The sequence below is a fragment of the Streptomyces sp. Tu6071 genome, assembly GCF_000213055.1.
Lineage (GTDB): Bacteria > Actinomycetota > Actinomycetes > Streptomycetales > Streptomycetaceae > Streptomyces > Streptomyces evansiae.
This window is the reverse complement of sequence record NZ_CM001165.1, coordinates 516,461-572,977: the sequence shown is the minus strand read 5'-3', so window position 1 is coordinate 572,977 and position 56,517 is coordinate 516,461. Positions and strand designations below refer to the sequence as shown.

Below are 56,517 nucleotides of genomic sequence, written 5' to 3'. Positions count from 1 at the left end.
CGCCGGTCTCCGGGTCGGTGACGAGCAGGCCGAGCAGCACGCCCGCCGTCTGGCCCCCGAAGGAGTGCCCCGCCGCCGCGACGCGGCCCGTGTCGACGCGCCCCGCGAGCCCCGGCACCGCCGCCACGACCTCGCCGAGGTGGTCCAGGACGCGCTTCATGTCCTCCACGCGGTGCCGCCAGAACCGGGGCCCGCGCGGATCGTCCGCGGCGAGACCGAGCGTCCTGGCGTCCAGGTGGGTCGGCTGGACCACGACGAAGCCGCGCGCGGCCCAGTGGTCGGCGAGCGGCCCGTACCCCTCCAGCGAGGAGCCGAAGCCGTGCGCGAACAGCACGACGGGCAGCCGTTCGCCGGTCGCGGGCGCGGAGACCCGTATCCGCAGTGCGGTGCCGCGGCCGGGCGCGGGCAGTTCGAGGGGCTTGACGGAGAGGACGGGGGAGGGGAGGGACATGGGGCGTGCTTCTTTCCGGTGATCGTCCACGCTCTACTTGAGCGTTCAAGTGCTACGGTAGGGACCTGTCACTTGAATGGTCAAGTGAGGATGTCGCGTCCGGAATCGCGAAGGGAGCGCCATGGCCCACCGGCCCGTGCTCAGTGCCGAGGAGGAAGACGCGTGGACGCAGTTGCACCTCGTGGCGCAGCTCCTGCCCGCCGTCATGGACCAGCGCCTGCGGCGGGACGCCGGGCTCGGGCACTACGACTACGCGGTGCTGCTGACGCTGTACCGCGCGCCCGAGCGCACCGCCGCGATGACCGGGCTCGTCGAGATCACCTCGGGCTCCTTCTCGCGCCTTTCGCACACCGTCACGCGCCTGGAGGGGCGCGGCCTCGTCACGCGGGAGCGGCGCGGCTCGCACCGGTACGTCTCGCTCACGGGCGAGGGCCGCGACGTCTTCCTGACGGCCGCCGCCGGGCACATGGACGAGATCCGGGAGCAGGTCCTCGACCACCTCTCACCCGAGGACGTGCGCGCGCTCGGCGACCTGCTGCGCCCGATCGCGACGCGGCTGCGGGCGAACGCGCCCCGGGGCTGAGCGCCGGGCTCAGCGCGCCGAGCCCACCATCCGCGCGAACACGACGACGTTGCCGTCGTACCCCGTGCCCCTGTGGTACGCCCCGCCGCACGTGATGACCCGCAACTCGGGGCCCGCCGTCGGCCCGTACACGCGCTCGCCCGGGAAGTCGTCCTGGGCGAAGACCTCGACCCCGTACACCTCGAAGAGCGCCGTCCGGCCGTCCGCCCGCTCGACCGCGATGTGCCGCCCCTTGCGCAGCGCCCCGAGCCCGTAGAAGACCGCCGGGCCCTCCTTGTTGTCGACGTGCCCGACGAGCACGGCGGGGCCGCGTTCGCCGGGCGAGACGCTGCCCGTGAACCAGCCCACGAGATTGCGCGCGCCGGGCGGCGGTGCCTGCACCCAGCCCTGCGCGTCGAGCCCCACAGGCCGCACGGGCGCGTCCACCCGGATGTCCGCCACGCGCACCCGCCGGGGCCGCGAGAAGCCGAGCCCCCGCGTCCCGCCGGTGGCAGGAGAGGCGCTGTCGGGCGCGGCGGCGCGCGCGGGCTGCGGCGGCGCGCTCACGTGCTCGCCCGAGCCGTCCCTGAGCAGCGCGATCCCCGCCAGCAGCACGAGCGCGAGCGCGCCCCAGGGGGCCCGCCCCCGCACCTTCCCCCGCCCGGCCTGCGCCTCCATCCGCTCCTCCTCCCGCGCCCTCGTTCCACGGGCAGCACGCTAGGCGCGGGGGCCGGGAGCGGCGACGGGGGATGGGCGAACGGGTGGCGTGCGCGGCGGCTACCGCGCGCCGGGGGGCAATCCACCGCGATGCGCCCGCTCGACTGACGGAGCGAAAGGTGCACCGGGGCGGCGTATCCCCGGGTGCGGCGCGGGGCGCGCCGGGCGAAGGCTCGTGGTGCGGGGGCCGCCATCGACCGCCGGGGAAGGACCCCGGGGGCCGCCCGCTTCCCCGGAGGCTTCCATGCGCACCATCCCCGCCGCCCTGGCCGCAGGCTGTGCCGTCGTCCTCGCCCTGGGGGGCGGCCCGCCCGCCTCGGCGGGTCAGGCAGGCCCGAGCCCCCAGGAGATCGTGGTGACCCCCACGTCCGTGCCGCTCGGCGGGAAGGTCACGGTCGTCGTACGGGCCTGCGCGGGCGGCACCGTCCACTCGCCCGGCTTCCCCTCCGCGCGGCTGCGCCCCGTCGACGGCGGGGACAGCGCGACGGCCGCCTTCACGCTCGGCGCCGCCTCGGCGCCGGGTCGCTACGACGTGACCGCCCGCTGCCCCGGCGGGGAGCTGACCCGTCCCGCCGCCTTCACGGCCTTCCGCGGCGCGGTCCACGGCGGTGTGGGCGGCGCCTCGGCCCGCAGGGCGAGCCCGGCGGACATGGCGGTCGGCGGCGGACTCGTCGTCGCCGCGGTCCTCGGCGGCGGCGTCCTGTGGCTCCGCCGCCGCGCCGAGGACCGCGCGGCCCGCGCGGCGGCGACGCGCCCACGACGCGGGGTGGCGCCGCAGGCGCGGTGAGCGGGAGGGAGCGAGGGCGGGGCCCCGCGTCGGAGCGCCCGCCGCGCGGGGTCGGGCGTGCTCCCCGGCGTGCGCGGGTCCTCGTCGCGCGGCCGTCGTCGCGGAGCGCGTCGTCGCGGCACCCGTTGCCGCAGAGCCCGTCGTCGCAGCGCCCCTCGTCGCCGAGCCGCTGGAGCACTCCGGCGAAGTCGCCCGAGCCGAGCGGGGCCGAGGCACCCGCGTCATGCCGGTGACGCCGGGGTCCCGGTCGGCCAGGCCGTCGCGGTCAGCCCCACGTCGACGTCCACGGTGCGCACGGTTTCCACGTCCTCGCCCGGACCGGAACGGCACGAGGCCGGGAAGGGACCCCGTACCAGGGCGCGTCCCGCTCCCGCCCGAGGACGACGGTGTCGGCCGTCCCGCGCGTGTGCGGAAGCCACGTCATCCACTACGCCCTGCTCCTGCGGTACGCGTACGTCAGCACGCCTCCGACGAGCAGGGCCCCGAGCGCCAGGTTGCCCGTCGAGAAGGTGCCGGAGACGCCGCCGCCCTCCCCGGCGCGCACTCCCTTGTCCGGCGCGCGGGAGGGCGCGTGGTCCGGTTCCGCGCGCAGGCCGGTCCCGGGGCCGAGGTCCGCCTCCGGCCGCGTGTCCTCCGCCCGCCGCCGCGGTCGCGACGTCTCCGAGATCTCGCCGCCGCCCGCCGCCACTTCCAGGCGGGCGCGGTGCTGGCGGCCGTCCGCGCAGTCGAAGGTGAGGTCGTACGCCGTGCCGTGGCGGGCCTCGAGCGAGACCGTCACGAGGGCCGAGGCCCCGGGGGCGAGCGTGCGCGGCGCGAAGAGGGCCGAGCGGACCGTCGTACTCCCCGCGCAGCCCCGTACCGACACGCGGACCTGGGCGCCCGGGATCGCCGTCGCGGGGCGTACCTCGGCGGTGAGCGGGGACGGGGCCCCGTCGGCCGCGGCCGGCCACGGCAGGGAACCGGCGAGAGCCGTGAGACCGACGAGAACGGCGCGGCCGGTACGTTGCGGGCGCATGCGAGCCTCCCAGGCGCGGACGCGGCACGAGCCGGAACACCCGTACCCGCCCCGACGCTAGGGAGCGGCGCCGCGTACCGCGCCCGCTGCCGGGCGGACGGGTCACGCGGTGCGGCGCCCGGGTGAAACACCCGCCGGTAACGTGTGCGGAAGCGGTGCCCCGCCCGCGAGCGTCACGGGCCCGCGGGAAACCGTCCCGCCGACGCCGATAAAGTCGGACGAATTCTGTGGGCAGGCGAACGAAAGCACACGCGAACGCCCAGTTCCCCGAAATCACCCCCTGTCCGTCCTCCGGCCGGTTTTCGCCCAGCGCCCGCCCGGACGAAACGGATGAATTCCAGCTAATTCGCCGCCCCGCGTGAAAACTTCTCCACCGCCTGCGTCAAGTCGGCCTGCCCCGACCGTAGTTCGGCAGGGGTTGCGGAACCGGCCCCGTTTTCCGCGCGGGCCCCGGCGACGTAAAGTGCTGGCGGGCCGCCAGCGGGCCGGGGAGAAAGGGAACCGTGTCGTCGCCGCCCAGGTGATGACCGGGAACGGACGGTCATTTTCCGTTTTTGCTCGCTCTTCTGGCGCCTGATCAGTAGCCTCTGCGCAGGCGACCTCACCCGCGCGCGAGCGCCCCGGAGCCCGGGACACCGCGCACGAGGGGGCGCCGCACCCGGAGAAACGAGCACCGCACCCCACCACCGGCTTCGGCCACCCCGGCCCCCACCCGCAGCGACTTGGAGCACCGATGGAGCGACCCGCCTGGGCCCCGCAGGGAATCGACATAACGGTTCCGAGCGTTTCCCGGATCTACGACTACTACCTGGGCGGCTCGCACAACTTCGAGGTGGACCGGGAGGCCGCGCGGCGCGCGATGGCCCACCTGCCGGGGCTCCCCAAGATCATGCAGGCGAATCGTGCCTTCATGCGGCGCGCGGTGCGCTACGCGGTCTCCGAGGGCGTCACGCAGTTCCTCGACATCGGCTCCGGCATCCCCACCTTCGGCAGCGTCCACGAGGTCGCCCGCGCCCTCGCCCCCGAGGCGCGTGTCATCTACGTCGACCACGACCCCGTCGCCGTCGCGCACAGCGAGGCCGTGCTCGACGGCGACCCGCGCGCCAGCGTCGTCGCCGCCGACCTGCGCAAGCCCGCCGAGATCCTCGGCGCCCCGGGGTTCGCCGAACTCATCGACCTGGAGCGGCCCGTCGCGCTCCTCCTCGTCGCGGTGCTCCACTTCATCGAGGACAGCGAGAACCCGGCGGCCCCCGTCGCCGAACTCCTCGACGCGCTCGCCCCCGGCAGCATGCTGATCCTCACGCACGCCGCGTACGAGCACATCCCCACCTCGCGGCAGGAGGCGAGCGGCGCCGTCGACGTCTACCGCGACATCCGCAACCCGCTCGTCATGCGCACCGCCGAGGAGATCGCCCGCTTCTTCGCGGGCACCGAACTCGTCGACCCCGGACTCGTGCCGATGGCGGAGTGGCGGCCCGAGCAGGTGCCGGGCGAGGAAGCGGACCCGTACGCGAATTCCGGGTACGCGGGCGTGGGGCGCAAGGCGTGAGCGAGGCAAGCGGGACGAGCGGGACACGGGACGAGCCGGCCGACCGGGTCGGCAGGTTCGCGACCATCTGGAGCCGGGCACTCTTCCCGCTCACCGCGACCTCACTGACCCGCCCCGAGTTCGAGAAGCTGCTCCTGCCGCTCGCGCACCGCCTGCGCGCCGCGCTGCACGCCCGGGTCTTCGACGCCGAGGAGTCGCGCGGCATCGGCGCCGCCCTCGTCGCCGCGCACTGCACCGACCCCGAGACGCTCAGCCGCACCCTCGACGTCGTCGAGGCGTACCTCGTCCTGTACTGCGGGGACGACGGGCGGCACGAGGACCTCGCCGCGCGCGGCGCCCGCATCCAGCACGCCATGGCGGCAGGTTTCGCCGGGGCGCTGCGCGAGCGGACCCGTACCGAGCAGGAGGCCATCTCGCGGGCCGCGCTCGGCGCGCGCGCCGCCGTCGAGCGCGCCCTGCACGTGAGCGAGGCGCGCTTCCGGGCCGTCTTCGAGGGCGCCGCGCTCGGCATCAGCATCGCCGACATGGACGGTGTCATCGTCGAGGCGAACGACGCGCTCGCCGGGATGTTCGGCGGCCTCGTCGGCTCGCTGCGCGGCACCAACGTCCGCGAGTGGGCCCACCCCGACGACTCGCCGACCGTCTGGCGCCTGTACGAGGAACTGGTCAAGGGCACCCGCGAGTACTTCCAGGCCGAGAAGCCCTTCTACCGCCACGACGGCACCGTCCTGTGGACCAACCTCACCGTCTCGCTCCTGCGCGACGACCAGGGCCGCCCGCTCTACCAGCTCGCGCTCCTGGAGGACACCACCGAGCGCCGCCTGCTGAACCTCCGGCTGCGGTACGAGGCGACGCACGACGCGCTCACCGGGCTCCCCAACCGCACGCTCTTCTTCGAACGCCTCGACAAGGCGCTCCAGGCCGGCGAGAACAACCGCTTCGGGCTCTGCTACCTGGACCTCGACGGCTTCAAGACGGTCAACGACAGCCTCGGCCACGACGCGGGCGACCGGCTCCTGGTCGAGGTCGCCGACCGGCTCCAGGGCTGCGCGGGCGGCGCCGGGGAGATCGTGGCCCGCATCGGCGGCGACGAGTTCGTCGCGCTCACGACCGGGCCCCGCGCCCGCGAGGAGGTCCACGAGCTGGCCGGGCGCATGATGCAGGCCCTCGCCACGCCGGTCCGCGTGGACGGCCGGGAGCTGACCGTGCGCGGCAGCATCGGCATCGTGGAGGGGCCGGGGGGCGGCAAGCGCGGCCCCGCCGAGGTGCTGCGCAGCGCCGACATCACGATGTACCGGGCCAAGGCGGCGGGCGGCAACCGCTACGAGGTCGCCGACCCCGAGGCCGACGCCCGCGCCATCACCCGGCACGGACTGACCACCGCGCTGCCCGCCGCGCTGGAGCGCGGCGAGTTCTTCATCGAGTACCAGCCGCTCGTCGACCTCGGCGACGGCACGGTGCACGGCGCCGAGGCGCTCGTGCGGTGGTCGCACCCGCAGCACGGCACGATCGGCCCCGACCGCTTCATCCCGCTCGCCGAGCACACCGGTCTCATCGTGCCGCTCGGCCGCTGGGTGCTCGACGAGTCCGCGCGGCAGGCCCGGCTGTGGCAGGAGGAGCGCGGCGGCCCCGCGCCGCTGCGCGTCAACGTCAACCTCTCGCCGTGCCAGCTCCAGCACCCGCGTCTCGTCGCCGACACCGTCGAGATCCTGGAACGCACGGGGCTCCCGCCGGGCGCGCTGTGCCTGGAGGTCACCGAGTCCGCGCTCATCGGCGCCGACGACGACCTCCTCAAGCCGCTGCGGCGGCTCGCCGAGATGGGCGTGGACATCGCGCTCGACGACTTCGGCACCGGCTACTCGAACCTCGCCAACCTGCGCCGCCTCCCGGTGAGTGTCCTCAAGCTCGACCGCGCCTTCACCCGCGGTATGCAGCAGTTCCCCGCCGACCCGGTGGACCTCAAGATCGTCGAGGGCATCGTCGCGCTCGCCCACAGCCTCGACCTCGCGGTCACGGTCGAGGGCGTCGAGACGAGCGCCCAGGCCGATCAGCTCCGCGAACTCGGCTGCGACACGGCACAGGGCTGGTACTACGCCCGTCCGGGCCCGGCGGCGAGGGTCAGGGAGCTGGCACTCGTGGACGCGGTGACCGGCTGAGGGACGGGGGAGGTACGGGTACGGCGCGGGCCTCCCCGCCCGTACCGGCCCGGCGGCCCCGTACCCCGGCGGGCCCGCTCACTCCGCCTGCAAGCGCGCGGCCTCCCGCACCAGGATCTCCTGGAGTTCGCGCGCCGCCCGGGGCGGGGCCACGTCGCTGCGGTGGGCGAGGGCGATCGTGCGGTGCAGGCCGGGCGACGCGAGAGGGGTGACGCGGAGACCCGAGCCGGGGCGCTCCGCGACCATGCGCGGGACGACGGCCGCGCCGAGCCCGGCCCGGACGAAGCCCAGCACCGCGTCCATCTCCCCGCCCTCGACCGCGAAGGACGGCTCGAAGCCCTCGTTGCGGCACGCGGCGACGGTCAGTTCCCGCAGGTCGTAGCCGTGCCGGAACATCACGAGGCGCTCCTCGCGCAGATCCGCGATGCGGACCCTGCGCCCGCGTCCGCCGCCCGAGCCCGGCGCGGACCGCAGCAGCGAGGAGACGACCACGAGGTCCTCGTGGAGCAGCTCCACCGTCTCCAGCGCGGGCGACGCGGTCGGCAGCGGGAGGACGACGAGCGCGAGGTCGAGCGCGCCGCGCGCCAGCTCCCGTACGAGGTCGTGCGAGCCGCCCTCCTCGATGAGGAGCTGGATCCCCGGATAACGATCGTGATACGTCCGCAGGACGTCGGGGAGCAGTCCCGTGCACAGACTGGGGGTCGCGCCGAGCCGGACCCGCCCCCTGCGCAGCTGTGCGATTTCGCCCACTTCGTGGTGCGCGGTCTCGGCGTCCTCCAGGATGCGCCTGGCCAGCGGGAGCAGCGCCTCACCCGCGTCGGTGAGCGTGATGTTTCCCCTTGCGCGGCTGAAGAGTTCGGCCCCCAGCTCGCGCTCCAGCGCCTTGATCTGCTGCGAGAGCGAGGGCTGCGCGACGTGCACGATCTCGGCGGCGCGGGTGAAGTGCCGGGTCTCCGCCACGGCCACGAAATACTGGAGCTGCTGGAACTGCATAGTGCAACGATAGGCCAGGGCTATGGAAATAAGGCCAGTGATCTCTTGGACCTCTCGGGTCGTTCGGCCCTACCTTGCTTGACATGGCTCTGGCACCAGGGACGGACCGACGGCCGTCCAGGACGCGAATGATCTGGGATTCCTCCGTCGGCAAGAAGACAGTGATGGCCGTCTCCGGCCTTCTCATGCTGCTGTACTTGATCGCCCACATGTACGGCAACCTGAAGATCTTCTTCGGACCCGGCACCTTCGACGAGTACGCGCACTGGCTGCGCACCGTCGGCGAACCCTTCATGCACTACGAGTGGACGCTCTGGGTCATCCGGGTCGTCCTGGTCATCGCCGTCGTGGCGCACGCCGTCTCCGCGTACCAGCTCAGCCGACGCGACCAGAAGGCACGCCCGGTCAAGTACGCGCACCCGCGCCGCCGCGCCTCGTACGCGACCCACACCATGCGCTACGGCGGGATCGTCCTCGCCCTCTTCATCGTGTGGCACATCCTGGACCTCACCACCGGCACCGTGCACAGCGGCGGCTTCCAGAACGGTCACCCCTACGCCAACGTGGTGGACACCTTCTCCACCTGGTACGGCAACGTGATCTACATCGTCGCGATGCTCGCCCTCGGCCTCCACATCCAGCACGGCTTCTACAGCGCCGCCCAGACCCTCGGCGTCGGCAGCCGCAGCCGCGACCTGGTGCTCAAGACCCTCGCGAACGTGCTCGCCGTCGTGATCACGCTCGGCTTCATCGCCGTCCCGGTCGGCGTCATGACCGGATTGGTGGACTGACATGACTGACTTCGTCCAGTACGAGACGGCCGGGCAGCCCCTCGTCGACACCTCGGCCCCCGAAGGCCCCGTCGCCGAGCGCTGGAGCGACTACCGCTTCCACGCCAAGCTCGTGAACCCCGCCAACCGCCGCAAGCACCGCGTCATCGTCGTCGGCACGGGCCTCGCGGGCGGCTCCGCGGGCGCCACCCTCGCCGAGCAGGGCTACCACGTCATCCAGTTCTGCTTCCAGGACTCCCCGCGCCGCGCCCACTCCGTCGCCGCGCAGGGCGGCATCAACGCCGCGAAGAACTACCGCAACGACGGCGACTCCGTGCACCGCCTCTTCTACGACACGGTCAAGGGCGGCGACTTCCGCGCCCGCGAGTCGAACGTGCACCGCCTCGCCGAGATCTCCGTCGAGATCATCGACCAGTGCGTCGCGCAGGGCGTCCCCTTCGCCCGTGAGTACGGCGGCCTCCTCGACAACCGCTCCTTCGGCGGCGTCCAGGTCTCCCGCACCTTCTACGCCCGCGGCCAGACGGGCCAGCAGCTCCTGCTCGGCGCCTATCAGGCGCTCTCGCGGCAGGTCGCCGCCGGGAACATCGAGCTGCACGCGCGCACCGAGATGCTCGAACTGATCATGGTGGACGGGCGCGCCCGCGGCATCGTCGCGCGCGACCTCGTCACCGGCGAGATCGAGACGCACTTCGCGGACGCCGTCGTCCTCGCCTCGGGCGGGTACGGCAACGTCTTCTACCTCTCGACCAACGCGATGAACTCCAACGCGACCGCCATCTGGCGGGCGCACCGCAAGGGCGCGTACTTCGCCAACCCCTGCTTCACGCAGATCCACCCGACCTGCATCCCGCGCACCGGGGACCACCAGTCCAAGCTCACCCTCATGAGCGAGTCGCTGCGCAACGACGGCCGCATCTGGGTCCCGAAGGCCAAGGGCGACGAGCGTCCCCCGAACCAGATCCCCGAGGACGAGCGCGACTACTACCTGGAGCGCATCTACCCCTCCTTCGGCAACCTCGTGCCCCGCGACATCGCCTCCCGCGCCGCGAAGAACGTGTGCGACGAGGGGCGGGGCGTCGGCCCCGGCGGCCAGGGCGTCTACCTCGACTTCGCCGAGGCGATCTCGCGCATGGGCCGCAAGGCCGTCGAGGCCAAGTACGGCAACCTCTTCGACATGTACCAGCGGATCACCGACGAGGACCCCTACAAGGTCCCGATGCGGATCTACCCCGCCGTGCACTACACGATGGGCGGCCTCTGGGTCGGCTACGACCTCCAGACCACCATCCCGGGCCTCTTCGCGATCGGCGAGGCGAACTTCTCCGACCACGGCGCCAACCGCCTCGGCGCCTCGGCGCTGATGCAGGGCCTCGCGGACGGCTACTTCGTCCTCCCCGCCACCATCAACGACTACATCGCGAAGAACCCCAAGCCGGCCGAGGTCACCGCCGAGCACCCGGCGGCCGTCGAGGCCGTGAAGGAGACCACGGACCGCCTGGAGCGCCTCCTCGCCGTCGACGGCGACCGCACCCCCGACAGCTTCCACCGCGAGATCGGCGAGCTGATGTGGGAGTACTGCGGCATGGCGCGCACCGACGAGGGCCTGCGCAAGGCCCTGGCCCGCATCCCCCAGATCCGCGAGGAGTTCTGGAAGCGGATCAAGGTCCCCGGCGAGGGCGCCGAGTTCAACCAGTCCCTGGAGCGCGCCAACCGCGTCGTGGACTACCTCGAACTCGCCGAGTTGATGTGCCTCGACGCGCTGCACCGCGCCGAGTCCTGCGGCGGGCACTTCCGCGTCGAGTCGCAGACCCCGGACGGCGAGGCCGCCCGCAAGGACGAGGAGTTCTCCTACGCCGCCGCCTGGGAGTACACCGGCAGCGGCGAGGCCCCCGTCCTGCACAAGGAAGACCTGGTCTTCGAGTACGTCCACCCCACTCAGCGGAGCTACGCATGAAGCTCACCCTGCGCGTATGGCGCCAGAAGAACGCGGACGCCCCGGGCGCCATGGTCACCTACGAGGTGGACAGCATCTCCGAGGACATGTCCTTCCTCGAAATGCTCGACACCCTCAACGAGGAACTCACCCTCAAGGGCGAGGACCCGGTCGCCTTCGACCACGACTGCCGCGAGGGCATCTGCGGGGCCTGCTCGCTCGTCATCAACGGTGACGCGCACGGCCCCGAGCGCACCACGACGTGCCAGCTCCACATGCGGTCCTTCAAGGACGGCGACACGATCGACATCGAGCCGTGGCGCGCGGCGGCCTTCCCGGTCATCAAGGACCTCGCGGTGAACCGCTCGGCCTTCGACCGGATCATCCAGTCCGGCGGCTACATCTCCGCCGCGACGGGCACCGCGCCCGAGGCCCACTCCACGCCGGTCCCCAAGCCCGACGCGGACTACGCCTTCGAGAACGCCGAGTGCATCGGCTGCGGCGCCTGCGTCGCGGCCTGCCCCAACGGCTCCGCGATGCTCTTCACCTCGGCGAAGATCAACCACCTCAACGTCCTGCCCCAGGGCGCCCCCGAGCGCGAGTCCCGCGTCCTCGACATGGTCGCCCAGATGGACACCGAGGGCTTCGGCGGCTGCACGCTCACGGGCGAGTGCGCCACCGCCTGCCCCAAGGGCATCCCGCTCATGTCCATCACGAACATGAACCGCGAGTGGCTGCGCGCCCAGCGCAAGGCCGGCAAGCGCTGACCCTTCGCGGGGGCGGCCCCACCGCCCCCGCCGTACGCCCCGGGCACCCCCTCCTGACGAGGGGACGACCGGGGCGTACGCGTACCCGCGACTACCGCGCCCGCGCCACCCCCTCCCGCGCCCCCGCCACCGGCTCCAGCGCCCCCGGCACCGACCGCAGCGCGTCGAACCACACCCCGGCCATCCTGTCGTAGCCGGCCGGGGTGAGGTGGACACCGTCCGCGAGGTCGGCCGTCGTCAGCGCCTCGTACATCCGCACCAGGTGCACCCCCGCGTCCTTGCCCGCGAGCGCGCCGGGCAGCGCCTGGTTGTACGCGACGACGCGGGCCTGCTGCGTCGGATCGGTCTGCGGGGGCACCGAGGCCACGAAGATCTCCGCGGCGGGGAGCAGGGCACGTATCCGGTCCACGAGCGCCGAGAGCCGCGCGGGGGCGTTCGCGACGTCGTGGTTCTGGTTGAGGTCGTTGGTGCCGATGAGGAGCAGCACCGTGCGCGGGGACGTCGCGGCGAGCCAGCCCTCGAGCTGGGCGTCGAGCTGGTCGATGCGCCAGCCCGAGTGGCCCTCGTGGTCGTGGTCGCCCAGCTCGGCGGGGCCGTTGGCGAGCGAGCCGACGAAGTCGACGGTGTACCCGGCCTCGGCGAGCCTGCGCCACAGGCCGATCCGGTAGCCGCCGGGGCAGGGCGTGAAGCCGTCGGTGAGCGAGTCGCCGAGCGGCATGACCCGCACGCCGCCGTTCGACTCGCCGGGCACGTCGGCGGCGGCCGGGCGGGCGCCGAACGCCACCCCGGCCGCCGCACCCGCGCCGACGAGCAGGAAGCCGCGGCGCGAGAGGGGACGGACCCCCCGGGCAGTACCGTCTTGAGCTGATCTCACGGTGAACTCCTTCGCTTTCGTGGGGGAAGTGCGAGTGGTTCGGTGGAGCAGCCGGGGGGAGGGGCGGGGTCAGTCGGCGGGCCGCGCGCTCAGGACGTGCGTGCCCTCGGCCCCCGGCGCACGCGCGGTGAGGACGAGCCGGTGCACGGCTTCGCCCCACATCCGGGTGAAGGCGGGGTCCTCCAGGACGACGGTCTCGACCTCGGCGGCGAAGGCGGCGTCGTCCCACGCCAGCGCGAGCCCGCGCCCCCGCGGCGGCCGTACGAGGGCCCGCCCGGCGCCCGCCGCGGTCACCTCGCCGCCGAGCAGCAGGTGGAGAACGAGCCGTTCCGGGGCCGCGTCGAGCCGCCAGGCGTCCCGGACCTCGACGCGCGGCTCCTCGCCCCGTACCAGCGCCGCCGTGCGCTCCCAGGCCCGCAGGCCCGCCCGCTCCGGGTACGCGCCCGCGAGGTCGAGCGTCAGCGCGGCGCGCCCCGGAGCCAGCTCGGCGCGCGCCCCACGCGCGGCGAAGTCCCGGCCCGGCGGCTGCCCGTGGCCGTTCACCTCGGGCACGTTGTGGTACGCGCTCGTCATCGACCAGATCCCGTACCGCTCCCGCCCGAAGGTCTCCCTCCGGTACGTGCCGACGCCGACGTCGATGATCAGTGGCCGCGCGTCCACGGCGACGAGCAACGAGCCGACGTCGTTGTGGTTGTGGCTCTCGTCGTTGTGCCCGCCCTTCGCCGCGAGCAGCAGACCGCGCGTCGTCCCCTCCGCCTCGCGCGCCACGAGCACCTGCGTGCCGGGGAGCCAGCCCTGACCGGGCAGCGGGAGCGTCGCCTCCTCCGCCGCCCGCCACGCCGGGTCGAGCAGCGCGCCGAGGACCCGCCGCAGGTCGTACGGTGTGGCGTCCTCGGGCAGGACCGGGTCCGCCGTGCCCCGCAGGGCCCGCGCGTGCGCGGCCACGTCCGGCTGCCCCGTGCGCAGCCCGTACCGGTACAGGACCGCCGGGGTGGCCTCGCGCAGCCGGGCCGGGCCGTCCGCGAAGCTCACCGACCACCCGTCACCGACGTGCATGAGCAGCGGATACCGCGCCGTGTCCCGGATCAGCGGCTCGGTGAGGACCGCCTCGCCCGTGCCGAGCAACGAGATCAGCAGCTCCAGGCACTCGAAGAGGGAGGCGCCCGCGCGCCACCAGTAGTGCGGGCCCTCGTCGCAGCCGCCGTCCGCCGGTTGCGCCACGAGGTAGTGGTCGAGCCCGCGCACGATCTTGCCGACGAGCGCCGCGCGCGAGGCCCGGTCCTCGACCGTAAGCGCCGTCGCGAGCAGGAGGTCCGAGTGGATCCACGGGTTCCAGTTGTTGAGCTTGGCCGTCGAACCGTCGTACCAGCCCCACTCGGAGCGCTCCAGGTACGGGCCGAGCACCCGCGTCCACACCTCGCCGCGCATCCTGCGCCGGAGCAGCGGGTCGCGCGCGTCGAGCGCGTCCCCCGCGAGCGCGTCCGCGAGCGAGAGGAGCACCGCGGTCGTCGCCGCGCCCAGGTCGAGCGTCGGGACCTCGGGGTCGGGGAGCAGCCCCTGCCGCGCGTCGAGGACGCGGAAGTCATGTGCGGGCCACACCCACGAGGTCTCCTCGCACAGCGCCCACACGCCGTCCATGACCTCGTCGGCGAAGGCGGCGGAGGCCGCCGGGGCCGCCCCGTCGTCGGCGCCGTCCGCCGCCGCGAGCGCCAGCAGCGCGCGGCCCAGTCTCGCCCGCCGCGCGTCCCACGGCGCCTGGTACGCCGCGCGGTCCCCGTCCCGCGCGAACCGCGCGAAGAGCGAGGCGGGCAGCGCGGGCCACGGCTCGCCGAGCGCCGCCCGCGCCTCGCCGAGCACCCGGGCGCGCGTCGCCTCGTCGAACGGCCACTTCTCGCCGGGCGCCGGTACGGGACTCCACTCCCCGAGCGCCGGGAGCCGCGCCTCCACGAGGCCGGGCGGGAACCAGTCGGCGAGCGAGGGGGCTGAGGGCATGCCGGGGACTCCTCGGACAGGGGCGGGCGGCGCGCCGGGGGAGCGGCGCGCGTACGGAAGGCGGCGGCCCTGTCATGAAAAGCGATGGGCGGGACGAGGTCAATGGCCCGGACGGCACGGGCAGAAAACGCTTGCCATGCGGGCCGTCACGGGTCCTCGGTCACCGGTCCAGACCGGCCAGCCACTCCACGAGCAGCGCGCCGACCTCGTCGGGCCGCTCCTGCTGCACCCAGTGCCCGCAGTCGTCCAGAAGGTGGGTGCCCCTGAGCCCCGGCAGGGTGCGGGGGAAGGCGTCCACGGCCTCGGAGAGCCAGGCGAGCGAGGCGTCCTCGCGGCCCGCGAGGAAGAGCGAGGGCTGCCGCAGCGGTTCGCCCTCCCAGGCCGCGAGGTCTTCCCAGTCCCGGTCCATCACGCGGTAGCGCGCGAGCGCGCCCCCGAACCCGGTGCGCTCGAACTCCGCGGCGTACACGTCGAGTTCTTCCTCGCTCAGCCACGAGGGCAGCGGCCCGTCCACGAAGCGCTCCCGCATCGCGTGCCCGCGCGGCACGAAGAACGGGCCGGGCGGCACGACGCCGCTCCGCCCGGAGAGCGTCGTGTAGAACCCGGCGAGCCAGCCCCGTACGTCCTGCTCCATCTCGGCCTCGGCGACGCCGGGGCGCTGGAGGAACGGCACGTAGAACTCCTCCTCGCCGCCCATCGCGGCGAAGACCTCCGAAGGGCGGGGCCCGCCCGGCGGGGTGTACGGGACGCCGAGCAGCGCGATCGCCGAGAACATCTCGGGGCGCAGCAGCCCGGCCTGCCCGGCGAGCGTGGCGCCCCAGTCGTGCCCGGCGAGCACCGCCCGCTCCTCGCCCAAGGCCCGGACGAGCGACACGAGTTCACCGACCAGTGCGACGGCCCGGTAAGCCTCGGTGTCCCCGGGGCGCGAGGAGCGTCCGTACCCCCGCGCTTCCACGGCGACGGCGCGGTACCCGGCGGCGGCGAGCACCGGCAACTGGTGCCGCCACGCGTGCAACGACTCGGGGAAGCCGTGGAGCAGCAGCACGAGCGGACCCTCGCCCTGCTCGACCACGTGCACCCGCCCTCCGGGGAGTGCGAGCAGGCGGTGGCGGGCGGGCGGAACGGGAGCGGTCACGGGAACCTCCGGGAGACGCGCGGATCGGACACCTCCGAGCATTCGCCCAGGTCGCGCGGGGGCCAAGCGGACTTGCCGGGACGGCAAAACCGGCTCCCCTCCGGCGCCGCGTCCGACCGCCCCGATCGAGGATCGTCAGGGGGCGGGCCGCGCCCTCACCCCAGCGCGGCGCGCAGGTACGCGGCCGTCCTGCTCCCCTCCGCCTTCGCCACGTCCTCGGGACGGCCCTCCGCGACGAGGTGGCCGCCCCGGTCGCCGCCGCCCGGACCGAGGTCGACGACCCAGTCCGCCGAGGCGACGACCGCCATGTCGTGCTCGACGACCACGACCGTGTCGCCCGCGTCGACGAGGCGGTTGAGCTGGCGGAGCAGCACGTCGACGTCGGCGGGGTGCAGGCCCGTCGTGGGCTCGTCGAGGATGTAGGCGGTGTGGCCGCGGTGGACGCGCTGCAACTCGGTCGCGAGCTTGATGCGCTGGGCCTCGCCGCCCGACAATTCCGTGGCCGGCTGGCCGAGGCGCAGGTAGCCGAGGCCGACGTCGAGGAGCGTGCGCAGGCTGCGCGCGACGGCGGGGACGTCCGCGAAGAAGTCCGCGGCGGACTCGACCGTCAGGCCGAGGACGTCCGCGATGTTCCTGCCCCGGTAGCGCACGGCGAGCGTGTCCGGGTTGTAGCGGGCCCCGTGGCAGTCCGGGCAGGGCGCGTAGGTGCTGGGCAGGAAGAGGAGTTCGACCGAGACGAAGCCCTCGCCCTGGCACGTCTCGCAGCGCCCCCCGCTGTTGTTGAACGAGAACCGCCCCGCCCCGTACCCGCGCGCCTTCGCCTCGTCCGTCGCCGCGAAGACCTTCCGCACGGTGTCGAAGAGGCCCGTGTACGTGGCCAGGTTGGAGCGGGGCGTCCGGCCGATGGGGCGCTGGTCGACCCGTACGACGCGCTGGACGCCCTCCGCCCCTTCGAGCGCCGTGTACGGCGCCTCCGGGCCCGAGTCCGCACCGCGTGCCCGCGCGTCGAGCGCGCCCGCGAGGACGTCGGGGACGAGCGTCGACTTGCCCGAGCCCGAGACCCCGGTCACGGCGGTGAGCACGCCGAGCGGCACGCGGACGTCGACGCCCTCGATGTTGTGCTTGCGCACTCCGCGCAGGCGGACCCACCCGGTGGGCTCGCGCGGCGGCGCCAGGCGCGGGCGCGGGCCGCCGAAGAGGTAGTCCCGCGTCACCGAGGCGGTGACTTCCTGGAGCCCGCCCACGGGCCCGCTGTGCAGCACCTCGCCGCCGTGCTCCCCGGCCCCGGGGCCGACGTCCACGAGCCAGTCGGCGTGCCGCATGACCGTGAGGTGGTGCTCGACGACGAAGACCGAGTTCCCGGCCTGCTTGAGCCCGTGCAGGACGTCGAGCAGCGCCTCCGTGTCGGCGGGGTGCAGCCCCGCGGAGGGCTCGTCGAGCACGTACACGACACCGAAGAGCCCCGAGCGGAGCTGACTCGCGAGGCGCAGGCGCTGCAGTTCGCCGGCCGAGAGCGTCGGGGTGGCGCGGTCGAGCGAGAGGTAGCCGAGGCCGAGGCCGATGACCGTCTCGACGCGCGGGAGCAGGTCCTCGACGAGCACGCGTGCCGTGTTCCCGCCGCCCGCCTCGCGCAGCATCGCGGCGAGCGCGGTGAGCGGCAGCCGGACCGTCTCGGCGATCGTCCGCCCCGCGAAGGTCACGGCGAGGGCCTCCGGCTTGAGCCGCGTCCCGTGGCAGACGGGGCACGGCTCGCTCGCGAGGAAGCGCGCCGCCTTGGCACGCAGCGCGTCGCTCTTGGAGTCGGCGAAGGTCTTCAGGACGTAGCGGCGCGCGCTCTGGTACGTGCCCTGGTACGGGCGCTGCACGCGCCCCGCCTCGCGGACCGGCTCGACGGTGACGGTCGGTGTCTCCTCGGTGAAGAGGATCCACTCGCGGTCCGCCGGGTCCAGCTCCCGCCACGGCCGGTCCACGTCGTAGCCGAGCGCGTCGAGCACGTCCCGCAGGTTCTTGCCCTGCCAGGCACCCGGCCACGCGGCGATCGCGCCCTCGCGGATCGTGAGGGAGGGGTCGGGGACGAGCAGTTCCTCGGTCGTGCGGTGCACGCGGCCGAGGCCGTGGCACGCGGGGCAGGCGCCCACGGCCGTATTGGGCGAGAAGGAGTCCGAGTCGAGCCGCTCCGCGCCCTCGGGGTAGGTCCCGGCGCGCGACCAGAGCATGCGGAGCAGGTTGGAGATCGTGGTGACGGTGCCGACCGAGGAGCGCGAGGAACCGGCCGAGCGGCGCTGCTGGAGCGAGACGGCGGGCGGGAGCCCGGTGATCTCGCCGACGTGCGGGGCGCCCACCTGGTGGATGAGCCGTCTGGCGTACGGGGCGACGGACTCGAAGTAGCGGCGCTGGGCCTCGGCGTAGATCGTCCCGAAGGCGAGCGAGGACTTCCCCGAGCCCGAGACGCCGGTGAAGACGGCGAGGACGTCGCGCGGCACGTCGACATCGACGTCCCGCAGATTGTTCTCGCGCGCGCCGCGCACCCGGACGTAGGGATCGTGGGGGCTCTCCATAGGGCGATCGTAGGCAGCCGGGGGAGTCCCCGCAGGTCCGGGGCGGGAGGAGGGGGCCGGGAGCGGGTCGGGGCGGGTACGGGGGAGCGGCCGTACGCGAGAAGGTGCCGACCGGGCCTTGGCCGTCCCGGTCGGCACCTGGATCTCGGCGCCCGCCCTCCACCCAGCGGGCCGCCTCACGCGACGGGCCGCGTCACACGGTGCGTCGCCTCACACGGTGCGTCGCCTCATGCGGCGCACCGCGTCACCACGGCTGCGGCGCGGGCGGTGCGACCACCGGCGGCCGGTCGTCGCACGTGAGCGTGTTGGGCAGCTCCCACGGGGCGAGCCACGGGCCGGTCGTGCCGCCGCCGTCGTTGCCGCCGAGGTCCTTGACGGTGAACTCGGAGCCCGTCGCGGGGAAGTTGAAGGAACCGCAGTTGTTGACGCCGACCGCGCCCACGTTCCGCGCGTCCACGTTCTCGAAGGAGGCGGAGCCGGCGACGCGCGCGCTGAGCACCGAGGTGCCCGTGCCGTCGACGCGCACGTCCTTGAACTTCAGGCCCTCCAGCTTGACCTTGTCCTTCACGCCGTAGTCGCTGACCAGCATGATCGCGTTGTAGGTGCTGTCGAGGTAGTGGTCGCCCGTGACGCGGATGTCCGCGTCGATGTCGCGGTCGAGCGCGTAGAACCAGATGGCGCCGAGGCCGATCTTCCAGTTGAGGTCGAGCGTCCCGGCGCGGACGGTCGTGTTGTCGCGGAAGTCGAGACGGCCCGTGAAGGGCTCGGCGCCGAAGCGGGAGCCCGCGTGCAGGCCGCTGCCCTCGCGGACCGGGTCGGCGACGAGGTTGTCGCTCACCGTGGTGTTCTCGCCGCCGTAGATCGCGATGGCGTTGGCGAGGACGGGGGACTGGACGGTGTTGTGGTCGAAGGTGTTGCCGCTGTTCTGCGTCTTGTCGGCCCACATCGCGAGCCCGTCGTCGCCCGAGTTGCGGACGAAGACGTCGCGGACGAGGGAGTCGCGGACGCCGGTGTGGAAGTTGATGCCGTCGGCGATCTGGTCGGCGATGACCGTGTCCGTGACCCGTGTGTTCCGCATCGGTCCGTCGAACCACAGGCCGACCTTGGTGTGGTGCAGGTAGAGGCCGCTGATCGTCGAGTCGCTCATGGCGCCGCCGATCGCGTTGACCTGGTCGGTGTCGACGCGCTCCCTGACGTCGCCCTCGATCGCGAACCCGGAGAGGTGCACGTTCCTGGAGCCGCCGTCCTCGGCGGACTTGCCGTAGAGGCCGACGCCCGTGTGCGTCGAGCCGTCGGCGGCGGGCTCGTCGAGCGCGACCTCCTTGCCCTTGAGGACCGTGTACCAGCTTCCCGCGCCCTCGACGGTGACGTCGTCCACGACGATGTGCCGGTTGACCTGGTACGTCCCCGGCGGCAGATAGACCTTCAGGTGGGCGCGCCTGGCGAAGGCGATGGCGCGCTCGATCGCCGCCGCCGAGTCCTTGCGGCCCGTCGGGTCGGCGCCGAAGGCGAGGACGTTCGCGGAGAGGAGCCGCACCTCGGGCGCGGCGATCCTCTCGGAGTCGAGCAGGTCGATCGCGGTCCACGCGGCGCCGCTGCCGCGCGGCACGGTGAGCCGCACCTTCTCGCCGGCGCGGTACGCGCGGTCGAGGCGGAGCCGCTGCTCGTCGTAGAAGTGGCTGGGCCGGAAGGGCTTGTCGAAGGACGGCGCGGGCGTCGTGGCGGCCGGTACGCAGTCGCACTCGGTGGTCCACCAGTCGGCGTGCAGGAGGTCGCCCTGCGGGTCGTTCGAGAAGGGGTACTGGTTGTAGAGCCACGCGTACCGCGAGGTCAGCGTCATCGTGGCGCGCTTCTTCCCGCCCACGGACACGTCGAGCGGCGCCGTGATCCCGCCGCCCTGCGGCGCGTCGGGGATGCTGTAGCGCACGGTGAGCGCGTTGGCGTCCTTCGGCAGCGTGAACTCGACGTACTGGCCGGGCGTCAGCTTCACGGCGGAACGGCCGCTCGCCTCGGAGGGGAGCTGGTACGGGGTGCGGTCGGGCCCGAGCACGGTCCCGTCGGTCGCGGCGTGCTCGGCCTCCTGCTCGGCGAAGCCGACGCGGGCGCCGCGCCCGGCGACGAGCGAGGGGTCGAGTCCCGCGCGGGTGACGGCGGGACCCGCGCTCGCGGGCTCCGAGGCGAGGGCGGGGGCCGCGCTCAGGAGCCCGGCGCCGAGCGCGGCGGCGGTCAGGGCGGCGAGCAGGGCGGGTCTGCGGCGGACGGCGTGCGCGGCGTGCCTGTTGATCACGGGCGTTCCTCTCGAACCATGGGGCACCACGGGAAGCGGGAGCAGCCGCGTGCGTATGGGGGGAGGAGACGTGCGCCGGAAGCTCCGGACACATTAAGGCCCGTCAGCCGACGGCGCACAAGACACGGGCGTGAGCTTTTTCATGTGTCTGTCGGCTGAATGCGCTTGCTTGCGCAGTTCTTGCGAGACGGCTTGCGGTGGGGCGCTTGTTCCGGAGTACGCCGAAGGCCCCCGTACCGGCGGCGGTACGAGGGCCTTCGCGGGCCGTCAGGGGAGCGCGGGCGTCACACGACGCTCGGCGCCACCGAACTGTTCGGGTCGAGGCTGTCCATGAAGGAGCTGACCGAGAAGACGGCGTTGCCCGCGCCCGCAGGGCCGTAGCCGGGGGGCGAGGAGAGCCCGTACTCCTCCATCGTCGCCCGGTACGCCTGGAGCAGCCGGATGTGGTACTCCAGCGGCGCCCCGCCCGGGTTCGTCTTGCCGAGCGGCGTGGTCGGCTCCGGGCACCACGTCGTGAAGCGCGGCGTGATCCCGTGCGACATGAAGAAGCGCAGACCCTCGGTCGTCGACGCGATCGCCTCGTCCACGGTCGTGAAGCCGAAGGGCTCGGCCATCTCGACGCCCGCGACGAAGTTCGGGATGACGTTGCGCGCGCCGAAGATCTCGGCCGAGTCCAGGATGCGCTTGTGCCACTCGTCGCGGCCGACGTAGCGCTCCTTGCCGGGGCAGTACAGCTCGAAGAGCCGCCGGTCCCACACCTCGAAGTTGGGGTGGTAGATCTGCACCCCGTAGTCCTTGAAGCGCTGGACGTCGTCCTTGGGCAGCGCCTGCGCGACGACCTTGCCGATCCAGCGGCCGGGGAAGCGCTCCTCGATCGCCTTCGCGTAGTGCCCGTAGAAGTCCGCCTCGTCGCGCCCGGCGACCTTCGAGGTGATCGCGCCGCCGGTGAGCGTGTAGGCGGTGGACGTCTTGCCCGTGTCGTACTTGTCGATGATCTCCAGCGCCTCCAGGACCTCGTCCACGTCCTTCACGCCGGTGTAGGGGCGGCCCGCCGCCTTGTGCTGGCGCCAGTTGTGGTTGATGTCGCAGTACTGGCACTCCTCCTTGGCACCGAAGTACTGGCAGACCCTGAACACGGTGAGATAGATCAGGTAGCCCCACTGGATCGTGGGCGCGACCTCCATCACCGACTTGCCGTTCGAGAGCTTGTGCTTGTAGTACTCCGGCATCGGCGGCACGCCCACGTCCGCGATCCGCTTGCCGTCGAGGAACAGCGCGAGCATCCCGTCCTCGTCGGCGGCGACCCGGTAGGGCGAGGCCGGGTTCACGCGCACGGAGACGACGGTGCGGCGCAGGTCGTAGGGGCCGCCGGTGAGGACGATCTCCTCGGGCGGGCGGCGCAGCGCGGCCTCGCCCAGCTCCGGGAGCGTCCCGTGGTCGAAGGAGAAGATGAAGTACGACTTCGGTTTGACCTCGCCCGACTCGTTGTCGCTCAGCGCCGACTTGTCGAAGGCCACGCCGCCGCGCAGCAGGTCCTCCTTGAAGACCGCTTCCCTCGGTACCCCGGGGAACCGCTCAAGGAGGTCCTCCACCAGGGCCGTACGGCTGTCCATCCTCACTCCTCACTTCTCCCCCGTGTCCTGGCCGCCCACGGTAGACCCCCGCGCGCGACACGTCTGGCACCCCTCCTGCCCCGCATGGCCGGGGGCACCGGGGTCTATTGTCCGGTTCGCCCCGCGAGCCCGGTCAGCCGGGCCAGCCTCCGGTACGAATCGACGAGCGCGGCGCGGTCGTACGTGCTCGTCGTCACGAGGTACTCGTCGGCGCCCGTACGGCTCAGCAGCCGCTCCAGCTCCGCCGCGACCTCCTCCTCGGTGCCGGCGACGTGCCCGCGCAGCGCGTCCTCGTAGAGCGGGCGCTCCCGCTCGCCCAGCGTCCGCCGCGCGACCTCCTCGGCCGGGAGGAGCGGAGGGAAGACACCCCGGGTGCGGGACCACATCGAGGCGTACGCCTCGGGGAGGAGCAGCCGCCGCGCCTCCTCCGTCGTCCCGGCGACGGCGACCGTCCCGGAGAGGACGACGTACGGGTCCGGGTTCCCCGGCGAGGGGCGGAAATCCGCCCGGTAGGCGTCGAGCGCGCGCAGCAGCTCGTCCTCGCCCCGTACCGCCGCGATCACGAGCGGCAGCCCGGCACGCGCGGCGAGGCCCGCGCCCCGGCCGGTGGCGAGGACGAAGAACGGCGGGCGCAGGCCCTCGGCGGTGACCGCGCGCACGCCCGGATAGGTGGACTGCGTGCCGTCGAACCAGCCGCGCAGCTCCGCGAGCTGGGCGCCGAAGCGCTCCAGGGCCGCGTCCTCCTTGTCGTGCCCGAGCGCGCGCCGCACCTCGTTGGTGAAGCCGACCGAGCGGCCGAGACCGAGGTCGGCGCGGCCCGGGTGCAGGCCCGCGAGGACCCCGAACTGCTCGGCCACGACGAACGGCCGGTGATTGGGCAGCATGACGCCGCCCGTGCCGACCCTGATCCGCTCCGTCGCCCCCGCCACGGCCGTCGCGAGCACGAGCGGGGCCGCTCCGGCGACACCGGGCACCCCGTGGTGCTCGGCGACCCAGAAGCGGTGGTACCCGAGCGCCTCCGCCTCCCGGGCGAGGGCGACCGTGTCGCGCAGGGCCTCGCCCGCCGAGTGCCCCTCGCGCACACGGGAGCGGTCGAGCACGGAGAACATGGTGGTGTCGATGGCGGAACTCACGGACGTGATCAACGCCGCGAGCGCGCGCGGGATTCCCGGCGGGCTTCCGCCGTACGGTGGGGGCGTGCGCGACACCCGGCCGCTGGCCCTCTTCGACCTCGACAACACGCTCTCGGACGCGGGGCACCGGCAGCACTTCCTGCGCGGTGCCCGCAAGGACTGGCCGGGCTTCTTCGCCGCGGCGGTCGACGACCCGCCGCTCGCCGACGGTCTCGCGCTCGTCCGCAGGACGGAGGCGGAGGGCACCGCGATCGGCTACCTGACCGGGCGTCCGGAGCGCTGCCGGGCCGACACGGCGCGCTGGCTCGCGGAGCAGGGACTGCCCGAGGGGCCGCTGTGGCTGCGCGGCGACGCGGACCGCAGGCCGGCCAGGGTCACCAAACTGGAGCGGCTGCGCGCCCTGGCCCGTACCCGCCCGGTCGCCTTCCTCGCGGACGACGACGAACTCGTGTGCCGCGACGCGGAGGCGGCGGGCTTCCGCGTCGTACGGGCGGTGTGGGGGCGAGAGGCGACGGAACTGCACGAGGCGCAGGAGAAGGACGGGCGCACGTGACCCCCCCTGCCGCTACGGCGCACTCCGGCCGCTAGGGGCACACCCCCGGCCGCTACGGGCCTACGGCACACCCCCGGCCGTTACGGCGCCCAGTGCGCCCGCAGCGTCGTGAGCCGGTCGGCGTCCACCTCCGGGGGGACATGGGCCCTCGCCCGCACCGCCGAGAGGAAGTCCACCGGCAGGCGGACGTGCGCGCGGGCGACGTAGTGCGCGAGGTCGAGACGCCAGACCCAGGTCCCGTCGGTGAGGAGTGAGGCCGCGCGGGTGAGCGGCGGCGTGCGCGGGGCGAGGACATCGGGCAGCGCGGCCCGTACGACGTGCAGGAGCAGGCCCGCGCGGAGGTAGGCGAGCAGCTCCGGCTCGTCCGACTCGCCCCGCCCCCGCGTGGCCGCGCGCAGCGACCCCGCGTCGCGCGCCGGGCGGGGGCGCGCGCCGGGCAGCCCGGAGAAGAACCCGAGCGGGAGTCCCGCCGCCTCGACGCGGGGTGACGCCGCGTCCGCGGCCCGCGCCCGCACGGCCCGCGCCCCTGCCGCTCCGCCCGCGCCCTCAGGCCCCCGCGTCGCCCGTCGCCTCGTCGGCGCCGTCGATGCGGAAACCGACCTTGAGGCCCACCTGGTAGTGCTCGATCTCGCCGTTCTCGATGTGCCCGCGCACCTGCGTCACCTCGAACCAGTCGAGATTCCGCACCGTCTGTGCCGCTCGCCTGATGCCGTTGCGGATCGCGTCGTCGCAGCCCTCGGTCGAGGTGCCGACGATCTCGGTGACCCGGTAGACGTGCTCGCTCATCGCGTCGCTCTCCTCGCAGTCGTACGGTTCCGGGCGATCGGTCCCGGAGGCCGCCCGCCGTGACGGGCGCCGTCCGGCAGGTGCCCGTTCCACGGTGACGCACTCCCGGCGGGGGCGCGAGGCGAGGAGACCGCAACGTGGAAGACGCGGCGGGCGGGGAGCGGAGCCGGGCAGGCGTGGACAGCGAGTGATCACTTCGTGTCTTTCTCGTGTCCCGGACACCCCTTGACCCTTCGCAAAGGTCCATACCAAACTCGTGACACACCCGTCACGCGCCGCAGGCGTCCCCCACGCCGGGTCCCTCCTGCCTGTTCGCGGACAGAAAGCCACCCACGTGAAGAACCGCCGCCTGCTCGCCTCCGCCGCGCTGCTCACCTCGACCGCCGTCCTGTGCGGCTGCGGGGTCCTGCCGGGCTCGGGCGGGGACCGTAAGACCGTCACCGTGTGGCTCATGAAGGACAGCGCGTCCGCCGCCTTCCTCAAGCGCTTCACCGAGGACTTCGAGAAGCAGCACGACGACCTCAAGGTCGACATCAAGATCCAGTCGTGGAACGGCATCGTCGAGAAGGTCGGCAAGGCGCTCAAGGGCGGCGAGGACGTCGAGGTGCCCGACGTCGTCGAGGTCGGCAACACCCAGGTGGCGCGGTACGTCGACCAGGGCGGGCTGTACGACCTGACGCTGGAGTCGATGCGCGACCTCGGTATGGACGACTGGCTCCCCGGCCTCGCCGAGCCGGGCCGCTTCAACGGCACGCAGTACGGCGTGCCGTGGTACGCGGCCAACCGCGTCGTCATCTACAACAAGGAGCTCTTCGACCAGGCCGGCATCGCCAAGCCCCCGCGCGACCGCACCGAGTGGCTGCACGACACCGACCTGCTCAACCGGGGCGGCAACCAGGGCATCTACCTCGCGGGACAGGACTGGTACACCCTCTCGGGCTTCATCTGGGACGAGGGCGGCGACCTCGCCAAGGACACGGGCGCCGGCTGGAAGGGCAGCATCGACAGCTCCGACGCGCTCGCCGGGATGGACTTCTACGCCCAGCTCCAGGCCCTCGGCAAGGGCCCGAAGACGGCCGACGAGGAGCACCCGCCGCAGACCCAGGTCTTCGCCAAGGGCGGGGTCGGCCAGATCATCGCGGTGCCCGGCGCGGCCTCGCTGATCGTGGAGCAGAATCCGGAGCTCAAGGGCAAACTGGGCTTCTTCCCGGTCCCGGGCAAGACCGCGGCCAAGCCGGGCGCCGTCTTCACCGGCGGCTCCGACCTCGTCGTCACGCGCCGCTCCGACGACCACGGCGCCGCCCTCAAGGTCGTCGCCGAACTCGCCGGGGAGCGCTGGCAGAAGGACCTCGCCAAGACGATGAACTACGTCCCCAACAAGACGACCCTCGCGGGCGCCGTCTCCGACGAGCCCGGCGCCGCCGCGATGGCCAAGGGCGCCAAGTCGGGCCACGCCACGCCCAATTCGCCCCGCTGGGCGAGGGTCGAGGCGGACAACCCGATCAAGACCTACATGACGAAGGTCCTGACGGGCGGTGACAAGGAGGAGGCGGCCCGGGAGGCGTCGAAGGCGATCACGAAGGCGCTCGACGTCAACAGGACGGGCTGAGGGCGGATGCCGCCCCGCCCGCCCCCACGGACCCGGCCCCGCGCGGTCGCCGCACCCGTCACGGACCTGTCCACGGCGGCGCGCGCGGTGCGCCGCGCCGGAGTGGTCCTCGTGCTCGCGTGCCTGTGCTTCGCGCTGTCCGCGCGCGCCGAGCACACCCGGACGGCGGTCCTCGTGCTGTTGCTCGCGGGTGCCGCGCGGATGCTCGCCGAGATGCTCCTCGGCTCGGAGTCCTGGGAGATCGGCTTCTTGCTCGCGCCTCCCGACCGGCAGGGCCAGTACCAGGGCTTCTACGGGGCCGGGACGGCCGTCGCGCGCTCGGCGGGCCCGCTCCTGCTCACCGTTCTCGTGCGCGGCCTCGGCACGCGCGGCCGGCTCGCGCTCGCCGCGCTCTTCCCCGGCACGGGCCTCGCGACAGGCCCGGCGGTACGGCACGCGGCGGCCCGCGGGGAGAGCCGGTCGGTCCCCGGCCCCGCGGTGTCCGCGCCGCCCGCCCCGGACACCGCGTGACGGGCCGCCTCACCCCCGCGTGACCGCGAACATCCAGCATCCCCAGGCGACGTTCCGGCTGTGCACCCGCGCCACACCCGGGAGCGCGAGGAGCGTGGCGAGCGCGGCCTCCGGGTCCCGCCCGTCGTGGACCCGCGTCGCCTCGTGGATGCGGCCCCGCCCGTCGTAGGCCCGCAGGACCTGCGGCCGCCCGCGCCAGTCCCCGGGGTACGCGGCGGGGTCGGCCGGGCGCGGGCACGGCGCCGCGTGCGCGAAGACCGCGCCCACCTCGCGGTACGGGCTCTCCGGCAGGGGCGGCGCGAAACCGAAGAGGAGCAGGCCCTCGCCCGGCACCGCGTCGCGCAGACAACAGCGCAGCGGCTCGCCCCCCTCCGCGCAGAGCCGCTCGGCGGGCCGGTCCAGCGCGTCGCGCCCCGTGCCGCGCACGCGGTCGAGGACGGTGGCGGGCAAGGGGTGGAAGCGGAGGGCGAAAGGGGGGGCTGGGGCGAGCGGTGCGGAGAGGTCCATGCCCGCCAGCCTCCACCGCCGACGCGGCGATGGCTGGCGGGAATCGGACCTCGTGCTCGGCTCAGTCCGCCGACACGCCCCACAGCGACAGCGCGAACCGCCCCGCCCGGTCCGTCCACCACTCGGCCGGGGCGAAACCGGCCGCGGCGAGTTCGGCGCGCAATCCCTCGGGGCGGAACTTCGCCGAGATCTCCGTGCGCAGGTCCTCGCCCGCCGCGAATGGCACCGTGAGGTCGAGCGCCGGGATCTTCACCGTCATCTCGCGCAGCGCCCGCAACCGCATCTCGATCCACTCGCGCTCCGCGTCCCACACGGCGACGTGCCGGAAGGAGTCCGGATCGAAGTCGGCGCCGAGTTCACGGTTGAGGACGTGCAGCACGTTCTTGTCGAACTCGCTCGTCACGCCCGCCGCGTCGTCGTACGCGGCGAGCAGTGTCTCCTCGTCCTTCACGAGGTCCGTGCCGAGGAGCAGGAGGTCGCCGGGTGCGAGCACGGCGCGCAACGAGGCGAGGAACGCGGCCCGTTCGACGGGCAGGAGGTTGCCCAGCGTGCCGCCGAGGAAGGCGAGCAGGCGCGGGCCGGGCGTCCCGGGAAGGACGAGCGGAGCGGTGAAGTCGGCGACGAGCGCGTGGACGTCGAGCCCCTCGTGGCGCGCGGCGAGCGCCTCACCCGCCTCGCGCAACGCGCTCTCGCTCACGTCCACGGGCACGTACGCGCGCAAGTCCCGCATGGCGTCCAGGAGATGGCGCGTCTTGTCGGAGGACCCCGAGCCCAGCTCGATGAGCGTCCCGGCCCCGGAAGCGGTCGCGATCTCCTCGGCGCGGTCGAGCAGGATCTCGCGCTCGGCGCGCGTCGGGTAGTACTCGGGCAGGGTCGTGATCTCGTCGAAGAGCCGCGAACCTCGCGCATCGTAGAACCACTTGGGCGGCAGCTCCTTCGGCTTCGCCGTCAGTCCGGCGCGGACGTCGGCGCGCAGCGCCTCGCCCGTCGTGTCCACGGGCAGGGTGCGGGTCAGGGCGAACGGGCTCACTGGGTCGGCTCCTTGAGCGGGGTCAGGGCGAGGTCGGCGCGGTCGGCTTCCAGCAGGGTCAGGTCGGGGACCGTGCGCCAGGCGGGGTCGTCGTCGTACGGCTCCGAGGCGACCACCACGAGTCCGGGCGCGCGCAGGTACGTGAGCGTGTCGCCCCACGCGGTCGCGACGATCCGCTCCCCGTCCGTCATGAGGAGGTTGAGCCGCGCCCCCGGCGCGGCCTCGGCGACCTCCGTGACGGTCTCCGCGAGGGCTTCCCCCGGCGGTGCCCCGGCATCGAGCCGCCGCCGCACGAGCGCCCACACGAACGCGGCGTCGCAGCGCGCCTCCAGGCCGAGCAGCAGCCGCGCGGGCAGCCCGGGGACGAGCGGCGTGAGACTCTCCGGCCAGCCCGGCACCGCGCCGTTGTGGCTGAAGAGCCAGCGTCCCGCCGTGTACGGCGCGCTCGCCGCCTCGTCGTCCGGTCCGGGCTCCGTCGCGTCCCGTACGGCGGCGAGCAGCGCCCGGCTCCGCACGACGCGGCACAGATCCCGCACCCCGGGGTCGCCCCACAGCGGTCCCGGCCGCCGGTAGCGGGCCGGGACCGGATCACCGTCCGCGTACCAACCCACCCCGAAACCATCGGCGTTGACCGTCCCGTGCCGCTGCGCGCGCGGCGCCCAGGACTGCCGGTGCAGCCCGTGCGGCGGGAGGAGAAGCCGGGTGCCGAGCGCCTCGGGCGCCTCGCTCAGCACCGCCACGTGCCGGCACATCAGGAGCCCTCGCCGGGAGCGGCGTCGCGCGCGGTGCGGAAGCCCGCGAAGATCTGCCGCCGGACCGGGTAGTCCCAGTTGCGGAAGGTACCGCGCACGGCGACCTCGTCCGCGCCGAAGGAACCCCCGCGCAGCACCTTGTACTCCGGGCCGAAGAACACCTCCGAGTACTCCTTGTACGGGTACGTCACGAAGCCCGGGTACGGCAGGAAGTCGCTCGCCGTCCACTCCCACACGTCCCCGATCAACTGCCGCACACCGTAGGGCGACTCGCCCTCCGGGTAGCTGCCCGCCGGGGCCGGGCGCAGGTGCCGCTGACCGAGGTTGGCGTGCCGGGGGCCCGGCGCCCCGTCGCCCCACGGGAAGCGCCGCGCCCGCCCGGTCGCCGGGTCGTGCCGGGCCGCCTTCTCCCACTCGGCCTCCGTGGGCAGCCTGCGCCCTGCCCAGCGCGCGAACGCGTCCGCCTCGTACCAGCTCACGTGCACGACGGGCTCCTCGTCCCGCACCGGCTCGACGTGCCCGAAGCGCCGCCGCAGCCACGTACTGCCCTCGCGCCGCCAGAACAGCGGCGCGCGCAGGTTCTGTGCGCGCACGAACCGCCACCCCTCGGGGTGCCACCAGCGCCGCTCCTCGTAGCCGCCGTCCGCGAGGAACGCGGCGTACCGCCCGCACGTGACGGGCGTCGTGTCGAGCCAGAAGGAGGGGACGTTCCGCCGGTGCGCGGGGCGTTCGTTGTCGAGCGCCCACGGTTCCGTGGACGTGCCCATCGTGAACTCACCGCCCGGGACGAGGACTTCGGCGGGTACGCCGCTCGCGTCCGCCGGGGCGGGGTCGGGCGCCCGGAGCACCGGGGGGCCCGAGCGGAGCTGGTGCGTGATGAGCATCGTCTCGTCGTGCTGCTGCTCGTGCTGGGCCACCATGCCGAAGGCGAAACCCGCCTCCGTGAGCCCCGCGCCGAAGTCCCCGCCGCCGAACCGCGCCCCCTCGAGCAGATCGAAGACCCGCCCGCGCACCTCGGCCGCGTACCGCCGCGCCTCCCCGGGCGGCAGCAGCGGCAGCGACGGCCGCTCGGCGCGCGGGTGCTCGAAGGCGTCGTACAGCGGGTCGATGTCCGGCCGCATCGCGTCCCGCCCCGCGACCGCGCGCAGCAGCCACAGCTCCTCCTGGTTGCCGATGTGCGCGAGGTCCCACACGAGCGGCGACATGAGCGGCGAGTGCTGCGCCACGAGGTCCGGCTCGTCCACCGCGTCGGTGAGCAGCGCGGTACGGGCGCGGGCGGCGCTCAGGCTGCGCAGGGCGAGGTCGCGCAGCGCCTCCGCGTCCTGGCCGGGTTCCTGTACAGCGGTCATGACACCACGTCCTTCCTGCCGCGCGGGGCCGTCGTGCCCCACAGGCCCGGCGCTTCGGCGAGCGAGTCGAAGGGATGGGCGAGCAGGTCGTCGGCGGGGCAGCGGCCCCGCGCCACGTACCGCTCGGTGAAACCGGCGACGAGGGCGCGCAGCGCGGACGGCGCGCCGAGCCGGTCCAGCGCCCCGGCCGCGGCCTCGAAGCACGCGCGCGCCGCCCCCGCGAGACCGGGGTCCGTGAGCCCGTCGCGCGCCGCGGTGAGCCACAGCGGCGAGCGCGGTGGCGGTACCTCGCCGAGCCGCGCCGAGAGCGGCGCGACCGCCCGGTACGCGGCCTCGGCCGCCTCCTCGTCGTCGAAGAGCGCGCCGACCACGGCGAGCGGCACCGCCCAGCCGTCCTCGCCCGGCTGCGCGTCGATCATCCGCAGCTCCAGGTGCCCGCGCGCCCGCACCGGCGGGAAGAGCGTCGAGACGTGGTAGTCGAGATCGGCCGCGACGGGCGCCCGCCCGGCCCCCTCCGCCCGTACGCCCTCGCGCGCCCACGCGCGCAGCGTGAGCCCCTCGGGCAGGGGCCAGGGGCCCTCGTCGGCCCGTACGCACATGACCGGGGTGTCCAGGACGTGCCGGCTCCACGCCGTCCGCGCGTCCGTGCCGAGCGGGGGTGCCGCCGTGCGGCCCGGTTCGATCGCCGCCCACAGCGCCTGCCGCGTCGAGCGCCAGCCGGTGGCGCGCCCGGCGAGGAAGGGGGAATTGGCGAAGGCCGCGACGAGGACGGGGCCGAGCAGGTGGGCCAGGCGCCAGCGGCGCTCGAAGCCCAGCGGACCGGGGCCGGGGAGCCCCGCGTCCACGCACACCTGCACCGAGGCGGAGCAGCACATCATCGCCCGCCCCGACGAGCCGGTGCGGTCGAGCACCCGCTCCATCGCCTCGTACCGGGGCTCGCGCAGCCGCCGCAGCGGGGCGCGCCAGGGATCGGTGGCCGTGCCGGTGAGGGCGAGCCCGAGCGGGGCGAGGGCCACCCGTACGGCGGCGAGATCCTCGCGCATCGCCTCCCAGCAGGCGCCGAGCGAGGGGGCGGGCAGTGAGCTGAGTTCCAGTTGCCCGCCGGGTTCCACGGTGAGCGGCGCGGAGAGCCGCAGGGCCCGCACGGCGGCGAGCGCCTTTTCGTACTCCGCGGCGCTCAGGACGTGACCGGGCCGCTCGGGCGCGTGCACCAGCCACTCCACCTCGACCCCGACCGCACGCGGCGGCCCGGTCTTGAAACAGACGCCGCGTACCAGGGCCTCCAGCTCGGCCCCGCTCACGGCCACCTCGTCCGGCATCGCGTCCTCCGCTCGGGCCCTCACAAGTTCCCGTACAAGTCCCTGTGCGAAGCCTCAAGCCAAGACCAGCCCTCGGCATCCCACAAGGGCACAGGGCGGCCCGCACCGCCGCCGAACGGGTGAAGCAGCGCTTTTCAGCCCTTTGTGGGGGTGAGGTGGCCGGGGGAGGGGGCGCGGGCGGGAGCGGCTGTTGCGGGGTGCCGGGGAGCGCGGGGTGCCGGGGGGCCATGGGCCGATGCCGTGCCCCGGCCGTCGGGCACCGGCTGACACCTCGCCCCCGGCCCCCGCGCCCCGCTCCCGGCCGCGCCCCGCTCCCGGGCCCCGCCCCGCCTCCGCGCCCTCAGTGCCAGCCGTACCGCTCGCGCAGCCGTCCGACGACCGTGTTGAAGCGCATCCGGTCGAGCGCGCAGGCTTCGCGCCGCATCCCCTCCTCGTGCAGCCGCAGGACGCGGTGCAGGGCGACCCAGGAGTCGCGGCCCGTGCGGTCCCAGGGGCCGCTGCCGAGGAAGACCCAGTCGCGGTCGCCCGAGTGCGGCTTGCTGGAGAGCTGGACGGCGAGCAGCGTGCCCGCCTCCTCGCGGGCGACGACGAGCACCGGGCGGTCCTTGCCGCGCCCGTCGTTCTCGCGGTAGGGCACCCAGGTCCACACGATCTCGCCCGGGTCCGGGTCCCCGTCGTGCGCGGGCGCGTACGAGGTGTGCACGCGGCCCACCCCGGCGGCGTCCGCCTCGCTCGTCGCGTGCGCGCCGAAACGGCCCGGCACCACGCTCTCGTCCGCCGGTCCCGGCGCCTGATCATCCGTGAAAGCAGTCACCGGCACACCGTAGTTGCCGCCCCTCCGCGCTCCCGCACCGCGTCCGGCGCCGGGCGGTGCGCGGCGGTGTGCGGAAGGCTCCGCCAACTCGGCTGATTCGCAAGGTCGGAGGGAATGCTTCCGGTGAGAGGGGGGAGAAGGGCGGGTTGCCGACCGCCGGTCGTGAGCGCGGCGGAACCCATGGCCCACGGTCAACTGTCTTGGCTAGGATGATCGTTGCTCGACCAGATCTGACCGGTTGTGAGCATTCGGCAGCGAGTCGGTGGTTCCGCGCGCCCTCCCCCCACCACGCGAACCCGGTGCCGCCGTGTGCCTCGGCCTCCCCGCCTGCCGGGGACCACCCCGGACCACACCGACTGGAGACGCACCCGATGCCCCTGCTCGATCCCGCCGCCTGGCAGCCCCGTCCGCTCTCGGGCGCCGAGCACCCCGTCACCGAGCCCGCCACCGGTGACACGCTGGGCCACTACCGCCTCGCCACCACCGGGGACCTGGCCGACGCGGCACGCGTCGCCGACGCCGCCCGCCACACCTGGGCCGCCCGCCCCCACGCGGAGCGCGCGGCCGTACTGCGGCGCGCGGGCGAACTGTTCACCGCGCACGCGGCGGAACTGCGCGACTGGATCGTGCGGGAGACCGGATCGATCCCGGGCAAGGCCGACTTCGAACTGCGCGTGGCCGCCGAGGAGTGCTTCGAGGCCGCCGCGCTCGCCTCGCGCCCGCTCGGCCAGGTGCTCCCCTCGGAGGCGCCCCGGCTCTCGTACACGCGCCGCGTCCCCGTGGGCGTCGTCGGCGTCATCGCGCCCTTCAACGTGCCGCTCGTCCTCGCGATCCGCTCCGTCGCGCCCGCGCTCGCCCTCGGCAACGCCGTGCTCCTCAAGCCCGATCCGCGCACCGCCGTCAGCGGCGGCCTCGCCCTCGCCGCCGTGTTCGCCGCCGCCGGGCTCCCCGAGGATGTCCTGCACGTCCTGCCGGGGGACGCCTCGATGGGCCAGGCCCTCGTGGCCGATCCCCGCGTCCCCGTCCTCTCCTTCACCGGGTCCACCACGGCGGGCCGCGCGGTCGGCGAGGCCGCCGGGCGCCACCTCACCCGCGCGCACCTCGAACTCGGCGGCAACTCGGCGCTGATCGTGCGCGAGGACGCCGACATCGACGCCGTCATATCCACCGCCGCCTGGGGCTCCTTCTTCCACCAGGGACAGGTCTGCATGACCACCGGGCGGCACCTCGTGCACGCCTCGCTCTACGACGAGTACGTGGCCCGGCTCGCCGCCAAGGCCGACTCGCTCGGCGTCGGCGATCCCTACCGCGAGCAGGTCCACCTCGGGCCGGTCATCGACCAGGGCCAGCTCGGCAGGATCCACCGCCTCGTCGAGGCGAGCACCGCGCGTGGCGCCAGACTCGCCGCGGGCGGCACCCACGAGGGCCTCTTCTACCGGCCCACGGTCCTCGCCGACGTCGACGAGGACACCCCGGCCTACACCGAGGAGGTCTTCGGGCCCGTCGCGCCCGTACGGTCCTTCGCCGACGACGACGAGGCCGTCAAGCTCGCCGCCGCGAGCCCCTACGGACTCGCGCTCGGCATCGTCACGCGCGACACCGCGCGCGGCCTCGAACTCGCCGAGCGCGTCCCGACCGGGATCGTCCACATCAACGACCAGACCGTCAACGACGAGGCGGTCGCCCCCTTCGGCGGCCTCGGCGCCTCCGGCACCGGCGCCCGCTTCGGCGGCGAGGCCAACCTCGACGCCTTCACCGAGACGCGGTGGACGACCGTACGCGCGGACGTGGCGGGCTACCCCTTCTGAGGAAGTTCCCGCGCGGCTCCCCCGGTGGCGGGGGCACAGGTGCGCGAAAAAACCACCCCCTCTCACCCGAACGGGTGAGAGGGGGTGGTCCGGGACCACGGGAGACCGGTACGGAAGGGGGGTGTTCCGGCCCTCGCGCGGACCCCGGTCCTGGTGCCGTCGCCGGCGTGGCTCAGGCGGACTCGCCCGGCTGCGGGGACTCCCCGCCCGTCGACTTCTCGGCCTCGGCGATCGACTTGCGGACCTCGTCCATGTCGAGCGCCCGCGCCTGCCCGATGACGTCCTGGAGCGCGGCCTCCGGCAGCGCGCCCGGCTGGGCGAAGACCGCGACCTGGTCGCGGACGATCATCAGCGTCGGAATCGACTGGATACCGAAGGCGGCGGCCAGTTCGGGCTGTGCCTCGGTGTCGATCTTCCCGTAGACGAGGTCCTGGTTCTCCTCGGACGACTTCTCGTAGACCGGGGCGAAGGAGCGGCAGGGACCGCACCAGGACGCCCAGAAATCGATCAGGACGAACTCGTTGTCCGTCACGGTCTGGTCGAAATTCTCCTTGGTCAGCTCCACAGTGGGCATGCTTCTCCTACTTCCTGGTCTGTCCTGGCACATCGATACGGCCCGGATGCGAACCCGTCAGGACAACGGTGCCGCGTCAGGGCGTATTCCGTCCCCGCTACCCCCGTGGCGAGGACGCACACACTTCGACAGACTGGAGTCATGACGGACACCGGAACCGAGGCCGAGCAGCAGACCTACGACGTCGTGGTGGTGGGCGCGGGCCCCGTCGGCGAGAACGCCGCCGACCGCACCCGCTCCGCGGGCCTGAGCACCGTGATCGTGGAGAGCGAACTCGTCGGCGGCGAGTGCTCCTACTGGGCCTGCATGCCCAGCAAGGCGCTCCTGCGCCCCGTACTCGCACAGGCCGACGCCCGACGCCTGCCCGGCCTCGCGCAGCAGGTCACCTGGCCCCTCGAAGCGGGCCCCGTGCTCGCGCGCAGGGACTCCTTCACCTCGCACTGGAAGGACGGCGGGCAGGTCGAGTGGCTCGACTCGGTCGACGTGCCCCTCGTCCGCGGCCACGGACGGCTCGACGGGCCGAAAACCGTCGCCGTCACGACCCCCGAGGGCACCGTCAGACGGCTCACGGCACGGCACGCCGTCGTCCTCGCGACCGGCAGCCGCGCCAAGCTCCCGCCCCTCCCGGGGATCGACGAGGCGAAACCGTGGACGAGCCGTGAGGCCACGAGCGCCCAGCAGGTGCCCGGCAGGCTCGCGATCGTCGGCGGCGGCGTCGTCGCCGTCGAGATGGCCACGGCCTGGCGCGGCCTCGGCGCGCACGTCACCCTGCTCGTCCGCGGCGAGGGCCTCCTCGACCGCCTGGAGCCGTTCGCCGGGGAACTCCTCGCCAAGCAGCTCGCCGAGCACGGCGTCGACATCCGCCCCCGCACCTCCGTCGCCGAGGTCTCCCGCCCCGGCGGCACCGGAACGGTCTCGCTGACCCTCGGGGACGGCTCGACCCTGGAGGCCGACGAAGTCCTCTTCGCCACGGGCCGCGCCCCGCGCAGCGAGGACCTCGGCCTGGAGACGGTGGACCTGGAGCCCGGCGCCTGGCTGGAGTCGGACGACAGCTGCCGCGTCCCCGGCACCGACTGGCTCTACTCCGTCGGCGACCTCAACCACCGCGCGCTCCTCACCCACCAGGGCAAGTACCAGGCCCGCGTCGCGGGCACGGCGATCGCCGCCCGCGCGAAGGGGGAGACGGTCGACACCGCGCCCTGGTCCCCGGCGCAGACCACCGCCGACCACGCGGCCGTCCCGCAGGTCGTCTTCACCGATCCCGAGATCGCGGCGGTCGGCCTGACCCTCGCGGAGGCCGAGGCGGCGGGCCACCGCGTGCGCGCCGTGGACCAGGAGATCGGCTCCGTCGCGGGCGCCGCCCTCTACGCCGACGGCTACACGGGCCGCGCCCGCCTGATCGTCGACGAGGACCACGGCTTCCTGCGCGGCGCCACCTTCGTCGGCCCCGGCGTGAGCGAACTCCTCCACTCCGCGACGATCGCGATCGCGGGCGAGGTCCCCCTCGCCCGCCTGTGGCACGCGGTCCCGTCCTACCCGACGATCAGCGAGGTGTGGCTGCGGCTCCTGGAGGCGTACCGGGACGGAAGCTGACGACCGGGAGGGGGACGGGGCGGGGAGGGTACGGGCCCGTTCCCGCGCCCTCCCGGCCGATCAGGCCGCCCCCGCCCCGTACCGTCGCACGAAGCGCCGCTGCCACGGCGTCTCGACGGCGCGCGGGTGGTAACCGGCCCGTACGTACGCGACCGCCTCGCGCGCCGGGACCCCGTCCAGCACCGCGAGGCACGCGAGGGCCGTGCCGGTGCGCCCGATCCCGCCCCCGCACGCGAACTCGACCCGCTCCCCGGCGGCCCGGGACAGCGCCTCGCGCAACACCGCCGCGAACGCCGGGCGATCGCTGGGGAGCCGAAAATCCGGCCACCGGACCCACCGCGCCTCCCACGCAGTCACGCCCGGGTCGCGCCCCAGTAGATACACCCCGAACTCCGCCCCCACGCCCGCCGGCTCCCCATCCCGCAACCCCCGCCCCCGCACCAGCACCCCCGACGGCAACCGCAACACCCCACGCCCCGCCACGTCCCACGTCGTCACCATGCCCGTACGGTACGGGCCGGGGGGGCCGGCCTCACCCAGGGGGCGGCCCGGCGCCGGGCGATCGCGAGGCGGTACGGAAACAGGGAAAGCGGCCTGCGCGAAAGGGCGCTGGGGATGCTCGCGCCGCGGTGGAGTGGGACGCGGGGCGTTCGGTGCGGGCGCGCCGCCCCCGTTCCCGCCTGTCGGCTCAGCCCGCCCGTGCCTCCGCCCGGGCCGGGGTGGCCGGGGTCTCCAGGGGGCAGGGGGCCTCGCGGTTCAGTGCGTCGCGGTGGACCAGCTCGGGGATCTCCCCGCCGGGACCGGGGTCGCCCGTGCTGAAGGTACCGCCGCACGGACACGTAGCCGATGCCATGAGTCTTCCCTTCGCAGAATCTGGGCGATCCTATGCCCCGCCGGAGCCCGCGTCATGCACCTTCCGCCGGACGGGCGAGAGCCCGGGGAAAGCCCCGGCGCGCCGGGCGGCACGGGCGTACCGTACGCGCCCGCCGCCTTCAGTAGCCCTCGACGCCCGAAGGGACGTACCGCGCCTCGGCCACCCGGGCCCGCGCCGCCGCCTCGAAGGCCGGGCGCGGGCAGCCCGTGCCCGCGCGCTCCTCCAGGAGGTCGAGCTGGGCCACCATGAGCCGCGCGTACCGCTCCCGTTCCGCCCCCTGCGGCACCGCCGCCCGCACCCGGCGGCGCCCGCGCCGGGTCAGCAGGCGGTCCGCGCCCGGCGCGACCCCCGGCGCACGCAACTCGGCCCGCGCACGGTGCCGGTAGGCGTGCCGCAGGACGATCCAGAAGCTGCCCGCGACGAGGAAGTCGAACGCCGCCTTGACGCCCGTGCCGAGCCCTCCGCCGAGGAACGGCGCGTTGAAGAGCCAGTGCATCCCCACCGCCGTCAGCACGCACGCCGCCGCCCCCGCGCGCCGCCGCCGCGCGGGCCCCGGCGAACGGCTCAGCAGCAGGCCCACACCCGTCCCCGCGACCGCCGACATCGTCCAGTGCGAGCCGAGGCCCGTGTACAGGACCCGCCCCACCACGGACTGGAGCGCCGCGTCACCGGGCGTGGTGCCGCCCGTCCCGACGATGCCGTTGAGCGCGTACGTCCAGTTCTCCGCCATCTGGAAGCCGAGTCCCACGAGCGCCCCGAGCACCCAGCCGTCCAGTGGCCCGCGCATCCGCGCGGGGAACGCCACGCCGAGCAGCACGATGCCCGCCGTCTTGATGCCCTCCTCGTTGAGCGGCGCGGTCAGCGCCGCGCCCCACGAGGACGCGAAGTCGACCCCGGCGGTGCGCGACCACACCGCCGAGAGCCCGCCGTTGGCGAGCAGCGCGCACCCCGTCGCCGCCGTGGCCCCCCAGGCGACCCCCGCCCAGCTCCACTTCCGGGGCGGCGTGCGCACCGGGCGCACCCGGCGCAGCAGCGTGAAGGCGACGTACAGCACGACCGCGAGGAGGAAGGCGGACAGGAGGGCGGGCCCGGGGAAGGCCCGAGCGGTGCCGGAGAAGTTCCAGACGAGGACGCCGAGCCCGAAGAGGCAGAGGACGACGATCGCCGCGCCGAGGCGGCGGCGCGCCGCCCAGGCCCGTACCTCCCTGAACCGCGCGGGCGCGGGGGCCGGTGCGGTGGCCGGTGGGGCGCTCACGCCGCACCGCCCTCGAAACGGGCGCTGCGCGCCAGCGCGTACCCGTCCCGCAGCGCCTCCCGCTCCGCGCCGCGCCCGCCGAGCACCACGACCGTCACGGCGAAGTCCTCGCCCGGCGCGGCGAAGGCGAAGGCGCGTCCCGCGCGCCCGCCCTGCTCGGCGCTCCCGGTCCGCCCCGGGCGGCCCTCCGCCGTACGGGCCCTCTCGGGCGCCCCGAGGCGCGAGCCCGCGTCCGAGGCCCGCAGCACGTCCCGCAGCCCCGGCCACAGCCGTCCCGCCGCCTCGGTCGTGAGCAGGTCGACGCGGCTCGCCCTGACCCGTACCCCCGCGCGGCTGAGCAGATAGCCGCTGTCCGGGTCGCTCGCGGAGCGGGACAGCTCCCAGCCGCCCCCGCGCACTTGCAGGACCACCCGCCCCGCGCCCTCGGGGCCGATCGTGAGCCGCGCCCCGGCCCGTACGCCCTCCTCGTCGGGCAGCGCCCGCGCGACGAGCGGCCACCCGGCGGCGAGCGCCACGACGGTCGCGAGCGCGAGGAACACGGCGGCGGGCCGCAGACGGGTCCCGGGGACGACCGGTCCTGCGGGCGGCGGCGGGTGCACGGGCGTGTGCGCGGGACTGGGCATACGCCACTGTGGGCACGGGCCCGGGGACGCCGCGCGGGCGGTACGGCCGTACGGTCGACAAGCGGCACCGAACCGGGGACGGGGGCCCGTGCGGGCCCCCGTCCCGGCTCACCCCTTCAGGGCGTCGCCCACGACCCCCTTCGCCTCTTCCTGCACGAGTGCGAGGTGCTTCGGGCCGCGGAAGGACTCCGCGTAGATCTTGTAGACGTCCTCGGTGCCGCTGGGGCGGGCCGCGAACCAGGCGTTCTCGGTCGTGACCTTGATGCCGCCGAGCGGGGCCCCGTTGCCGGGGGCCTCCGTGAGGACGGCGGTGACGGGCTCGCCCGCGAGGGTGTCCGCGGTGATCTGCGCGGGCGAGAGCTTGGCGAGCACCGCCTTCTCCTCGCGGGTCGCGGGCGCGTCGATACGGGCGTAGGCGGGATCGCCGAAACGCGCCGTCAGCTCCGCGTACCGCTCCGAGGGCGTCTGCCGGGTGACGGCGAGGATCTCGGAGGCGAGGAGCGCGAGGAGGATGCCGTCCTTGTCGGTGGTCCACACCGAGCCGTCCTTGCGCAAGAACGAGGCGCCCGCCGACTCCTCGCCGCCGAAGCCGAGCGAGCCGTCGAGCAGCCCGTCCACGAACCACTTGAATCCGACGGGAACCTCGACGAGCCGCCGTCCCAGCTCGCCCGCGACCCGGTCGATCATGGACGAGGACACGAGCGTCTTGCCGATCCCCGCCGTCGCGGACCACTGGGGGCGGTGCGCGTAGAGGTAGCCGATCGCGACGGACAGGTAGTGGTTGGGGTTCATGAGCCCCGCGTCCGGCGTGACGATGCCGTGCCGGTCGGCGTCCGCGTCGTTGCCCGTCGCGAGCTGGTAGCGCTCGCGCTGCGCGATGAGCGAGGCCATCGCGTACGGCGAGGAGCAGTCCATGCGGATCTTGCCGTCCCAGTCGAGCGTCATGAAGCGCCACGTGGGATCGGTGTGCGGGTTGACGACCGTGAGGTCGAGCCCGTGGCGCTCGGCGATGCGTCCCCAGTACGCGACCGAGGCGCCGCCGAGCGGGTCGGCGCCGATGCGCACACCCGCGGCGCGCACCGCCTCCAGGTCCACCACCGTCGGCAGGTCCTCGACGTAGGTGCCGAGGAAGTCGTACCGCTCCGTCGTGTCGGCGGCGAGCGCCCGGGTGTACGGGATGCGCCGGACATCCTTCAGGCCGTCCGCGATGATCCGGTTGGCGCGCTCCTGGATCCAGCCGGTCGCCTCGGAGCCGGCGGGGCCGCCGCTCGGCGGGTTGTACTTGAAACCGCCGTCCCCCGGCGGGTTGTGCGAGGGCGTCACGACGACGCCGTCCGCGAGGTCGCGCTCGCGGCCCTTGTTCCAGCGCAGGATCGCGTGCGAGACGGCGGGGGTCGGCGTGTAGCCGTCGTCCGCGTCGATCAGCACCCGTACGTCGTTCGCCGCGAACACCTCCAGGGCGGTGACCCGCGCGGGCTCCGAGAGCGCGTGCGTGTCGGCGCCGAGGAAGAGCGGGCCCGTGGTGCCCTGCCGGGTCCGGTACTCGCAGATGGCCTGGCTCGTGGCCGCGATGTGGTCCTCGTTGAAGGCGGTGTTCAGCGAGGAGCCGCGGTGCCCGGAGGTGCCGAAGGCGACCTTCTGGTCCACGTCCGCCGGGTCCGGGTGGAGGGCGTAGTAGGACGTCACCAGCGCGGGGATGTCGGTCAGGTCCTCGGGCAGCGCGGGCTGTCCTGCTCTGTCGTGGGGCATGTGCCACTCCTCGTCGTGGTTCGGCCGCGGTCGCAAGGGCGCGGGTTCGCTGCGGGGGACGGTCCGCCCCCATCATTCAGCGTCCCGCCCCACCCCCGCACCTGCCCCGCCCGCGCCCGGGCGACGCGGACCCCGCCGGAGTGTGCCCGGCGGCACAGCGCGGTAGGAACGCCGCATGCAGACCTTTCTGCCCTTCTCCGGTTTCCGGGACACCGCCCGCGTCCTCGACCGCCGTCGCCTCGGCAAGCAGCGCGTCGAGACGCTTCAGGTGCTGCGCGGCCTCACCGTCCCCGGCCACGGCTGGCGCCATCACCCGGCGGTGGCCATGTGGCGCGGGTACGAGGAGGCGCTCGTCCGGTACGGGCTCGACATGAGCGCGGCCTGGACGGCGCTCGGCTTCGCCGACACCGTGGCGGCCTCGCTGCGCGCCGACCTGACGGCCTCCCGGGCGGTCCGCCGGGTCCGCACCCAGCCCGTCCTCGCCCGCGCGGGCGAACTGCCCCCGTGGCTCGGCACCCCCGCCTTCCACCTGAGCCACCGCTCGGCCCTCGTCCGCAAGGACCCGGACCACTACGCGCCCCTCTTCCCCGGCGTCCCCGACGACCTCCCCTACGTATGGCCCGAGTCGGACCGGTGACCTGCGCGGACGCCCGGCGCCCCGCGCCGGGCCCGGGTCGTAGGGTGAACGCGGCCACCGGCACCGAGGGAAGGAACACCCGTGCGCATCGCCGTCCTCGACGACTACCAGCACGTCGCCCACCGCTACGCGGACTGGCAGGCGCTCGGCGCGGACGTGGAGTTCCTGCACCAGCACCTCGCTGACACCGAGGACGTCGTCGCCGCGCTCGCCGACGCGGACGTGGTAGTCGCGATGCGCGAGCGGACGCCGTTCCCGCGCGAACGCCTCGCCCGGCTGCCGAAGCTGCGACTGCTCGTCACGACCGGCATGGCCAACGCGTCGATCGACCTCGAAGCCGCCCGCGAACTGGGCATCGCCGTGTGCGGCACGCGGAGCCCCGTCTCGGCGACCCCCGAACTGACGTGGGGCCTGATCCTCTCGCTCGTACGGCAGATCCCCGCCGAGGCCGCGGGGATGCGTGCGGGGGAGTGGCAGCACACCGTGGGCGGGGACCTCGACGGGCGCGTCCTCGGTGTCGTCGGGCTCGGGCGGCTCGGCGCGCGCGTCGCCGCGATCGGCCGCGCCTTCGGCATGCGCGTCCTCGCCTGGAGCGAGAACCTCGACCCGGAGCACGCCCGCTCCCTCGGCACCGAGCCGGTCGCCAAGCGCGAACTCTTCGCCGCGGCCGACGTCGTGACGGTGCACTACAAGCTGAGCCCGCGCTCGGCGGGCCTCGTGGGCGCGGAGGAACTCTCCTGGATGCGCCCCTCCGCGTACCTCGTCAACACCTCGCGCGGCCCGCTCGTCGACACGACGGCACTCGTCGCCGCGCTCCACGAGGGCCGCCTCGCGGGCGCCGGGCTCGACGTCTACGACACCGAGCCGCTGCCGGCCGATCACCCCTTGCGCACCGCGCCGGGCACGGTCCTCACGCCGCACCTGGGCTACGTCACCGAGGGCACGTACGAGGTCTTCTACGGGCAGGCCGCCGAGGCGGTACGGGCGTGGGCGGACGGGGCGCCGGTGCGGGTGCTGGCGGGCTGAGGCGCCGGATCAGCGCGGGCACCCGCGAGGTGTTCTGCCGCCGGGCAGTCGCGGTGGGGCGGGCCGGGGCGCGGGGGCGGGTGCTCGTCCGGGAGGCGGCGTTCGCGGGTCGGGAGCGCGGGTCACGGCTGCTTGCGCGCGAGCGTGTCCCGTTCGACCCGGCCCGTCGCCCGTGCCGTGCCCGTCACACGGTGCAGGGCCGCGCCGAAGCGCTCCTCCTGCTCCTCCAGGGCCGCGCGGGCGCGGACGTCGTTGGCGTAGCAGGTGCCGACGGGGAGCGCCACGGTGGGCCCGGTGGCCCCGGCCGCGTGGACGAGTTCGCGGTGCAGCCTGCCGAGGGGTTCGAGCAGTTCCGGGGCGAGGAGGCGGCGCAGCGCGGCCGGGCCGCCGAGGGCCCGCAGCGGCACGTCCTGCACGACGGCGACGAGCGCGCCGAAGGGCAGCAGCCGCACCATCGCGCCCTCGGGGTGCCCGGTCAGGTGCACGTCGCCGCCGCAGCGGCGGACCGCGTAGACGTAGGTGGCCATGTCGGGAGCGGTGGCGCTCATGGGGTCCTCCTCGGCGAAAGGGTGAGTCGCTTCCGCCTCACCACCCTGCCGAGCGCGCGGTGCCCCCGCCCGAGGTGCTGGACCGAACGAGGGCCGGACACGCACCGTGACGGTGCCTGCCCGGCCCTCGGAGACGCCGCGTGACCATGTCGTCGCGGCGGGTCGTCAGTCCTGCTCGCTCCCCGTCATCGCGGCGGCGAGCCGCAGGTACGGGGCCGCCTCGGCGTCCCTGCCCTGGCGCTCCAGCGTGCGGCCGAGCAGGAGCGTCGCGTAGGACTCGACGGGGTCGCGGTCGAGGATCGCGCGGAGTTCGGTCTCCGCGCGGCCCAGCTGCGCCGAGTGGTAGTAGGCGCGGGCGAGCAGCAGCCGCGCCGCGGTGTGCCCGGGGGCCTCCGTCACGAGTCCGCGCAGGATGCGCACCGCGGTCGTGTACTCCTTCGCGTCGAAGAACATCCCGGCCCGGTTCCAGCGGTCCACGGGGGTGCCGAACTCGAAGTAGGTGTCGTTCACCGGTGCCTCCCGTCCTGCGGCGACGGCCTGTCCGTCGTGCACCCGCTGCAACGGAAAGCGGTGGTTGAACATTCCACCAAGCGAAGAAAAGGTGAACGACACCGTATCGTTTCTTTACTTTCCCTTGGTAAGCTCGCTCGCGGTCCGGTCGGGTGCGAAGGTGCACGGGAGAGGCGCGGTGGTTGTGGTGGTGGGCGAGGTCAGGTCCGGCAGGCTCGGGCCCGGTCGCGCCGAGGAGTTGTACCACGCCGTCGTGGACCTGCTCACCGAACAGGGGTACGGGGCGCTCACGATGGACGCGGTCGCCTCGCGCGTGCACATGAGCAAGGCCACCCTCTACCGGCAGTGGGGCGGCAAGGACGGCCTCGTGGCGAGCGCGCTGAAGCACTTCGTGACCCCCATCGCCCAGGACATACCCGACACCGGCAGCCTGCGCGGCGACCTGGACGCCTTCGTCGACGGCTTCGACGACGAGGAGACGGCCCGCAGGGCGAGCCTCATGCGGGGCATCGGGCAGGCCGCGCACGAGGACGCCGAGCTGGAGGCCGCCCTGCGCGAACTCATCGTCGAGCCCTGCCGCCGCTACTTCACGCCGATGCTCCGCCGTGCCATGGCGCGCGGCGAACTCGCCCCGGAGAACACGGCGGTGGACTTCATCGTGCACATGGTCCTCGGCGGTGTCCTCGCCCCGGAGATCATGGAGGGCCGCATGGTGACGCAGGCCGGGCTGCGGAGGTACGTCCACGCGGTGGTGCTGCCCGCGCTCGGGGCGGCCTGACGCGGGAAGCGGGGCCCTGGAGCGGACCCGGGACCGGCGAGCGGGGGCGGCCGGGCGGTGGAGCGGGGCGGGAAAAGCGCGAGCGTCCCTCCGCGCCGTCCTGTTACGGTGGACTCAGGATTTGTCTCCCGTGAGGAGCGGAACAGTGGTGGGTGACGACGACATCTCCGGGTGATACCCGGCGTGTCAGGCCACCGGCAGGCGCACGAGGCGCCGCCCGCGTGGCCCCCTGAGCGTCCCCTTTCCCACTCAGCGGTACGAGTCCGGGCCCCGCCATCCGTGTCGGCCCCTCGTCCCGCGCGCACCCGTGAGGTCCGCCTTCCATGTCCGACGCCTACGTCGTCAGCTCCGCACTGTCCTTCTCCTGGCCCGAGGAGACCCTCGTCTTCGACCGGCTCTCCTTCACCGTCCCCGGCGGTCGCACCGGTCTCGTCGCACCCAACGGCAGCGGCAAGAGCACCCTCCTGCGGCTCATCGCCGGTGAACTCGCGCCCACGTCCGGCTCCGTGACGGTCAACGGCACCCTCGGCCACCTGCCGCAGACCCTCCCGCTCACCACCGGCCTCACCGTCGCCGAAGTCCTCGGTGTGGCCGGTGTCGTCGCCGCGATCGACGCGGTGGAGCGCGGCGAGGTGGACGAGGAGCACTTCACCACCATCGGCGAGGACTGGGACATCGAGGAGCGCACCCGCGCCGAGCTGGACCGGCTCGGGCTCGGCGTGCTCACCCTGGACCAGGGCCTGGAGAGCCTGAGCGGCGGCCAGATCGTCACGCTCGGCCTCGCCGCCCAGCTCCTCGCCCGCCCGGACGTCCTCCTCCTCGACGAACCCACCAACAACCTCGACCCCGACGCGCGGCGACGGCTCCACGCCGTGGTCGACGACTGGCGCGGCTGCCTCCTCGTCGTGAGTCACGACCGCTCCCTGCTCGACCGCATGGACCGGATCGCGGAACTGGAACGCGGCGAACTGCGCTCCTACGGCGGCAACTTCACCGCGTACGAGGAGGCGGTGAGCGCCGAGCGCGAGGTCGCCGAGAAGAACGTGCGGCACGCCGAGGCCGAACTCAAGCGCGAGAAGCGGGAGATGCAGCAGGCGCGCGAGCGCGCCGAGCGGCGGTCCGGCAACGCCGCACGCAACATCAAGAACGCCGGGCTGCCCAAGATCCTCGCGGGCGCCCGGCAGCGCAAGGCCCAGGAATCGGCGGGCAAGGCGGGGAACACGCACGCGGACCGGGTCGGCGAGGCGCGGGCCAGGCTCGACGAGGCGGGGCGCGCGGTACGGGACGACACCCGGCTCGTGCTCGACCTCCCGGGCACCGAGGTCCCGGCCGGGCGCACCCTCTTCGACGCCAGGAAACTGCGCCTGCGCGGGCTGTTCGCGGGCGAGGGCGCCGACCTGTCGGTGCGCGGCCCCGAGCGCATCGCGCTGACCGGGCCCAACGGGGCGGGCAAGTCCACCCTGTTGCGGATCATCACGGGGCAGCTCGCGCCGGAGGAGGGAGAGGTGCGCCGTGCGGACGGGCGGGTCGCGTACCTCTCGCAGCGGCTCGACCTGCTCGACCCCGTCCTGAGCGTCGCGGAGAACCTGGCGGCCTTCGCGCCGGCGATGCCGGAGGCCGACCGGATGAATGTGCTGGCACGGTTCCTCTTCCGGGGCCAGGGCGCGCACCTCAGGGCCGGGGCGCTCTCCGGCGGCGAGCTGCTGCGCGCGACGCTCGCGTGCGTCCTGAGCGCCGAGCCCGCCCCGCACCTGCTCCTCCTCGACGAGCCCACCAACAACCTGGACCTCGTGAGCGTCGGCCAGTTGGAGAGCGCGCTCACCTCCTACCGGGGCGCCTTCCTCGTCGTGAGCCACGACGAACGCTTCCTCACGGAGATCGGCGTCACGCGGTACCTGCGGCTCGCGGAGGGAGAGTTGCGGGAGGTCGCCGCCCCGCGGGCGGGGGAGTGACGGGGCGTGGTGGCCGGTCCCCGGACCGGCCACCACGGCCGTGAGGGACCGTCACCACTCCGCGAACCGCCCCACCAGCTCCTCCGCGAGGGCCACGTCGGTGGTGAGCGGGCGGTCCCGCGGGTCGGCGGGAAGGGTGTCGAGGGCGAGCGCGAGGGCCCGCGCCGCCGGGGTCCCCGGCAGGGGCGCCCGCCCGCTCATCCGCAACGCGCGTACCGCCGCGACCAGTTCGCAGCCGAGCACATGCCGCAGCAGCGGGGGGACCCGCAGCGACTGCGCGGCGGAGAGCGAGGCGAAACCGGCCTGCTCCTCGACACCGCGCGAGAGCACGGCGTGTCCGAGGCTCGCGGGCTGGGCGAGGGCCTGCGTCTCGGCGACGGCCGAGGCCGCCGCGTACTCCAGGATCATGACGCCCGAGGAAGCGGTCGCCGTGTCGCCGAGGAAGGGCCGCAGGCCGGTGAAGGCCGGCTCGCACAGCGCGGCGAGGCGCGCGGCGGCGGAGCGGGCGACGGGCAGGAGCGCGAGGCGGAAGGAGTCGAGCGCGAGGCCGAGCTGCCCCGCGTAGAAGTTGCCGTGGTGGTACGCCGCGCCGTCCCCCGCGCTGATCAGCGGGTTCTCGGCGGCGGCCGACAGCTCCACGGCGAGCACCGCGTCGAGCGCGTCGGCGGCGTCGTAGGCCGGGCCGAGCGTCTGAGGCAGGCAGCGGAAGGCGAAGGGGTCCTGGATACGGCCCGCGGGCGGCGCGGGCCGCGCGGGCAGCCCGAGCCAGTCGCGTACCCGCGCCGAGGCGAGGAGCTGGCCCCGGTAGGGGCGTGCCGCGGCGACCGGGGCCGCGAAGGGCTCCGCCGAGCCGTCCACGGCGAGGAGCGAGAGCGCGGCGATCCCGTTCGCGGCGCGCAGGAGCGTGCGCGACTCCTCCAGGGCGAGGCAGGCGCGCCCGATGGCGAGCGCGTTGGAGCTGATGAGGGCGAGCGCGTCGTTCGAGTCGAGGGCCATGGGCCGCGGTGGGGTGCCGCCCTCCCAGGCGCCCTCGCCGGTCAGGGCGAGGCCGAGCTGGGCGAGGGGGCCGAGGTCGCCGGTGCCGACGCCGCCGTACGTGTGCAGGACGGGTGCGGCGCCTTCGCGCAGCGCCTCGGTGAGCGCGACGACGACGCTCGGGTCGAGACCGGCGCCCCCGGCGAGGAGCTGCTGCGCGCGCACGGCGAGCAGGGCGCGCGCCTCGCGGGCGGGGACGCGGGGGCCGATCGCCCCGGCGTGGCTGCGCAGCAGCCGCAGTCCGTGGTCCGCGTCGTGCACGTCGTCGGTGCGGTTGGCGCCGACGCCCGTCGAGCGCCCGTACACCCGGCCCGAGGCCGCCAGCTCGCGGGCCGCGTGCCAGGCGCGACGGGCCGGGGCCAGCGCGGCGGGGGTGAGCCGCGCGGGCCGCGCCCCGTCCACGATGCGGACGACGTCGGCGGCGCGCGGCGCGAGCCCGTGCCCCGGCCCGCGCCCTCCACCGCCCGGGACGACGTCCTCGCCCGCGGGGGAGAGGGGGGTAGAAGCGGTGGCGGCGGGCACGAGCGCACCGCCGAGCAGGGACACGGAGAAGGGATTGTCAGCCATGACACGCGGCTTTCGGGCACGGGGGAACGAGGTGACCGGAGCGGCTGCGGAGAACCCGCCCCCGGTCGCCACCGACTCTGCACGAGGAAAGGAGTCCGTATCAAGGGAGGTGGGAGAAGTTTTTGTGTATCCCTATTCAATGAGCAGTGGCTCGAATACGGTCATTCGCATCCCCCAACGGCAGGCGAGGTGTTCCCTCCGATGACGAAGACGGCCGAACGCGCCACCACTCCCACCCCTCTCGCGCCCTCCCTGGACGAGGCGCCCCTGCGCCCCTTCCACCTCAGGGTGACGGCGACGACCTTCGGCGCCAACTTCTCCGACGGCTACGCGCTCGGCATGATCGGCGCCGTACTCGCGACCCTCACCGACGGCTGGCACCTCTCCGGTGTCTGGCAGGGCCTGCTCGGCGCCTCCGCGCTCATCGGCCTCTTCTTCGGCTCGCTCGTCCTCGGCCGCGTCGGCGACCTGATCGGACGCCAGCGGCTGTACGTGTGGAACTTCGTGCTCATCACGGCGGCCTCCGCCCTCCAGCTCTGGGCGGACGGCCCGGTCCTGCTCTTCGTGCTCCGCGTCCTCATCGGCTTCGGTCTCGGCGCCGACTACGCCGTCGGGCCCACGATGCTCTCCGAGTTCGTCCCGCGCCGGCTGCGCGGCGTCCTGCTCGGCGCGCTCACCGTGCTGTGGACGGTCGGCTACGTCGTGGCCGAGATCCTCGGCGCCGTGTGGGGCGGCGACGAGCACGCCGCGAAGCTCCTCCTCGCCACCGGCGCGCTGCCCGCGCTCCTCGTCCTGCTGCTGCGCATCGGCACCCCCGAGTCGCCCGCCTGGCTGCTGAGCCAGGGCCGCGCCGACGAGGCCCGCGAGGTGGCCCGGCGTCACCTGCGCGCGGAGATCGGCCCGCAGGCCGAGCAACCTCCCGTGCCGCAAGCCGCCTTCCGCGAGCTGTTCGCCAAGGGCCAGGCGGTGCGCACGTGGTTCGGCTTCGGCTTCTACAGCGCGCAGGTCCTGCCGTACTTCGCCATTTACACCTTCATGCCGGTCATCCTCGCGGCCATGAAGGTCTCCGACCCGGACGCGCAGAACATCACGCTGAGCCTCTTCCTGCTGCTCGGCGGGGTCGCCGGACTGTGGTTCGTGCAGCGGTGCGGACGGCGCCCGTTCACCATCGTGACCTTCGGCGTGATGACCGCGGCCCTCGCCCTCATGGGCGCGCTCAGCCACGCCCCCGCCTGGGCGCTCATGACGCCGTTCCTGCTCTACACCTTCGTGATGGCGGGCGCCTCGAACATCACCCAGGTCTATCCGCCCGAGCTGTACCCGACGCACCTGCGCGCCACCGGCGTCGGTTTCCTCAACGGCTCCAGCCGGATCGCCTCCGCCGCCGGCACCTTCGTTCTCCCGGTGAGCCTGGAGCACTTCGGGCTCAGTGTCTCCATGTACGGGCTCGCCGCCGTACTCCTCGCGGGCATGGTCCTGTCGATCCTGTGGGCCCCCGAGACGAAGGGCTCGGTGACGGCCGCCGCGCACTGAGGCCGCCGAGATCACGCCAGCCGCCCCACACGCCCCGGTCCCGCGCCCTCTCCGGCGCGGGACCGGGGCGTCTTGCGTCCACATCGTGGATAACCCTGCGACCGGTATACCAAGTGGGTCACGCCTGAGAGGTGTCGTGATGTGCCTCTTGCCCTTAGTTGGCCATTTTGACCAGGCAAGAGCGGGCGGTGCTGCGGGGGTTCGGGAAAATGAGTGCTTCGGATATCCGGGGTTTGGTATACCGTTTCGCCTCAACGCGGACCTGACCGGTCCGTGAACCGCCCCCTGCTGTCCTGAAAGAGGTTCGGTTCCGTGCGTCGTATACCGGCCACTCTCGCGGTGCTCGCGCTCGCGACGGTCACCACCGCCTGCGGCACGCTCTCCCCTCCCGGCGAGCAGTCCGTCGCCAAGGCCCGCCTCGTCGACGACCGCCCCGTCCGCGACGGCGGCACGCTCACCATCGGGCTCAAGTCCGACCCCGACATGCTCGATCCGAGCCTCACGTCGACGCTCGTCGCGCGTACCGTCTTCGCCTCGATGTGCGAACAGCTCTACGACGTCGACCAGCACAACAAGTTCGTCCCCCAGCTCGCCGACTCGCTGCCCGTCCTCACCGACGGCGGCAAGACCTTCACCTTCACGGTGCGGCGCGACGCCCGCTTCAGCGACGGCACCCCGCTCGACGCCGCCGCCGTGAAGACCTCGCTCGACCGCCACCTGCACCTGGAGGGCTCGGGCCGCGCCTCCGAGATCGACTCGGTCCGCAAGGTCACCACCCCCGGCACATACACGGTGCGGCTCTACCTGAAGCACCCGGACACCCCGCTGCTCGGCCGCCTCGCCAACACCGCCGGGCTCATCATGTCGCCCACCGCGATCAAGAAGTACGGCAAGAAGTTCGCCACGCACCCCTCGTGCGTCGGCCCCTTCAAGTACGAGAAGCGCGTCATCGGCGACCGCATCGAGCTGAAGAAGGACCCGCTCTACTACGACGCCGACAAGGTCCACCTCGACGGCGTCACCTACAAGACCATCACGGACGGCAACATCCGGATGGCCAACATCCGCTCCGGCGACGTGCAGGTCGGCGACCAGATGGGTCCCGTCGAGGTCCGCTCCTCACTCGGCGAGAAGGGCGTCCAGCTCCTCAACACGCCCTCGCTCGGTTACATGGCGATGACCCTGAACGTCGGCAACACGCACGGCATCTCCGGCAGACCCGGCACCGTCAACAACCCGTTCGGGCGCGACGTGCGCGTCCGCGAGGCGCTCGACCTCTCGCTCGACCGCGACCTCATCAACAAGCTCGTCTTCCAGGGCATGTACGCCCCCGCCTGCGGCCCCGTCCCGCCCGGCACCCCGCTCAGCACGCCCACACCCTGCCCGAAGCGCGACATCCCGAAGGCCAAGCGGCTCCTGAAGGCGGCCGGTGTCAAGACGCCCGTACCGCTCGAACTCATGATCAACACGACGCCCGAGGACAACCGCCTCGGCCAGGTCATCCAGGCCATGGCCAAGGACGCGGGCTTCGACATCCGGCTGCGCCCCACCGAGTTCGCCACCGGCCTCAGCCGCACGCTCGCCGGTGACTTCCAGTCCCGTACCGGCGGCTGGGGCGGTCAGCCCGACCCGGCCGGGAACATCGACAGCCTCGTCGGCACGGCGGGCAGCAACAACCAGGGCAAGCTCTCCGACCCGGTGATCGACCGCCTCATCGTCGAGGGCCGCTCCACCGCCGACACCGCGAAGCGGCGCGAGATCTACCGGAAGCTGACCCTCGCCATCAACAAGCAGCACAGCGTGCTCTACCTCTACCGCAACATCAACTACGTGTCCGCCTCCACGGACGTGAGCGGTATCAAGCTCTCCGGTGACGGCCTCATCAAGGCCGAGGAAGCCGGCTACGTGAAGGGAAGCCGGTGAACCGCCTCCGCACCCTGCTCACCTCGTACCTCGCCCGCAGGCTCGGCATGTCGCTCGTGACGATGGTCCTCGTCTCGATCGCCGTCTTCCTCGGCGTCCGCGCGATGCCCGGCGACACCGCCCAGGCCCTCGCGGGCGAGCAGACCTCGCCCGAGGTCCTCGCCTCGATCCGCCAGGAGTACGGCCTCGACGACAACATCGCCGTGCAGTACTGGCGGTACGTCTCCCACGCCGCCACCGGCGACCTCGGCACCTCGGCCCGCACCGGGCTCCCGGTGCTCGACGCGATCCGCGAGGCGCTGCCCATCACCCTCGAACTCGCGGCGCTCGCCCTGCTCCTCGCCGTCGTCGTCGGCATCGGCGCGGGTGTCCTCGCCGCCGTCCGCAAGGGCAAGCCCTCGGAGTGGCTCGCCAACGGCATCGCGCTGCTCGGCATGTCCGTGCCCTCGTTCTGGCTCGGCATCATCCTCGTCCTCGCCTTCGCCATCGCGACGCCCGTCTTCGCCGCTTCCGGCTTCGTGCCCTTCGGCACCGACCCGCTGGAGAACCTGCGCCGTCTGGTCCTCCCGGCGATCGTCCTCGGCTCCGGGCTCGCCGCCGTCGTCATGCGCCAGACCCGCGCCGCGATGCTCGACTCGCTCTCGGCCGACTACACCCGTACCGCCCGCGCCAAGGGACTGACCCGGCGGCAGGTGATCGGCGGGCACGCGCTGCGCAACTCGCTCGTCACCGTCGTCACCGTCCTCGGCCTGCAACTCGGGCAGCTCATCTCCGGGGCCGTCGTCACCGAACAGGTCTTCGTCCTGCCCGGCTTCGGCAAGCTCACCATCGACGCGGTCTTCACCCGCGACTACGCCATGGTCCAGGGCGTCGTGCTCTTCACCTCGGCCGCGTACATCCTCGTCAACCTGCTCGTCGACTTCCTCTACTCCGTCGTCGACCCCCGTATCCGGCTCGGAGGCGCCCGATGACCACCGCTCCCACCACGGTGCGGGGCGTTCCCGCCCCGGTCGCCACTCCTAGCGCCGCGCGCCCCGGGCGGGTGCGCTCCGGCTGGAACCGGCTGCGCCGCAACCGGCTCGCCCTCACCGGCGCCGTCCTCGCCGCGCTCTTCGTCCTCGTCGCGCTCCTCAGCCACGTCATCGCCCCCTACGACCCGGCGCGGCCCGACTTCAACCAGGCCCTCGCCGAGCCGAGCTGGGCCCACTGGCTCGGCACCGACGACCTCGGCCGCGACCAGCTCTCCCGCGTCCTCGTCGGCGTCACCGCCTCCATGCAGGTCGGCGTCCTCGCCGTCGCGCTCGCCTTCGTCGTCGCCGTACCGCTCGGCCTGATCGCCGGCTACTACGGGCGCGTCGCCGACTCCGTCGTCTCGCGGCTCACCGACACGCTGCTCGCCTTCCCCTTCCTCGTCCTCGCCGTCGGCCTCGCCGCGATCCTCGGCCCCTCGCTCAAGAACGCGACGATCGCCATCGGCATCTCGCAGATCCCGGCGATCATCCGCATCACCCGCGCCGAGACGCTGCGCCTCAAGAGCGCCGACTACGTACAGGCCGCGATCGCCAACGGCGGCACCGACCGCGTCGTCCTCTTCCGCCACATCCTGCCCAACGCCTCCTCGGCGCTCATCGTCCAGGCCACGGTCGGCATCCCCTCGGCGATCATCGGCGAGGCGGTGCTCAGCTTCCTCGGACTCGGCGTGCAGCCGCCCTCCCCCTCGCTCGGCGTGATGCTCTCCTCGGCCCAGCCGTTCATCGCGCAGGCCCCCTGGATGGCCGTCTTCCCCGGCCTCGTCATCGTCCTCGCCACGCTCGCCTTCAACCTCCTCGGCGACGGAGTGCGCGACATCCTCGACCCCCGCGGAGGCTCCCGGTGAGCGCAGCGACCACCACCCCCGTCCCCTCCGCGCCCTCCGGCGAGGCCGTCCTCAGCGTCCGCGACCTCTCGGTCTCCTTCCGGGGCCACGACCGCACCGTCCACGCCGTCGACGGCCTCTCCTACGACGTCGCCCCCGGCGAAGTCCTCGCCGTCGTCGGCGAGTCGGGCTGCGGGAAGTCCGTCACCTCCATGGCCGTCATGGGCCTGCTCCCGCCCACCGCCCACGTCACCGGATCGGTGCGCCTCGCGGGCCGGGAACTGGTCGGGCTCTCCGAGAAGCGCCTCGCACGGCTGCGCGGCCAGGAGATGGCCATGATCTTCCAGGAGCCCATGACCTCGCTCAACCCGGTCCTCACCGTCGGCCGCCAGATCGGCGAGGTGCTCCGCAAGCACCAGGGCCTCGGCCGCCGCGAGGCCCGCGAGCGCGCCATCGAACTCCTCACCCTCGTCGGCATCCCCGCCCCCGCCAAGCGCGTGGACGAGTACCCGCACCAGCTCTCCGGCGGCATGCGCCAGCGCGTCATGATCGCCATCGCCGTCGCCTGCGACCCCGCCGTCCTCATCGCCGACGAACCCACCACGGCGCTCGACGTCACGGTGCAGGCCGGCATCCTCGACGTCCTGCGCAACCTGCGCGAACGCCTCGGCACCGCCATCGTCCTCATCACCCACGACCTCGGCGTCGTCGCCGACACCGCCGACCGCGTCCTCGTCATGTACGCCGGACGCGCCGTCGAGCAGGCGGACGTCGCCGAGCTGTACGGGCGCCCCGCCCACCCGTACACGCGCGGACTGCTCGGCGCGGTGCTGCGCCCCGGGCTGCGCGGAACGGACGGCAGGGCACGGCTCAACGAGATCCCCGGCATGGTCCCGGGGCTCGACGCGCAACCCGACGCCTGCACCTTCGCCCCGCGCTGCGCCCTCGCGGACGACACCTGCACGGGCGCGCGCCCCGCCCTGCGCCTCATCGACGGCGCCCACCGGCTCGCCTGCCACCACCCGGCCCAGGCCGGTCCCCAGATCCCCGAGGGAGCCGCCCGATGACCTCCACCCCGCCTGTACTCGAAGTCCGCCACCTCCAGCGGCACTTCACCGCCGCCAAGGGCACCGTCCGTGCCGTCGACGGCGTCTCGCTCACCATCGGCCCCGGCGAGGTCGTCGGCCTCGTCGGCGAGTCGGGGAGCGGCAAGTCCACCGTCGGGCGCTGCGTCGTCCGGCTCGACCAGCCGACCGGCGGCACCGTCCGGATCAACGGCACCGACGTGACCACGCTCTCGCGCCGGGCCCTGCGCCCCCTGCGCAAGGACTTCCACCTCGTCTTCCAGGACCCTTCCTCCTCGCTCGACCCGCGCATGAGCGTGCGGCAGATCATCGCGGAGCCGCTGCGCCTGCACCGGCTCGCGGACCGGAAGGGCGCGGCCGAGAAGGCCGACGCGCTCCTCGCGCAGGTCGGGCTGCGGCCCGAACTCGGGGACCGGAGCCCGCACGAACTCTCCGGCGGCCAGCGCCAGCGCGTCTCCATCGCCCGCGCGCTCTCCGTCGACCCGAGCCTCCTCGTCGCGGACGAACCGACCTCGGCCCTCGACGTCTCCGTGCAGGCCGCCGTCCTCAACCTGCTCGCCGACCTCCAGCGCGAGCGCGGCTTCGGCTGCCTCTTCATCACGCACGACCTCGCCGCCGTCGAGTACCTCGCCGACCGCATCGCGGTCATGTACCTCGGCCGGATCGTCGAACAGGCTCCGGCCGCCGAGCTGTTCGCGGCGCCCAAGCACCCGTACACGCAGGCGCTGCTCTCGGCGGCCCCGGTCCCGGACCCCGAGGAGCAGCGCACGCGCGAGCGGATCGTGCTCGGCGGCGACCTGCCGAGCCCGCTCGATCCGCCGCCGGGCTGCCACTTCCACACCCGTTGCCCGCTCGCCACCGACCGCTGCCGCACCGAGACCCCCGCCCTGCGCACCCTGCCCGGCAGCACCCGCGAGGTCGCCTGCCACTTCGTCACGGACGACGGCACCGCGCCGGACGCGACCCGCGCGGCGGTCTCCGCCTGACCGTTCCCGTCACCGCGCCCGCCTCCTGGAGAACCGGAGGCGGGCGCGGGCGTGTGGGTGGCGCGAGGGTGGTTTGTGGGTGGCGGCCCCGGGAGGGCCCGTTCACGCTGGGACGACCCGGACGCGCCGGGAGCCGGCCACCACGAGGGTGACCGGCTCCCGGCGTGCGCGGGCAGTGTCCGGCCCAGCCGTGCGCGGTGTGCGCAGCCGTATGCGGGGTGCTCAGCCCACCAGCTCCAGGCCGTCCGCCACGACGCGGCCCGCGCGCAGGACCGTGCGGTCGTCGCCGCGGTCCATGACCGCCGAGGCGACCGTCTCGCCACCGAGCAGCAGCAGGTCGGCCGGGTCGCCGACGGCGAGGCCGGGGCGGTCGGCGGTGGAGGCGAGGCGGGCCACCGAGGGATCGATGACCGTGGCGCCGCCCCAGGTGGCGACGGCCATGCAGTGCTCGATCAGCTCGTCCTTGCGGTAGCGGTTGGTGAAGGCGAGCTGCCACGTACGGTCGAGCATGTCCGCGTTGCCGTACGGGGACCAGTAGTCGCGCTGCCCGTCCTCGCCGAGCCCGACGCGCACGCCGGCCTCGGTGAGCCCGGCGAGCGGGAGGGCGTGGAGCTGCTGCGCCGGGGCGATCGTCGCCATCGAGATGTCCAGCTCGGCGAACTCCTCGGTCAGGCGCCGCGTCGTCGCCTCGTCCACCGCGCCCAGCTCGTAGGCGTGCGAGAGCGTCACCTTCCCCCGCATGCCGAGCGCGCGCACCCGCTCCAGGATCAGGTCCACGCTGAACACACCGAGGTGGCCGGGCTCGTGCAGGTGGATGTCGACGGGCGCCTGGTGGCGCTCGGCGAGCCCGAAGACGATGTCGAGGTGCTTGACCGGGTCGCGGTCCAGGGTGCACGGGTCGATGCCGCCGACGACCGCGGCGCCCGAGGCGAGCGCCTGGTCCATCAGCTCCGGCACGCCCTTCTCGCGCAGCAGACCCGCCTGCGGGAAGGCCATGATCTCGACCTCGCAGCGGTCCTTGTGCGCCTCCTTCGCCGCGAGGACGCCCTCGAAGCGCTCCAGGC

51 protein-coding genes (2 of these 51 only partly in view) are annotated in these 56,517 nt (G+C 74.0%); 22 read left to right on the top strand and 29 right to left on the bottom strand.

The features are described from left to right. On the bottom strand, nt 1-451 hold the start of the coding sequence (locus tag STTU_RS02335) for an alpha/beta hydrolase family protein (protein ID WP_007819440.1). It extends 491 nt beyond the left edge of the window; only the first 451 of its 942 coding nucleotides appear in the window; its start codon is at nt 449-451; its stop codon lies beyond the left edge, outside the window. 121 nt (nt 452-572) lie between these two features. Here STTU_RS02335 and STTU_RS02330 point away from each other — a divergent pair, with 121 nt between their 5' ends. Beyond that, nucleotides 573-1,034: a MarR family winged helix-turn-helix transcriptional regulator gene (locus STTU_RS02330; protein ID WP_009070471.1), complete on the top strand. Its 462-nt coding sequence runs from the start codon at nt 573-575 to the stop codon at nt 1,032-1,034. Between the two features lie 9 nt (nt 1,035-1,043). Here STTU_RS02330 and STTU_RS02325 read toward each other — a convergent pair whose 3' ends face one another. Further along, entirely contained in the window at nt 1,044-1,691 is a 648-nt protein-coding gene (locus tag STTU_RS02325; RefSeq protein ID WP_043253853.1) for a class F sortase, read from the bottom strand. 283 nt (nt 1,692-1,974) lie between these two features. On the opposite strand from STTU_RS02325, the gene STTU_RS02320 reads away from it, so the two are divergent. Continuing rightward, a complete protein-coding gene (locus tag STTU_RS02320) occupies nt 1,975-2,517 on the top strand; it encodes a hypothetical protein (RefSeq protein ID WP_043253851.1) in 543 nt (180 codons plus the stop codon). Between the two features lie 427 nt (nt 2,518-2,944). On the opposite strand, the gene STTU_RS02315 is transcribed toward STTU_RS02320, so the two are convergent. Beyond that, on the bottom strand, nt 2,945-3,532 hold the full coding sequence (locus STTU_RS02315) for a hypothetical protein (protein ID WP_007819434.1): 588 nt from the start codon (nt 3,530-3,532) through the stop codon (nt 2,945-2,947). A 733-nt stretch (nt 3,533-4,265) separates the two neighbouring features. Between STTU_RS02315 and STTU_RS02310 the strand changes: the two genes are divergently transcribed. Together STTU_RS02310 and STTU_RS02305 are read left to right on the top strand one after the other, a co-directional pair. Continuing rightward, nucleotides 4,266-5,081 (top strand): SAM-dependent methyltransferase, encoded by an 816-nt coding sequence (locus STTU_RS02310; protein WP_007819433.1) that lies wholly within the window; start codon nt 4,266-4,268, stop codon nt 5,079-5,081. After that, nucleotides 5,078-7,237 carry a putative bifunctional diguanylate cyclase/phosphodiesterase gene (locus tag STTU_RS02305; protein WP_043253849.1) on the top strand — a complete coding sequence of 720 codons (2,160 nt, stop codon included), beginning with the start codon at nt 5,078-5,080 and terminating at the stop codon, nt 7,235-7,237. The genes STTU_RS02310 and STTU_RS02305 overlap by 4 nt, the downstream gene beginning before the upstream one ends. 78 nt (nt 7,238-7,315) lie before the next feature. On the opposite strand, the gene STTU_RS02300 is transcribed toward STTU_RS02305, so the two are convergent. After that, a complete protein-coding gene (locus STTU_RS02300) occupies nt 7,316-8,230 on the bottom strand; it encodes a LysR family transcriptional regulator (RefSeq protein ID WP_007819427.1) in 915 nt (304 codons plus the stop codon). 83 nt (nt 8,231-8,313) lie between these two features. On the opposite strand from STTU_RS02300, the gene STTU_RS02295 reads away from it, so the two are divergent. The 3 genes from STTU_RS02295 to STTU_RS02285 are packed head-to-tail and all read left to right on the top strand — an operon-like array spanning nt 8,314 to nt 11,721. Continuing rightward, on the top strand, nt 8,314-9,021 hold the full coding sequence (locus STTU_RS02295; RefSeq protein WP_009070486.1) for a succinate dehydrogenase: 708 nt from the start codon (nt 8,314-8,316) through the stop codon (nt 9,019-9,021). Nucleotide 9,022: 1 nt separating this feature from the next. Continuing rightward, entirely contained in the window at nt 9,023-10,975 is a 1,953-nt protein-coding gene (locus tag STTU_RS02290) for a fumarate reductase/succinate dehydrogenase flavoprotein subunit (protein WP_007819422.1), read from the top strand. After that, a complete protein-coding gene (locus STTU_RS02285) occupies nt 10,972-11,721 on the top strand; it encodes a succinate dehydrogenase/fumarate reductase iron-sulfur subunit (protein ID WP_009070491.1) in 750 nt (249 codons plus the stop codon). Before STTU_RS02290 ends, STTU_RS02285 begins: the two co-directional genes overlap by 4 nt. Before the next feature lie 91 nt (nt 11,722-11,812). On the opposite strand, the gene STTU_RS02280 is transcribed toward STTU_RS02285, so the two are convergent. The 7 genes from STTU_RS02280 to STTU_RS02250 form a co-directional block, all read right to left on the bottom strand. Continuing rightward, nucleotides 11,813-12,595 (bottom strand): SGNH/GDSL hydrolase family protein, encoded by a 783-nt coding sequence (locus STTU_RS02280; protein ID WP_007819419.1) that lies wholly within the window; start codon nt 12,593-12,595, stop codon nt 11,813-11,815. Between the two features lie 69 nt (nt 12,596-12,664). After that, nucleotides 12,665-14,587, bottom strand: a complete 1,923-nt coding sequence (locus STTU_RS02275) for a heparinase II/III domain-containing protein (protein WP_007819418.1) — start codon at nt 14,585-14,587, stop codon at nt 12,665-12,667. A 160-nt stretch (nt 14,588-14,747) separates the two neighbouring features. Beyond that, the gene (locus tag STTU_RS02270) at nt 14,748-15,764 is read right to left on the bottom strand and encodes an alpha/beta fold hydrolase (RefSeq protein ID WP_234019117.1); all 1,017 of its coding nucleotides are present in this window, start codon (nt 15,762-15,764) and stop codon (nt 14,748-14,750) included. A gap of 113 nt (nt 15,765-15,877) precedes the next feature. Then, nucleotides 15,878-18,280: an excinuclease ABC subunit UvrA gene (uvrA, locus tag STTU_RS02265; protein ID WP_043253848.1), complete on the bottom strand. Its 2,403-nt coding sequence runs from the start codon at nt 18,278-18,280 to the stop codon at nt 15,878-15,880. A 244-nt stretch (nt 18,281-18,524) separates the two neighbouring features. Continuing rightward, nucleotides 18,525-20,567, bottom strand: coding sequence for a glycosyl hydrolase family 28-related protein (locus tag STTU_RS02260; RefSeq protein WP_007819415.1), 2,043 nt, complete (start codon nt 20,565-20,567; stop codon nt 18,525-18,527). Between the two features lie 284 nt (nt 20,568-20,851). Further along, nucleotides 20,852-22,180, bottom strand: a complete 1,329-nt coding sequence (locus STTU_RS02255; RefSeq protein ID WP_007819411.1) for a radical SAM protein — start codon at nt 22,178-22,180, stop codon at nt 20,852-20,854. A 104-nt stretch (nt 22,181-22,284) separates the two neighbouring features. Next, the gene (locus tag STTU_RS02250; protein WP_007819409.1) at nt 22,285-23,289 is read right to left on the bottom strand and encodes an LLM class flavin-dependent oxidoreductase; all 1,005 of its coding nucleotides are present in this window, start codon (nt 23,287-23,289) and stop codon (nt 22,285-22,287) included. On the opposite strand from STTU_RS02250, the gene STTU_RS02245 reads away from it, so the two are divergent. Beyond that, nucleotides 23,288-23,866, top strand: a complete 579-nt coding sequence (locus tag STTU_RS02245) for an HAD family acid phosphatase (RefSeq protein ID WP_007819407.1) — start codon at nt 23,288-23,290, stop codon at nt 23,864-23,866. The two genes, STTU_RS02250 and STTU_RS02245, sit on opposite strands and share 2 nt — an antisense overlap. An 80-nt stretch (nt 23,867-23,946) precedes the next feature. On the opposite strand, the gene STTU_RS02240 is transcribed toward STTU_RS02245, so the two are convergent. Together STTU_RS02240 and STTU_RS02235 are read right to left on the bottom strand one after the other, a co-directional pair. Next, entirely contained in the window at nt 23,947-24,381 is a 435-nt protein-coding gene (locus STTU_RS02240) for a hypothetical protein (protein WP_007819405.1), read from the bottom strand. Between the two features lie 31 nt (nt 24,382-24,412). Next, on the bottom strand, nt 24,413-24,652 hold the full coding sequence (locus tag STTU_RS02235; protein WP_009070509.1) for a dodecin: 240 nt from the start codon (nt 24,650-24,652) through the stop codon (nt 24,413-24,415). 334 nt (nt 24,653-24,986) lie between these two features. On the opposite strand from STTU_RS02235, the gene STTU_RS02230 reads away from it, so the two are divergent. Continuing rightward, entirely contained in the window at nt 24,987-26,261 is a 1,275-nt protein-coding gene (locus tag STTU_RS02230; protein WP_043253846.1) for an extracellular solute-binding protein, read from the top strand. A gap of 6 nt (nt 26,262-26,267) precedes the next feature. Continuing rightward, entirely contained in the window at nt 26,268-26,771 is a 504-nt protein-coding gene (locus tag STTU_RS02225; protein WP_052862308.1) for a hypothetical protein, read from the top strand. A gap of 9 nt (nt 26,772-26,780) precedes the next feature. Here the strand turns inward: STTU_RS02225 and STTU_RS02220 are convergent, their stop codons facing one another. From STTU_RS02220 to STTU_RS02195, 6 genes are all read right to left on the bottom strand, one after another. Then, nucleotides 26,781-27,278, bottom strand: coding sequence for a DUF1203 domain-containing protein (locus tag STTU_RS02220; protein ID WP_007819398.1), 498 nt, complete (start codon nt 27,276-27,278; stop codon nt 26,781-26,783). 61 nt (nt 27,279-27,339) lie between these two features. Further along, nucleotides 27,340-28,308 carry an L-histidine N(alpha)-methyltransferase gene (egtD, locus tag STTU_RS02215; protein WP_043253844.1) on the bottom strand — a complete coding sequence of 323 codons (969 nt, stop codon included), beginning with the start codon at nt 28,306-28,308 and terminating at the stop codon, nt 27,340-27,342. Beyond that, the gene (gene egtC / locus STTU_RS02210; protein ID WP_043253843.1) at nt 28,305-29,060 is read right to left on the bottom strand and encodes an ergothioneine biosynthesis protein EgtC; all 756 of its coding nucleotides are present in this window, start codon (nt 29,058-29,060) and stop codon (nt 28,305-28,307) included. Before egtC ends, egtD begins: the two co-directional genes overlap by 4 nt. After that, nucleotides 29,060-30,409 (bottom strand): ergothioneine biosynthesis protein EgtB, encoded by a 1,350-nt coding sequence (egtB, locus tag STTU_RS02205; protein ID WP_043253841.1) that lies wholly within the window; start codon nt 30,407-30,409, stop codon nt 29,060-29,062. The genes egtC and egtB overlap by 1 nt, the downstream gene beginning before the upstream one ends. Further along, complete coding sequence (egtA, locus tag STTU_RS02200) at nt 30,406-31,728, bottom strand: ergothioneine biosynthesis glutamate--cysteine ligase EgtA (RefSeq protein WP_007819389.1); 1,323 nt, start codon at nt 31,726-31,728, stop codon at nt 30,406-30,408. Before egtA ends, egtB begins: the two co-directional genes overlap by 4 nt. A gap of 340 nt (nt 31,729-32,068) precedes the next feature. Further along, entirely contained in the window at nt 32,069-32,542 is a 474-nt protein-coding gene (locus STTU_RS02195; protein ID WP_007819388.1) for a type II toxin-antitoxin system PemK/MazF family toxin, read from the bottom strand. 371 nt (nt 32,543-32,913) lie between these two features. Here STTU_RS02195 and STTU_RS02190 point away from each other — a divergent pair, with 371 nt between their 5' ends. Then, nucleotides 32,914-34,350, top strand: coding sequence for an aldehyde dehydrogenase family protein (locus STTU_RS02190; RefSeq protein ID WP_043253839.1), 1,437 nt, complete (start codon nt 32,914-32,916; stop codon nt 34,348-34,350). A gap of 172 nt (nt 34,351-34,522) precedes the next feature. Here STTU_RS02190 and trxA read toward each other — a convergent pair whose 3' ends face one another. Continuing rightward, nucleotides 34,523-34,924, bottom strand: a complete 402-nt coding sequence (gene trxA / locus STTU_RS02185; RefSeq protein WP_037868693.1) for a thioredoxin — start codon at nt 34,922-34,924, stop codon at nt 34,523-34,525. Nucleotides 34,925-35,065: 141 nt separating this feature from the next. On the opposite strand from trxA, the gene STTU_RS02180 reads away from it, so the two are divergent. After that, nucleotides 35,066-36,517, top strand: coding sequence for a dihydrolipoyl dehydrogenase family protein (locus STTU_RS02180; protein ID WP_043253836.1), 1,452 nt, complete (start codon nt 35,066-35,068; stop codon nt 36,515-36,517). A gap of 60 nt (nt 36,518-36,577) precedes the next feature. Here the strand turns inward: STTU_RS02180 and STTU_RS02175 are convergent, their stop codons facing one another. The 5 genes from STTU_RS02175 to pgm form a co-directional block, all read right to left on the bottom strand. After that, complete coding sequence (locus STTU_RS02175) at nt 36,578-37,018, bottom strand: protein-tyrosine phosphatase family protein (RefSeq protein WP_043253835.1); 441 nt, start codon at nt 37,016-37,018, stop codon at nt 36,578-36,580. 187 nt (nt 37,019-37,205) lie between these two features. Further along, nucleotides 37,206-37,370 (bottom strand): hypothetical protein, encoded by a 165-nt coding sequence (locus STTU_RS34485; protein ID WP_158678764.1) that lies wholly within the window; start codon nt 37,368-37,370, stop codon nt 37,206-37,208. 139 nt (nt 37,371-37,509) lie between these two features. Beyond that, nucleotides 37,510-38,646: a PrsW family intramembrane metalloprotease gene (locus STTU_RS02170; RefSeq protein ID WP_043253833.1), complete on the bottom strand. Its 1,137-nt coding sequence runs from the start codon at nt 38,644-38,646 to the stop codon at nt 37,510-37,512. Beyond that, complete coding sequence (locus tag STTU_RS02165; protein ID WP_234019116.1) at nt 38,643-39,269, bottom strand: hypothetical protein; 627 nt, start codon at nt 39,267-39,269, stop codon at nt 38,643-38,645. The genes STTU_RS02170 and STTU_RS02165 overlap by 4 nt, the downstream gene beginning before the upstream one ends. Before the next feature lie 108 nt (nt 39,270-39,377). Next, nucleotides 39,378-41,018, bottom strand: a complete 1,641-nt coding sequence (gene pgm / locus STTU_RS02160) for a phosphoglucomutase (alpha-D-glucose-1,6-bisphosphate-dependent) (protein WP_007819376.1) — start codon at nt 41,016-41,018, stop codon at nt 39,378-39,380. 175 nt (nt 41,019-41,193) lie between these two features. Here pgm and STTU_RS02155 point away from each other — a divergent pair, with 175 nt between their 5' ends. After that, nucleotides 41,194-41,655 (top strand): MSMEG_6728 family protein, encoded by a 462-nt coding sequence (locus STTU_RS02155; RefSeq protein WP_007819374.1) that lies wholly within the window; start codon nt 41,194-41,196, stop codon nt 41,653-41,655. A gap of 81 nt (nt 41,656-41,736) precedes the next feature. Continuing rightward, nucleotides 41,737-42,681: a D-2-hydroxyacid dehydrogenase family protein gene (locus STTU_RS02150; RefSeq protein ID WP_007819372.1), complete on the top strand. Its 945-nt coding sequence runs from the start codon at nt 41,737-41,739 to the stop codon at nt 42,679-42,681. 122 nt (nt 42,682-42,803) lie between these two features. Here STTU_RS02150 and STTU_RS02145 read toward each other — a convergent pair whose 3' ends face one another. Beyond that, the gene (locus STTU_RS02145) at nt 42,804-43,229 is read right to left on the bottom strand and encodes a GvpL/GvpF family gas vesicle protein (protein WP_043253830.1); all 426 of its coding nucleotides are present in this window, start codon (nt 43,227-43,229) and stop codon (nt 42,804-42,806) included. A gap of 165 nt (nt 43,230-43,394) precedes the next feature. Continuing rightward, complete coding sequence (locus tag STTU_RS02140; protein WP_043253829.1) at nt 43,395-43,739, bottom strand: tetratricopeptide repeat protein; 345 nt, start codon at nt 43,737-43,739, stop codon at nt 43,395-43,397. A 187-nt stretch (nt 43,740-43,926) separates the two neighbouring features. Between STTU_RS02140 and STTU_RS02135 the strand changes: the two genes are divergently transcribed. Further along, nucleotides 43,927-44,517, top strand: coding sequence for a TetR/AcrR family transcriptional regulator (locus STTU_RS02135; RefSeq protein ID WP_043256994.1), 591 nt, complete (start codon nt 43,927-43,929; stop codon nt 44,515-44,517). 323 nt (nt 44,518-44,840) lie between these two features. Beyond that, nucleotides 44,841-46,469, top strand: a complete 1,629-nt coding sequence (locus STTU_RS02130; protein WP_007819365.1) for an ABC-F family ATP-binding cassette domain-containing protein — start codon at nt 44,841-44,843, stop codon at nt 46,467-46,469. Nucleotides 46,470-46,520: 51 nt separating this feature from the next. Here STTU_RS02130 and STTU_RS02125 read toward each other — a convergent pair whose 3' ends face one another. Further along, on the bottom strand, nt 46,521-48,071 hold the full coding sequence (locus tag STTU_RS02125) for an aromatic amino acid lyase (RefSeq protein WP_043253827.1): 1,551 nt from the start codon (nt 48,069-48,071) through the stop codon (nt 46,521-46,523). A 201-nt stretch (nt 48,072-48,272) separates the two neighbouring features. Here STTU_RS02125 and STTU_RS02120 point away from each other — a divergent pair, with 201 nt between their 5' ends. The 6 genes from STTU_RS02120 (at nt 48,273) to STTU_RS02095 (ending at nt 55,453) form a co-directional block, all read left to right on the top strand. Further along, a complete protein-coding gene (locus tag STTU_RS02120) occupies nt 48,273-49,604 on the top strand; it encodes an MFS transporter (RefSeq protein WP_010273314.1) in 1,332 nt (443 codons plus the stop codon). A gap of 312 nt (nt 49,605-49,916) precedes the next feature. Further along, complete coding sequence (locus STTU_RS02115; protein ID WP_043253825.1) at nt 49,917-51,527, top strand: ABC transporter substrate-binding protein; 1,611 nt, start codon at nt 49,917-49,919, stop codon at nt 51,525-51,527. Beyond that, nucleotides 51,524-52,498: an ABC transporter permease gene (locus STTU_RS02110; protein WP_009070549.1), complete on the top strand. Its 975-nt coding sequence runs from the start codon at nt 51,524-51,526 to the stop codon at nt 52,496-52,498. Before STTU_RS02115 ends, STTU_RS02110 begins: the two co-directional genes overlap by 4 nt. Continuing rightward, a complete protein-coding gene (locus STTU_RS02105) occupies nt 52,495-53,403 on the top strand; it encodes an ABC transporter permease (protein WP_043253824.1) in 909 nt (302 codons plus the stop codon). The genes STTU_RS02110 and STTU_RS02105 overlap by 4 nt, the downstream gene beginning before the upstream one ends. Next, nucleotides 53,400-54,449 carry an ABC transporter ATP-binding protein gene (locus STTU_RS02100; protein WP_043253822.1) on the top strand — a complete coding sequence of 350 codons (1,050 nt, stop codon included), beginning with the start codon at nt 53,400-53,402 and terminating at the stop codon, nt 54,447-54,449. The genes STTU_RS02105 and STTU_RS02100 overlap by 4 nt, the downstream gene beginning before the upstream one ends. Next, nucleotides 54,446-55,453: an ABC transporter ATP-binding protein gene (locus STTU_RS02095; RefSeq protein ID WP_043253820.1), complete on the top strand. Its 1,008-nt coding sequence runs from the start codon at nt 54,446-54,448 to the stop codon at nt 55,451-55,453. Before STTU_RS02100 ends, STTU_RS02095 begins: the two co-directional genes overlap by 4 nt. A gap of 222 nt (nt 55,454-55,675) precedes the next feature. On the opposite strand, the gene STTU_RS02090 is transcribed toward STTU_RS02095, so the two are convergent. Beyond that, nucleotides 55,676-56,517, bottom strand: the 3' portion of a protein-coding gene (locus tag STTU_RS02090) for an amidohydrolase family protein (RefSeq protein ID WP_007819357.1). Its footprint extends 370 nt past the window's final position; 842 of the gene's 1,212 nt are visible here — the last part of the coding sequence; the start codon falls outside the window, past its right edge; it ends in the stop codon at nt 55,676-55,678.

Coding starts and splice junctions, on each gene's coding strand:
- STTU_RS02330 (WP_009070471.1), top strand. CDS start 573: ATGGCCCACCGGCCCGTGCTCAGTGCCGAGGAGGAAGACGCGTGGACG.
- STTU_RS02325 (WP_043253853.1), bottom strand. CDS start 1,691: ATGGAGGCGCAGGCCGGGCGGGGGAAGGTGCGGGGGCGGGCCCCCTGG.
- STTU_RS02320 (WP_043253851.1), top strand. CDS start 1,975: ATGCGCACCATCCCCGCCGCCCTGGCCGCAGGCTGTGCCGTCGTCCTC.
- STTU_RS02315 (WP_007819434.1), bottom strand. CDS start 3,532: ATGCGCCCGCAACGTACCGGCCGCGCCGTTCTCGTCGGTCTCACGGCT.
- STTU_RS02310 (WP_007819433.1), top strand. CDS start 4,266: ATGGAGCGACCCGCCTGGGCCCCGCAGGGAATCGACATAACGGTTCCG.
- STTU_RS02300 (WP_007819427.1), bottom strand. CDS start 8,230: ATGCAGTTCCAGCAGCTCCAGTATTTCGTGGCCGTGGCGGAGACCCGG.
- STTU_RS02295 (WP_009070486.1), top strand. CDS start 8,314: ATGGCTCTGGCACCAGGGACGGACCGACGGCCGTCCAGGACGCGAATG.
- STTU_RS02290 (WP_007819422.1), top strand. CDS start 9,023: ATGACTGACTTCGTCCAGTACGAGACGGCCGGGCAGCCCCTCGTCGAC.
- STTU_RS02285 (WP_009070491.1), top strand. CDS start 10,972: ATGAAGCTCACCCTGCGCGTATGGCGCCAGAAGAACGCGGACGCCCCG.
- STTU_RS02275 (WP_007819418.1), bottom strand. CDS start 14,587: ATGCCCTCAGCCCCCTCGCTCGCCGACTGGTTCCCGCCCGGCCTCGTG.
- STTU_RS02270 (WP_234019117.1), bottom strand. CDS start 15,764: ATGCTCGGAGGTGTCCGATCCGCGCGTCTCCCGGAGGTTCCCGTGACC.
- uvrA (WP_043253848.1), bottom strand. CDS start 18,280: ATGGAGAGCCCCCACGATCCCTACGTCCGGGTGCGCGGCGCGCGCGAG.
- STTU_RS02255 (WP_007819411.1), bottom strand. CDS start 22,180: ATGGACAGCCGTACGGCCCTGGTGGAGGACCTCCTTGAGCGGTTCCCC.
- STTU_RS02245 (WP_007819407.1), top strand. CDS start 23,288: ATGGTGGTGTCGATGGCGGAACTCACGGACGTGATCAACGCCGCGAGC.
- STTU_RS02250 (WP_007819409.1), bottom strand. CDS start 23,289: ATGTTCTCCGTGCTCGACCGCTCCCGTGTGCGCGAGGGGCACTCGGCG.
- STTU_RS02235 (WP_009070509.1), bottom strand. CDS start 24,652: ATGAGCGAGCACGTCTACCGGGTCACCGAGATCGTCGGCACCTCGACC.
- STTU_RS02225 (WP_052862308.1), top strand. CDS start 26,268: ATGCCGCCCCGCCCGCCCCCACGGACCCGGCCCCGCGCGGTCGCCGCA.
- STTU_RS02220 (WP_007819398.1), bottom strand. CDS start 27,278: ATGGACCTCTCCGCACCGCTCGCCCCAGCCCCCCCTTTCGCCCTCCGC.
- egtC (WP_043253843.1), bottom strand. CDS start 29,060: ATGTGCCGGCACGTGGCGGTGCTGAGCGAGGCGCCCGAGGCGCTCGGC.
- egtB (WP_043253841.1), bottom strand. CDS start 30,409: ATGACCGCTGTACAGGAACCCGGCCAGGACGCGGAGGCGCTGCGCGAC.
- egtA (WP_007819389.1), bottom strand. CDS start 31,728: ATGCCGGACGAGGTGGCCGTGAGCGGGGCCGAGCTGGAGGCCCTGGTA.
- STTU_RS02190 (WP_043253839.1), top strand. CDS start 32,914: ATGCCCCTGCTCGATCCCGCCGCCTGGCAGCCCCGTCCGCTCTCGGGC.
- trxA (WP_037868693.1), bottom strand. CDS start 34,924: ATGCCCACTGTGGAGCTGACCAAGGAGAATTTCGACCAGACCGTGACG.
- STTU_RS02180 (WP_043253836.1), top strand. CDS start 35,066: ATGACGGACACCGGAACCGAGGCCGAGCAGCAGACCTACGACGTCGTG.
- STTU_RS02175 (WP_043253835.1), bottom strand. CDS start 37,018: ATGGTGACGACGTGGGACGTGGCGGGGCGTGGGGTGTTGCGGTTGCCG.
- STTU_RS34485 (WP_158678764.1), bottom strand. CDS start 37,370: ATGGCATCGGCTACGTGTCCGTGCGGCGGTACCTTCAGCACGGGCGAC.
- STTU_RS02165 (WP_234019116.1), bottom strand. CDS start 39,269: ATGCCCAGTCCCGCGCACACGCCCGTGCACCCGCCGCCGCCCGCAGGA.
- pgm (WP_007819376.1), bottom strand. CDS start 41,018: ATGCCCCACGACAGAGCAGGACAGCCCGCGCTGCCCGAGGACCTGACC.
- STTU_RS02155 (WP_007819374.1), top strand. CDS start 41,194: ATGCAGACCTTTCTGCCCTTCTCCGGTTTCCGGGACACCGCCCGCGTC.
- STTU_RS02145 (WP_043253830.1), bottom strand. CDS start 43,229: ATGAGCGCCACCGCTCCCGACATGGCCACCTACGTCTACGCGGTCCGC.
- STTU_RS02130 (WP_007819365.1), top strand. CDS start 44,841: ATGTCCGACGCCTACGTCGTCAGCTCCGCACTGTCCTTCTCCTGGCCC.
- STTU_RS02125 (WP_043253827.1), bottom strand. CDS start 48,071: ATGGCTGACAATCCCTTCTCCGTGTCCCTGCTCGGCGGTGCGCTCGTG.
- STTU_RS02120 (WP_010273314.1), top strand. CDS start 48,273: ATGACGAAGACGGCCGAACGCGCCACCACTCCCACCCCTCTCGCGCCC.
- STTU_RS02105 (WP_043253824.1), top strand. CDS start 52,495: ATGACCACCGCTCCCACCACGGTGCGGGGCGTTCCCGCCCCGGTCGCC.
- STTU_RS02095 (WP_043253820.1), top strand. CDS start 54,446: ATGACCTCCACCCCGCCTGTACTCGAAGTCCGCCACCTCCAGCGGCAC.